Origin of the sequence: Paenibacillus sp. YPG26 (assembly GCF_023704175.1) — a bacterium.
Taxonomy (GTDB): domain Bacteria; phylum Bacillota; class Bacilli; order Paenibacillales; family Paenibacillaceae; genus Fontibacillus.
On sequence record NZ_CP084530.1, the window covers coordinates 2,650,858 to 2,702,500 of the forward strand.

The 51,643-nt window shown below is 47.9% G+C and carries 47 protein-coding genes, 2 rRNA genes and 1 riboswitch (2 of these 50 running past the window's edge); of the genes, 20 read left to right on the plus strand and 29 right to left on the minus strand.

Annotation, left to right across the window (positions count from 1 at the left end; all coding sequences use genetic code 11):
* Positions 1-351: the start of a cation diffusion facilitator family transporter gene (locus tag LDO05_RS12450; protein WP_251375709.1), read on the minus strand. 555 nt of this gene lie to the left of the window's left edge; the window shows 351 of its 906 coding nt (coding positions 1-351); its start codon is at positions 349-351; the stop codon falls past the left edge of the window.
* Between the two features lie 272 nt (positions 352-623).
* A complete protein-coding gene (locus tag LDO05_RS12455) occupies positions 624-1,442 on the minus strand; it encodes a glycoside hydrolase family 25 protein (protein WP_251375710.1) in 819 nt (272 codons plus the stop codon).
* A gap of 224 nt (positions 1,443-1,666) precedes the next feature.
* Between LDO05_RS12455 and LDO05_RS12460 the strand changes: the two genes are divergently transcribed.
* Positions 1,667-2,344: a tetratricopeptide repeat protein gene (locus LDO05_RS12460; protein ID WP_346657574.1), complete on the plus strand. Its 678-nt coding sequence runs from the start codon at positions 1,667-1,669 to the stop codon at positions 2,342-2,344.
* Positions 2,345-2,511: 167 nt separating this feature from the next.
* Here LDO05_RS12460 and LDO05_RS12465 read toward each other — a convergent pair whose 3' ends face one another.
* The 3 genes from LDO05_RS12465 to LDO05_RS12475 all read right to left on the minus strand — a co-directional run bounded on the left by LDO05_RS12465 (position 2,512) and on the right by LDO05_RS12475 (position 6,780).
* Positions 2,512-5,685, minus strand: a complete 3,174-nt coding sequence (locus LDO05_RS12465; protein WP_251375711.1) for an MMPL family transporter — start codon at positions 5,683-5,685, stop codon at positions 2,512-2,514.
* Positions 5,686-6,132, minus strand: a complete 447-nt coding sequence (locus LDO05_RS12470; RefSeq protein ID WP_251375712.1) for a MarR family winged helix-turn-helix transcriptional regulator — start codon at positions 6,130-6,132, stop codon at positions 5,686-5,688.
* Positions 6,133-6,342: 210 nt separating this feature from the next.
* Positions 6,343-6,780, minus strand: a complete 438-nt coding sequence (locus tag LDO05_RS12475; RefSeq protein ID WP_251375713.1) for a GNAT family N-acetyltransferase — start codon at positions 6,778-6,780, stop codon at positions 6,343-6,345.
* A 178-nt stretch (positions 6,781-6,958) separates the two neighbouring features.
* Between LDO05_RS12475 and LDO05_RS12480 the strand changes: the two genes are divergently transcribed.
* Positions 6,959-7,294 carry a hypothetical protein gene (locus LDO05_RS12480; RefSeq protein WP_251375714.1) on the plus strand — a complete coding sequence of 112 codons (336 nt, stop codon included), beginning with the start codon at positions 6,959-6,961 and terminating at the stop codon, positions 7,292-7,294.
* Between the two features lie 163 nt (positions 7,295-7,457).
* Here LDO05_RS12480 and LDO05_RS12485 read toward each other — a convergent pair whose 3' ends face one another.
* The 6 genes from LDO05_RS12485 to LDO05_RS12510 form a co-directional block, all read right to left on the minus strand.
* Positions 7,458-7,676 (minus strand): hypothetical protein, encoded by a 219-nt coding sequence (locus tag LDO05_RS12485; RefSeq protein WP_251375715.1) that lies wholly within the window; start codon positions 7,674-7,676, stop codon positions 7,458-7,460.
* Between the two features lie 123 nt (positions 7,677-7,799).
* Positions 7,800-9,305 carry an IS1182 family transposase gene (locus tag LDO05_RS12490; RefSeq protein ID WP_251378714.1) on the minus strand — a complete coding sequence of 502 codons (1,506 nt, stop codon included), beginning with the start codon at positions 9,303-9,305 and terminating at the stop codon, positions 7,800-7,802.
* Positions 9,306-9,432: 127 nt separating this feature from the next.
* Positions 9,433-10,107, minus strand: a complete 675-nt coding sequence (gene rpiA, locus LDO05_RS12495) for a ribose-5-phosphate isomerase RpiA (RefSeq protein WP_251375716.1) — start codon at positions 10,105-10,107, stop codon at positions 9,433-9,435.
* Positions 10,108-10,239: 132 nt separating this feature from the next.
* Positions 10,240-11,481 carry a bacillibactin exporter BcbE gene (bcbE, locus tag LDO05_RS12500; protein ID WP_251375717.1) on the minus strand — a complete coding sequence of 414 codons (1,242 nt, stop codon included), beginning with the start codon at positions 11,479-11,481 and terminating at the stop codon, positions 10,240-10,242.
* 92 nt (positions 11,482-11,573) lie between these two features.
* The gene (gene helD, locus LDO05_RS12505; RefSeq protein WP_251375718.1) at positions 11,574-13,919 is read right to left on the minus strand and encodes an RNA polymerase recycling motor HelD; all 2,346 of its coding nucleotides are present in this window, start codon (positions 13,917-13,919) and stop codon (positions 11,574-11,576) included.
* A 232-nt stretch (positions 13,920-14,151) separates the two neighbouring features.
* Positions 14,152-15,177 carry an FUSC family protein gene (locus LDO05_RS12510; RefSeq protein WP_251375719.1) on the minus strand — a complete coding sequence of 342 codons (1,026 nt, stop codon included), beginning with the start codon at positions 15,175-15,177 and terminating at the stop codon, positions 14,152-14,154.
* A 159-nt stretch (positions 15,178-15,336) separates the two neighbouring features.
* Between LDO05_RS12510 and LDO05_RS12515 the strand changes: the two genes are divergently transcribed.
* A complete protein-coding gene (locus LDO05_RS12515; protein ID WP_251375720.1) occupies positions 15,337-15,867 on the plus strand; it encodes a hypothetical protein in 531 nt (176 codons plus the stop codon).
* A gap of 55 nt (positions 15,868-15,922) precedes the next feature.
* Here the strand turns inward: LDO05_RS12515 and gntK are convergent, their stop codons facing one another.
* Positions 15,923-17,488 (minus strand): gluconokinase, encoded by a 1,566-nt coding sequence (gntK, locus tag LDO05_RS12520; protein WP_251375721.1) that lies wholly within the window; start codon positions 17,486-17,488, stop codon positions 15,923-15,925.
* Positions 17,489-17,731: 243 nt separating this feature from the next.
* On the minus strand, positions 17,732-18,835 hold the full coding sequence (locus LDO05_RS12525; protein ID WP_251375722.1) for an AI-2E family transporter: 1,104 nt from the start codon (positions 18,833-18,835) through the stop codon (positions 17,732-17,734).
* Between the two features lie 222 nt (positions 18,836-19,057).
* On the opposite strand from LDO05_RS12525, the gene LDO05_RS12530 reads away from it, so the two are divergent.
* Positions 19,058-19,876, plus strand: coding sequence for a PPK2 family polyphosphate kinase (locus LDO05_RS12530; RefSeq protein WP_251375723.1), 819 nt, complete (start codon positions 19,058-19,060; stop codon positions 19,874-19,876).
* Between the two features lie 103 nt (positions 19,877-19,979).
* Here the strand turns inward: LDO05_RS12530 and LDO05_RS12535 are convergent, their stop codons facing one another.
* Positions 19,980-21,038: a lactonase family protein gene (locus tag LDO05_RS12535; RefSeq protein WP_251378715.1), complete on the minus strand. Its 1,059-nt coding sequence runs from the start codon at positions 21,036-21,038 to the stop codon at positions 19,980-19,982.
* Between the two features lie 289 nt (positions 21,039-21,327).
* On the minus strand, positions 21,328-22,323 hold the full coding sequence (locus LDO05_RS12540) for a Gfo/Idh/MocA family protein (RefSeq protein ID WP_251375724.1): 996 nt from the start codon (positions 22,321-22,323) through the stop codon (positions 21,328-21,330).
* A gap of 196 nt (positions 22,324-22,519) precedes the next feature.
* On the opposite strand from LDO05_RS12540, the gene LDO05_RS12545 reads away from it, so the two are divergent.
* The 4 genes from LDO05_RS12545 to LDO05_RS12560 all read left to right on the plus strand — a co-directional run bounded on the left by LDO05_RS12545 (position 22,520) and on the right by LDO05_RS12560 (position 25,524).
* Complete coding sequence (locus LDO05_RS12545) at positions 22,520-23,629, plus strand: Gfo/Idh/MocA family protein (RefSeq protein ID WP_251375725.1); 1,110 nt, start codon at positions 22,520-22,522, stop codon at positions 23,627-23,629.
* A gap of 183 nt (positions 23,630-23,812) precedes the next feature.
* Positions 23,813-24,166: a LytTR family DNA-binding domain-containing protein gene (locus LDO05_RS12550; RefSeq protein WP_251375726.1), complete on the plus strand. Its 354-nt coding sequence runs from the start codon at positions 23,813-23,815 to the stop codon at positions 24,164-24,166.
* A gap of 191 nt (positions 24,167-24,357) precedes the next feature.
* On the plus strand, positions 24,358-25,032 hold the full coding sequence (locus LDO05_RS12555) for a 7-cyano-7-deazaguanine synthase (RefSeq protein WP_251375727.1): 675 nt from the start codon (positions 24,358-24,360) through the stop codon (positions 25,030-25,032).
* Between the two features lie 63 nt (positions 25,033-25,095).
* The gene (locus LDO05_RS12560; protein WP_346657575.1) at positions 25,096-25,524 is read left to right on the plus strand and encodes an HIT family protein; all 429 of its coding nucleotides are present in this window, start codon (positions 25,096-25,098) and stop codon (positions 25,522-25,524) included.
* Between the two features lie 36 nt (positions 25,525-25,560).
* Here LDO05_RS12560 and LDO05_RS12565 read toward each other — a convergent pair whose 3' ends face one another.
* Positions 25,561-26,556 carry an aldose 1-epimerase gene (locus LDO05_RS12565; protein ID WP_251375729.1) on the minus strand — a complete coding sequence of 332 codons (996 nt, stop codon included), beginning with the start codon at positions 26,554-26,556 and terminating at the stop codon, positions 25,561-25,563.
* Between the two features lie 198 nt (positions 26,557-26,754).
* On the opposite strand from LDO05_RS12565, the gene LDO05_RS12570 reads away from it, so the two are divergent.
* The 8 genes from LDO05_RS12570 (at position 26,755) to LDO05_RS12610 (ending at position 34,095) form a co-directional block, all read left to right on the plus strand.
* Positions 26,755-27,396 (plus strand): metal-dependent hydrolase, encoded by a 642-nt coding sequence (locus tag LDO05_RS12570; protein WP_251375730.1) that lies wholly within the window; start codon positions 26,755-26,757, stop codon positions 27,394-27,396.
* Between the two features lie 95 nt (positions 27,397-27,491).
* Positions 27,492-28,877, plus strand: coding sequence for a class II fumarate hydratase (gene fumC, locus LDO05_RS12575; protein WP_251375731.1), 1,386 nt, complete (start codon positions 27,492-27,494; stop codon positions 28,875-28,877).
* 8 nt (positions 28,878-28,885) lie between these two features.
* Entirely contained in the window at positions 28,886-29,776 is an 891-nt protein-coding gene (locus LDO05_RS12580) for an alpha/beta hydrolase family protein (RefSeq protein ID WP_251375732.1), read from the plus strand.
* Positions 29,777-29,831: 55 nt separating this feature from the next.
* Positions 29,832-30,170 (plus strand): L,D-transpeptidase, encoded by a 339-nt coding sequence (locus LDO05_RS12585; protein WP_251378716.1) that lies wholly within the window; start codon positions 29,832-29,834, stop codon positions 30,168-30,170.
* A gap of 141 nt (positions 30,171-30,311) precedes the next feature.
* Positions 30,312-30,707 (plus strand): MerR family transcriptional regulator, encoded by a 396-nt coding sequence (locus LDO05_RS12590; protein ID WP_251375733.1) that lies wholly within the window; start codon positions 30,312-30,314, stop codon positions 30,705-30,707.
* A complete protein-coding gene (locus LDO05_RS18930) occupies positions 30,704-31,474 on the plus strand; it encodes a carboxymuconolactone decarboxylase family protein (protein WP_346657576.1) in 771 nt (256 codons plus the stop codon). Before LDO05_RS12590 ends, LDO05_RS18930 begins: the two co-directional genes overlap by 4 nt.
* Positions 31,475-31,637: 163 nt before the next feature.
* Complete coding sequence (locus LDO05_RS12605; protein WP_251375734.1) at positions 31,638-32,522, plus strand: molecular chaperone DnaJ; 885 nt, start codon at positions 31,638-31,640, stop codon at positions 32,520-32,522.
* A gap of 322 nt (positions 32,523-32,844) precedes the next feature.
* Positions 32,845-34,095 (plus strand): methyl-accepting chemotaxis protein, encoded by a 1,251-nt coding sequence (locus tag LDO05_RS12610; protein ID WP_251375735.1) that lies wholly within the window; start codon positions 32,845-32,847, stop codon positions 34,093-34,095.
* Positions 34,096-34,163: 68 nt separating this feature from the next.
* Here the strand turns inward: LDO05_RS12610 and LDO05_RS12615 are convergent, their stop codons facing one another.
* Positions 34,164-35,213, minus strand: coding sequence for a DUF4349 domain-containing protein (locus tag LDO05_RS12615; protein WP_251375736.1), 1,050 nt, complete (start codon positions 35,211-35,213; stop codon positions 34,164-34,166).
* A 140-nt stretch (positions 35,214-35,353) separates the two neighbouring features.
* Positions 35,354-37,129: an ABC transporter ATP-binding protein gene (locus LDO05_RS12620; protein ID WP_251375737.1), complete on the minus strand. Its 1,776-nt coding sequence runs from the start codon at positions 37,127-37,129 to the stop codon at positions 35,354-35,356.
* A 172-nt stretch (positions 37,130-37,301) separates the two neighbouring features.
* Here LDO05_RS12620 and LDO05_RS12625 point away from each other — a divergent pair, with 172 nt between their 5' ends.
* Together LDO05_RS12625 and LDO05_RS12630 are read left to right on the plus strand one after the other, a co-directional pair.
* Positions 37,302-38,192 (plus strand): AraC family transcriptional regulator, encoded by an 891-nt coding sequence (locus tag LDO05_RS12625; protein ID WP_346657577.1) that lies wholly within the window; start codon positions 37,302-37,304, stop codon positions 38,190-38,192.
* 82 nt (positions 38,193-38,274) lie between these two features.
* Positions 38,275-38,429: riboswitch (FMN riboswitch) on the plus strand.
* A 139-nt stretch (positions 38,430-38,568) separates the two neighbouring features.
* Positions 38,569-39,516 (plus strand): DMT family transporter, encoded by a 948-nt coding sequence (locus tag LDO05_RS12630; protein WP_251375739.1) that lies wholly within the window; start codon positions 38,569-38,571, stop codon positions 39,514-39,516.
* Positions 39,517-39,624: 108 nt separating this feature from the next.
* On the opposite strand, the gene pfkB is transcribed toward LDO05_RS12630, so the two are convergent.
* Positions 39,625-40,578: a 1-phosphofructokinase gene (gene pfkB / locus LDO05_RS12635; RefSeq protein WP_251375740.1), complete on the minus strand. Its 954-nt coding sequence runs from the start codon at positions 40,576-40,578 to the stop codon at positions 39,625-39,627.
* Between the two features lie 390 nt (positions 40,579-40,968).
* On the minus strand, positions 40,969-42,183 hold the full coding sequence (locus tag LDO05_RS12640; RefSeq protein ID WP_251375741.1) for an MFS transporter: 1,215 nt from the start codon (positions 42,181-42,183) through the stop codon (positions 40,969-40,971).
* A 223-nt stretch (positions 42,184-42,406) separates the two neighbouring features.
* Here LDO05_RS12640 and LDO05_RS12645 point away from each other — a divergent pair, with 223 nt between their 5' ends.
* Complete coding sequence (locus LDO05_RS12645; protein ID WP_346657646.1) at positions 42,407-43,048, plus strand: DsbA family oxidoreductase; 642 nt, start codon at positions 42,407-42,409, stop codon at positions 43,046-43,048.
* A 33-nt stretch (positions 43,049-43,081) separates the two neighbouring features.
* On the opposite strand, the gene LDO05_RS12650 is transcribed toward LDO05_RS12645, so the two are convergent.
* From LDO05_RS12650 to LDO05_RS12680, 7 genes are all read right to left on the minus strand, one after another.
* The gene (locus LDO05_RS12650; RefSeq protein ID WP_251375743.1) at positions 43,082-43,405 is read right to left on the minus strand and encodes a (2Fe-2S) ferredoxin domain-containing protein; all 324 of its coding nucleotides are present in this window, start codon (positions 43,403-43,405) and stop codon (positions 43,082-43,084) included.
* A 110-nt stretch (positions 43,406-43,515) separates the two neighbouring features.
* Positions 43,516-43,665, minus strand: coding sequence for a 50S ribosomal protein L33 (gene rpmG / locus LDO05_RS12655; protein ID WP_251375744.1), 150 nt, complete (start codon positions 43,663-43,665; stop codon positions 43,516-43,518).
* Positions 43,666-43,698: 33 nt separating this feature from the next.
* The gene (rpsN, locus tag LDO05_RS12660; RefSeq protein ID WP_251375745.1) at positions 43,699-43,968 is read right to left on the minus strand and encodes a 30S ribosomal protein S14; all 270 of its coding nucleotides are present in this window, start codon (positions 43,966-43,968) and stop codon (positions 43,699-43,701) included.
* 211 nt (positions 43,969-44,179) lie between these two features.
* On the minus strand, positions 44,180-44,899 hold the full coding sequence (locus LDO05_RS12665) for a DUF1361 domain-containing protein (RefSeq protein ID WP_251375746.1): 720 nt from the start codon (positions 44,897-44,899) through the stop codon (positions 44,180-44,182).
* 159 nt (positions 44,900-45,058) lie between these two features.
* Positions 45,059-45,790, minus strand: coding sequence for a ThuA domain-containing protein (locus LDO05_RS12670; protein ID WP_251375747.1), 732 nt, complete (start codon positions 45,788-45,790; stop codon positions 45,059-45,061).
* Positions 45,791-45,966: 176 nt separating this feature from the next.
* Entirely contained in the window at positions 45,967-46,893 is a 927-nt protein-coding gene (locus LDO05_RS12675; RefSeq protein ID WP_251375748.1) for an aldo/keto reductase, read from the minus strand.
* Between the two features lie 228 nt (positions 46,894-47,121).
* Positions 47,122-49,065: a methyl-accepting chemotaxis protein gene (locus tag LDO05_RS12680; protein ID WP_251375749.1), complete on the minus strand. Its 1,944-nt coding sequence runs from the start codon at positions 49,063-49,065 to the stop codon at positions 47,122-47,124.
* Between the two features lie 389 nt (positions 49,066-49,454).
* On the opposite strand from LDO05_RS12680, the gene LDO05_RS12685 reads away from it, so the two are divergent.
* On the plus strand, positions 49,455-50,915 hold the full coding sequence (locus LDO05_RS12685) for an IS1182 family transposase (protein ID WP_251378718.1): 1,461 nt from the start codon (positions 49,455-49,457) through the stop codon (positions 50,913-50,915).
* Between the two features lie 20 nt (positions 50,916-50,935).
* On the opposite strand, the gene rrf is transcribed toward LDO05_RS12685, so the two are convergent.
* Positions 50,936-51,052, minus strand: a 5S ribosomal RNA gene (gene rrf / locus LDO05_RS12690).
* A gap of 244 nt (positions 51,053-51,296) precedes the next feature.
* Positions 51,297-51,643: ribosomal RNA gene (locus LDO05_RS12695) — 23S ribosomal RNA — on the minus strand (it continues 2,583 nt past the right edge of the window).

Below are 51,643 nucleotides of genomic sequence, written 5' to 3' on the forward strand. Positions count from 1 at the left end.
GGCGGACAGGGCGATAATGCTTGCCTCCTCGGCGGGAGCGAAGAAAGACTCGATAGACTTGACTATCATCAGAATTGCGGCTAGAGCCAGAATTAGCGCTACTACCGCGGAAGCTAGAACCTCTGCCTTACCGTGACCGTAAGGGTGATCCTCATCTGCAGGCTTTTTCGAGATCCGGGTAGAGGTGAGCGCAGCAAAAGAAGCCACTACATCTCCAGCATTATGTATACCGTCTGCAATGAGAACTTGGCTTTTGAACAGGACGCCCACAAAAATTTTAATTCCAGTCAGAAACAAATTGCTGATCAAGCTGATCCATACTGCCACAAATGTTTTGTTAGCTGCTTGCATTCTTGAACATACCGCCTTGTTAGTGATTTGTCGTACATCTCCCCGGCTCTGGCCGGTCAATCTATCTTAACTAGAGGACACCGTGTGGGTCTAGAGAAACAGTGTTGTTGGCAGCCTTAATCAAAAGACAATTGCAACTGTATTGGTATTTTCAAAATTTATTGGATAGATGCAACACTCGCCCTGACCTGGCTTCCCAACCACAGAAAAAAGCCACTATACCGCGTATACGCTCGGTTCATGGCTCTTTCGCAGATATATTTCGAATAGGTTCAGGAGTTTTTGGTTCTTGAGGTGAATTTGGCAAGAATAGCTCCAAGAGTTCCAATATCAACCGGGTCCTCCGCTTTCCAGTCGCTGCTGATTCCAGCATGATCGATCAGCCACTGTCTGCCGGATTCCTTCCAGGCTGGAACTTCAGGATTGTGACCAGGCGGCTTCGATCCATTGTTGCCTTTCTTGTAGACAGCCATCAGCTCAGCCTCACTTCCCCTATATTCATTAAGATCGACATTTCCACCGATCCCCGGCACGGTGCCTTCACTCGTATACTGGAGGAACTCCCAGGATTTCCAGCCTGACTTATTCACGGGCGGCACATTGCTGTAATAAGCGTACCAGAGCGGCACATCTGCAAGACTTGAGTCCAGATATCCCTCAATGAAGCTCGGATACGTGTACAGGAGCGGGGTTCTGCCAGTCCGCCGCTTGAATTCATCTACCCAGGCGCGCACCGTGGCAGTCACATTGGCCCGAGTCCCTGCCTCCTTGGTCTCAATGTCGAGGACAAAGGGCAGCTCGAAAGTGTCCAGTCCTCCTGCCTGATTAATTACGCTTAGGAAATGATCCACCTCCGCTTTCACATCCGCAGGTTTGGCTGCTCTGGTGAAATGGTACGCTCCCACCAGGAGTCCTGCTGACTTCGCTCCCTTCAAATTATTGAAGAATTGATTGTCCGTGTAACGGCTGCTCTCCGTAGCTTTAATAAATACAAAGGATTTGCCCGCGGCTCTCACCTTCCGCCAATCAATAGCCCCCTGCCAGTGGGAGACATCAATACCTTGCGCATGATTCCCGCTTCTGGTCTGCATACAATCCCTCCTTTTATCTTAAGACAGCATATGCTAGTTAAGAGAGCGCCGTATCGGCCTGTACCCTTACTCCATAACTTTTCATTACTCTTCTGATCCAAATATTCCACCAGCGTTCTCGAATATATATAAATTTACCCTTATCCCAGGCAATTAGAACTAATCCACAGGTGATCTTCCGGCTTGTGATATAATCGGAAATAATTACAAATCTCGCGGAGGTCATGATGTCTAAATTCATTCTTTTTTCCGCATTGTGGTGGCTTGTTGGGAACCCATTTCTGGCGATTATCATTCTGCTGGCCATTATTTATGTGCTTGACCGGCAATTTGTCGGCGTATTCCCAAGTGTGACAAGACCCTTCCGGCGGATGAGAGACATATCCTTACTCCGTCAGCAGCTCGCGCTTAATCATCATGACATTTCAGCCAAGCGCGATCTTGCAAGACTTCTGCTTGAGAGAAAAAAGTATAGCGAAGCTTATTCCTTACTTCAAGAAATGGAGTCTTCGTCCAGGGAATCCGCAGAATATTGGGATGATCTCGGAACAGCCGCTTTAGGACTTGGCCAAGTGGAAGAGGCGGAAGCACATATGCTTCGCGCCCTGGAGCTTAATGAACGAGTCCGTTACGGACAGCCCTTCCTTAAGCTGGCCGCTGTCTATCAGAACAGAAATGCAGAGAAGTCTATCTATTATGCCGAGAAATTCAGTCTAATTCACTCGTCTTCCTGCGAAGCCTACTTTTTGCTTGGCAATGTATATCAATCGTTGAATCGGAAGGATGAGGCGCGCAGGGCTTACACGGAATCCATCAGCATCTACCGTTCTCTGCCCAAGTACAAGAAGCGTCATGAACGCAAGTGGGCATTACGAAGCTGGCTCAAGCGCCAGCAGGTATAGCCATCGGGCTGCTGCATAGTTATTGCTTAATTCCCACAAAAAAGAACGAGCCTTCAGCTGGCAGAATAATCTGCTTGCTGATGGCTCGTTCTTTTATTATTACACCCATACCAATTCATGGCGCCTCTTGAGACGCGTGGAGGCCTTATCTACTGACCAGTCTGCAATCAGCTCATCTTGGTATGTTCAACCTTGGAGGATTTAACATGATCCGCTTCGTCCCGTGTAGAGAAAGGCCACCAGTTGGCACTTCCGAACAGCTTCACCATAACCGGAATGAAGAATGGAAGAATAACCAGGGAATACAAGGCAAGCCCCGTCAGCACCACGGTAGCAATCTGCATCATGGACATGACTCCCGAAGGATACATGGAAGCGAAGGTTCCGCCAAGAATGACCGCAGCGGACAGAATGACGGTTCCCATATTTCTCATGGCATGAAGAATGGCATCTCCGACCTTCCACGATTTGTTCTCATTGAACCGGTCCATCAGGAAGATACTGTAGTCTATACCCAGCGCTACAAGAATTACGAATCCGAAGAATGGCGTTGCCCAGCTGATCCCGGACATGCCCATAATCTTCACGAAGATAAGCTCAGTAACTCCCATGGAAGTATAGAAGGTGAGCACCAGTGAAGCAATTAGATAGATCGGCATAATTACCGAGCGAAGCAGCAGTACCAGAATAATGAATATACCGGCCAGCATTAATATAACCGTACGAGTATAATCTTCATTAGAGATGGATCTCAGATCGTTAAAAGTACTGGATACTCCCCCGAAGCCAATCTCGGCCTCAGCCAGCTTCGTACCTTGAACTGCGCGGTCCACCGCAGCCTTGATCTGATCCACCTGGCTGATCGCCTCTGTGCCATACGGATTCTCAGAGAAGACAACATCCAAGGTCATAATCTTGCGATCCGCAGACAGGTAGGTATCGAACAACTGGGTTATATCCTTATTGTCCAAGGCTTCATCAGGGACATAGAAGCCGCCGAGTCCGCTATCTGCAGTCCCGACCTGATTCAGGTAATCCTTGGCTGAATCAAGTCCGCCGGAGACCTTGGCAATTCCGTCCGCACTCTGACTAAGTCCGTCAGTAAGCTTCGAGATCTGTCCCGAGAACTGGGTGAATCCGTTCTGCACCTGCTTCTGACCGTTCTCAATCTGAGACAGCCCGCTCACTACCGAAGGGATTCGGTCAATAATCTGACCTTGACCGGAAGCCGCTTGATCCAGCCCCGATTCGAGCTGCGAGATACCGCTGATCAGCTGATCAAATCCGCCCGCTAATGCGGACTGGCCTCCGGCGATTTTGGCCAAGCCTTCATTGGCCTGCTTGAGGCCGCCGGCGGCTTGATTCAGAGGTGCCTGCAGCTGCTTGAGCCCGGCAGCTAACTGAGTCATACCTTTGCCCGTTTCTGTAACTGTGCCCCGAATAGTCAAATAATCGGGGTCTGACGCGAGCTCAGGATACTTGCTCTCCAGGCTGCTGAATTTGCCGCTCAGGCCGTTCAACCCTTGCGCTGCCCCGGTTAATTGCTCGTTAACTCTGGATAACCCGCCGTTAATCGAGCCAAGTCCCTGCCCGATCTGCTGATAAGACTTCAGAAGCTGCTGCTGCGCGGCGGCCAGCTGTTGTGCGCTTTTCTTCGCCTGCTGCAGTCCCTGCTTAAGCTGACCCGCCCCGTCAGAGCCGCTTCGTATTCCCTTCTCAATAGCTGTTAACCCGTTATTCAGCTGGGAGATTCCATCCTTCAGCTTCGCCGTACCTTCAGCAAGCTTCCCTGTGCTATCGGCCGCCTGTTTGAGCTTCGGCTCGTTCTCACTTAACGAGTTACTCGCTTTAGCAAGGCCATCCTTGATGGTATTCAATCCTTCGTTCCCTTTACCAAGACCTTCACCGACGGTCTTCACCTGCTCCGTCAGCTTGAAGTCCTTCACTTCATCACCAGTTGGGCGGCTTAATCCACGCACACTCGCAACTCCATCAACCGACTTGACTTCCCGGCTAATCTTCTCCGCCAAAGTCATATACTCTGCAGAATCCATACGTTCATTGTTCTTGATTACAATGGAAGTAGGCAGCGATTCTCCCGGCTCAAAGCTGTCAGAGATGATATTGAAGGCTTTGACCGACTCATAATTGTCGCCAATCTCTTCCATACTGTTGAAGGATACCTTACCGCTGTAAGTGAACACGAATGGAAGCGTGAATACAGCTACAAGCAGAAGCGCCGCCCAGGGACGCTTAAGTGAGAAGGCGCCAAACATACCCCAGAACTTGTTCTCCTTGTGCTCCAGAGACCCTTTTGCAGGCCAAAAAATCTTGGTACCGAGTACCGCCATGAAGAACGGCACCACTGTGAGGAGGGCGAGCAGCATAACAGCAACCCCCACCGCTACCGCAGCGGCTGACTTATACAGAATGAATTCAGACAAGCCAATTGCCGCAAAACCGACAAGAACAGCAAGACCTGAGAAGAACACCGTCTTCCCTGCGGTACGGTATGTAGCTATAATGGCTTCCCATTTATCATCCGTATGCTGAAGCTCTTCCTTGAACCGGCTTATAAGCAGGATACAGTAATCTGTGCCTATGCCGAACATAATCGCGACCATGAAGATCTGGGTGAAGGTGGACAGCGGAAAGTCGAAAGAATCAACCAGGAATGCAACCACCGACTGAGCCACTACATAGCTGATCCCAACGGTCAGCAGAGGAATAAATGGAGCCACGAACGAACGGAAGCTTATGAACAAGATCAGAAGAATAAATACAACGGTAATGTACTCCGATTTCTTAAGTCCGCTCTCGGAGCTTGCAATCGTATCTTCATTAATCTGCTCTTGGCCCGTCAGATAATGCTTCACTGGAACAGAATCCAGCGTACTGCGGATATCCTTAACGGTATCCTTGAGTGGACGTCCGTCCATCTCAACAGAGAGGGAGGTGAGAATCGTCTTGCCATCCTTGGAGATCATCTTATCGGCTGCGTCCGGGGTAGAGAACGGGTCTGTTATGGACACAATTCCGATCTTGGCTTTGGCATCATTCAGTTTCTGAATGCCGCTTTTGATGGAATCCTTGGCCTCCTGATTCAGAGGATTGTCTTCATGAAAGACGAGCGCGATCTGCGTCTCTTTCCCTCCGCCCTTCATGGCGCTGATCTCCTTCATTAAGTCAGACGCCTCGGATGAAGCATAGCCGGGAGGCACAGACAAATTGCCTTTCTGCCGGACCAGATCCGCCATGGAAGGAGCTGTTAGCATTAAGCCTACGGCAGCGGCGATCCAGAAGAGGATCATCCACCACCTCGCTTTTAGTATAAATCTCATTTATTCTTTACTCCCTTCTTCGAACAGTCTGGCCAGCTTCTCAAAGCTGGTAATGAAAGACTCAATTTCTTCCTGATTGAAATGGACTAGATATTTGGCCACCACTTCCTGTACCTTCTCATCTGCCTTGCTTGAAATCTCATGTCCAAGCTCTGTGAGTGACAGATATACAAGTCTGCGGTCCTCCTTATCACGAGTCCTCTCGACAAGTCCCCTGTCCACAAGCCGGGTAATGATCGCCGTAATTGAGCTCTTGCCCACACAGAAAGCATCCGCCAGCTCCGTCGAAGTACACTCGTGCTGTGTCTTGATATAGTACAAAGTCTGGTACTGATCAACGGTCATGTCATCTTGAACAATCTTGGCAATTTCACTACTGAGCCGCTTGGTCACGGTAGCCGAAGCAGTTACGTAGCGCTCAATCAGCTCTTTGGACTGCTGTTCCACTCCTCTTCCCCCATTTTGCATAATGATTCAATCCTCAAATAGTTCGATAATAGAACTTTAAATCTCCCCGGCCCAAAAGTCAACTTGAACATGCAAAAAAACCAATGAAACCATGTAGTCGCTACATCATTTCGTTGGTTGCTGGCCATTATTTATATGCGGGCATTCCAGATAGATTCTAACCGAACTCCATGAATATCCCGAACTGCACTATTCCTCCTGCTCGTGAAGCTCCGCCTCATATACACAGCGGAAGCGTTCTACTCCATTAGGGAGCTTGCTGCTGGTCTCTATAACGAACCCAATATTTCTATAAAAGTCAACGCCCTCCTCGTCTGTCTCAGCGATGATCCTGTCCGGCTTCTCTTGGTACAGAACCTCAAGTATGATCCCTCTGCCATACCCTTGATTTCTATGCTCGGGAGAGATCGCCAGATGATTGATAACCAGCGCGTTCTGATCTTCCATCTTATAACCGATAAGGCCAATCAACTCTTCTTCATGCTTCAGCGCGTACAGCTGAGCCTCTCTATCCTCCTGATACCGCTTAATGGCTTCCGCCAGCAGGTCTTCATCCGAATAGACAGCATATTCAAGGATCCGGCTTATATCCGGACTCTCCACTTGATTCTTCACATTCACTAACACGCAATCAGCCCCTTCTATGTCAAAAACATCACTTGTAAGTTTACTCTATTGGCAGGGTTAACAACAAATTTGTTAAATCAGTCAAACTAAAATTTCAAAATTCAAAAGTAAACATATTGCAATTCATTAAATTCCCAGTATAATACTTGGTATAAAGACAATATTGAAGGTGATGGTTATGATGACTCAAGCGGCAGTTAAGCTCTCCCAGCGAATTGATGATTACCTGGATCTTCTCAATTATGCGAAGCAGATTGGTGATGGGGAATGGCATACTCACATTTTGCTCACCTTGGAGACGTTATATAATACAAGCGAGGATGAGCTGCACAAGGAAATGGAAGAAGAATTGTGGAGGCAGTTTGATCAAATAAACGCCCGGATGATGGATCTATTTATTCAGATCCGCCGAAGCGCAGATGATACCACCAAGCAAATGCTGCTTGAACAGATGTGGACGCTGAAGCTAGAGCGGGTAACCCTCTCACAACAAATTAAATCTCATTCGAAATGATAGCTGGAAATCAAAAAAGAGGCATGCAGTGGACTGCTCAGCCTCGATGAAATGACTCATGGCAATTTTGGGGATTGCCGTGAACATTGCAGTTATTCAATTGGTATGATTCATGCATTAATGAGACCTAAGCTTCATTCTGAAATGTAAGCTGTTATCCGGATTACACGGATGTTTGTTTCATCTCGCGCATCATCTTCATCATCATAGTCATCATTTCATCGCAGTCTTGCATTTTCTTCATCATCATGCCCATATCCATGTCCATGTTCATCATGTCCATATTTGAGCAGCATTCCATCATCATCTTCATGCTGTTCATCTTAGACATCATATCTTCCATACACATGTTCATCATCATTTGCATGCACATTTTATCCATTCATCTCGCCTCCTCTCTTGTGAAATATTTCCTATTTCAAAATACTATATTCCAAGCCTATTTGCAAGAGTTTTCCACTTGTTTTTTTATAAGTTTCATAGTATAATATCATACTTTTCACATTTATCCTGTAGGTATTTGCGGTGAAATTATATAAAAAAGAATAACCTCCCTAGGGAGGTTACAGATTGCAGACAAACTTCTTGTTCCCGTTAGGAACACAGGAGTTTGTCTTTGTTTTTTTCTGTAAGAGATCATAAATAAAGCCAAATATCGCTTTGAGCCACCGGACTTCCAGAGCCAGGTGGCTAACTTTTTGAGGTTCATGCAAGCAAAAACGAGCATCGCCTGCATGGAAACTTTACGAAGTCCTCGTAAAGTCGTCCAGCGCATGCCATGCTTTTCCTTTAGATCTGCAAATACGCGCTCAATCGTTTCCTTGCGCTGTGAGTAAATTTGTTTGTTTTCATCGGTATGCCGAAGGTGGTCTGCTTCTTCCAGATAGTCAGCCCAAATATGGCGGCTAATTCGCTTAGTGAAGTCCTTGCTTTCGGTACACTGACTCAAGAAGGGGCAGTCTTTGCATATTGTGGGATCGGAACGATACATCTTGTACCCTTCCCGGTTCGTCAATTCATAGGTTAGAAACTCATGGTTCGGACAGATATAGGCATCGTAGTGCTCATCGTATACGTAATCATATTTCTTGAAAAAGCCATCCTTTGTACGAGGTCTTGTGTATGGCATAACAGGCCGTATCCCGTCATCGATCAGCAATTTACTAATGTAGGGAGTCTTGTATCCAGCGTCAACTGCTACAGCTGTGGGCTTGCCCAGAGACTTCTTTACGAGCTCAAGCACATCCTCAAACACCTGGCTGTCATGTACATTTCCTGGAGTTACTTTCGCACCCAGAACAAAGCCGTTGCGGTCGCAGGCCGTATGAAAACTGTAGGCAAATACACGTTCTTTTTCGCCCTTTACAAATAGTCCGCTCTCAGGGTCGGAGATGCTTGTTTTTGTTTCTTTCAGAGCGGACTTAGGCTTTTTTCCGAAAGGCTTCTTCCCATGCTGGATCCGGTCTTCATTAATCTCTTTATCAAGCTGCTCTTGGTACTTTTTGCTTTGCTCCTGTACCATCGTTTTTTCATATTTATTTTTGTTGGCGTTTGCCTTCACATGCGTTGCATCCATGAAAAGCACGTCTGGCTCTACAAAGCCATGCCCTAAAGCTTCTTCCAGAATACGTGCAAAAATGGATTCAAAAATATCCGTGTCCTTAAACCTGCGAACATAGTTTTTACCAAAAGTGGTGAAGTGGGGAATGGGCTGGGTGAAGTCATAGCCGATGAACCAGCGGTAAGCTACGTTAGTTTCAATTTCCCGAATGGTTTGGCGCATGGAGCGAATGCCAAATAGATACTGGATAAGCACGATTTTAATCAGAACTACGGGATCGACACTCGGACGCCCCGTAACCGCACTGTATTTATCTTGAACCAGCTCGTATATAAAACTAAAATCGATCGCATTTTCTAACTTGCGAACCAAATGATCCTTAGGCACAAGGTCGTCTAGCGCATTCACAGAAATCTGAAAGCGACCTTCATAATTATTTTTACTAATCATCATTTACACCTCGAATCAACCTTTTCCTTGACTTATTCTACAAAAAAAGTCTGTAGACCTGCTCCTTTCGGAACTTTGTCTACAGACTGTAACCTCCCTAGGGAGGTTATTCTGTCATCCAACGTATTTAGTTACCTTGAATAACCTCAGTCCGTCCATCCTCGTACCCGATAACCGCTCTAGTTGCAATCCCGATGAACAGCCCGTGATCGACAATTCCGGTAATCCGCTTCAATTCCTCTGCAAGCTGCTGCGGAGACTCGATCCGCCCGAATGACGCATCAATAATGTAATTGCCATTATCCGTTACCACAATATCCTCGCCCTTCATCCGAATCTCAAAAGGTACAGGATAGCTCTCACGAAGAGTCTGCAGCGTCCACTCATAACAGAATGGCACAACTTCAATCGGCAGCTTGAACGCGCCCAGCTTATCCACTGCCTTACTGCCATCAGCAACCACGATGAACTGATCACTATGAAGAGCCACAAGCTTCTCGCGAAGAAGCGCGGCCCCGCCGCCTTTGATCAGATTCAGCTCTGGATCAAGCTCATCAGCGCCATCAATAGCAATATCAAGCTTATCCACTTCAGATGGGTTCAACAACGGAATATTATATTTAAGGGCAAGCTCTTCCGAAGCCTTCGAGGTCGCAATCGCTGTAATCCTGAGGCCTTCAGCTACTCTCTCCCCTAACTTCTCAATTGTAAAATAAGCAGTGGAGCCGGTTCCAAGCCCCACAGTCATGCCGTCTTTGACCCATTCGGCGGCCAGATATCCTGCCGCTTGTTTTCCATTCATGTGCTGTTCCTCCCGGTATGTATTGGCTTGCCTCTATCATACCAAATGTATGCAGGGGTTGGCACCCTTTTCGGGGCAATCAAAAAAAGCCTGCTTCCATGCAGGCTCCGCTCTGAACACGATCCACTCTGTCTATGGCTGATGGATGGCATGTCTTCTTGCAGAAGGTTCCCTCTCCGGCTCCTTGGAGGGTCTGATCGCCAGAAGAATCAGGATAACGGCGATCAAAGATACGGCGGCAATCACGATGAACATGGTCATATGCCTGGTCTGGATAAGCAGGGATACGACCGGAGGCCCTAAGGAGACGCCAATGAACCTCATGCTGCTGTATAAGGAGGTAATCGTGCCCCGTTGTTCTTTCTCAATGCCTTCGGTGATCAAGGTGTCTGTACAGGGTAGAACAATTCCTACACCGGCGCCGCAGACAATCAGACAAGAGATCACGAAATAGATGTTATTGAACATACTGATTCCGACTAGAGAGCCTGTGGATAACACCATGCCCACCACGCTTGCCCACTTCATCAGCACTTTGTTCTTTCCGATTTTCTTACCGGTAATATAAGAAGCGAGGCACAGGGCAGCCAAGGGAATGGCCAGCACCAGACCTTTCATAACCCCTTTCAGATGATGCTTGGTCTCAAGCTGCTCCGACAGGTAGAACAAGACGCCGAATAATAAAAACATGCAGATTCCGCCAATGGCGAAGATGGCGTACAGCCAGCGGCCTTTCTCCTTCAGAACATCCTTCACATCCCCGAGGAAGGCACGAAGTGAAGAATCCTTCTCTTTTCGCTTAGGCGACTTGACCAGAAATATGACGAGCAGCAGCGAGATCAGACAGAGTACTGGTATCGTCAGGAACGGGAGGTACCACAGCCATGCGCCGAGAGCGGCTCCCAGAATAGGACTGAGCACTTTGCCGAACGTATTGGAGGTCTCGATTAATCCCAGACTCTTGCTGACATCCTCTTCGTTCTCGAACATGTCTCCCACAAGGGGGATAACAATCGGGAAGGCTCCGGCAGCTCCAATCCCCTGCAGAAACCGTCCAGCGAGGATGATCCAGTATACCGAAATCCCTTCCCCGAACCAAGGCGCAACCCCGCACAATGCGCCTCCAAGCCCAGTAATAATAAGACTCGGGATAATCACAGTTTTGCGTCCGAACCTGTCCGAGAGGTAGCCGGCAATCGGGATAAGAATAATGGCTACAATAGCGTACACGGTAATTAACATACTGACCTGGAAAGAGCCTACCTTTAATTTCCGGGCAATCTCCGGAAGGATTGGAATGAGCATTGAATTCCCAAGGGTCATGATTAACGGAATGGAAGCAAGCGCAATAAGATCCCCTTTTTTGCCATCCATGCTTAACTACCACCTTTCAGATAACGAGCAGGCTCGATTACCTGTTATTGTGGATAGATCGAGGTGAAATTATCCCGCTTGGCTTCAGTCATTCAAGTCAGGCTCACGAAGGTGTCCGGATTAACTTGTGCAATAAAGGGGCTAATTTCGCCAACCGAATAGATATGGAGCAGATGCATAGCCCGGGTGCATGCCGTGTAGAAGAGCTTCCGCTCTGTCTCACGGGCATAGGAAGCTTCCGACCCGTCATATATAAGCACGGCATCAAATTCCACACCTTTAGCCAGATATGCCGGGATTACATGAATGCCCCGCTCAAAATTCAGGGTTGTCTTCTTGATCAGTTTTACCGAAGGCACCTCTTCAAGCACTTGATAGGCGGCCAGGCTCTCTGCGGCTGTCTTGCAGATGACGGCAATCGTCTCATATCCCTCAGCCCGCAGCATCTCTATATCCTCCGCTAAAGCCTGATGAAGTTGATTATGATCCTTCACACGTTGAACCTTAGGCAGCTCCCCGGCCCGGTTAAATGCCTGAATCTGCTCTCCTCCAGGGATCATTCCCTTGGTGAATTCAACAATTTCTCTCGTCGATCTGTAGCTCCGTGTCAAAATAATCTGTTCGCTCTCCTCTTCCCCATAGAGATCGGTCAGCACCGAAGACTGCTGAAGTGCCGAAGCATGGGCATAAATGGCCTGGTTAAGGTCACCAAGTGCGGTCATCCGGGCTCTAGGGAAGAGCCTTTTGAGGAAGAACAACTGAAATGGTGAATAATCCTGAGCTTCGTCAATAAAGACATGGCGGATAGATGTATTGGAATGGAACCCGAGTATAAGCTCCTTAAGATACAGCATCGGGGTTGCGTCCTCGTAAGCGAGTTCAGTCTTCTTAAGCTTGTTCAGAGTGAAGGCGCTGATCTCGGACCAGTGTTCCGGAAGCTCTCCCTCATTCAGCTCCTGCATCAGCTTCGGCTGTTCAAACAGCTGGGCATACAGCTGCTTGTTATCAACGAACCGCAGAGCCTTCACCCATCTGCGAAGCGGCTTGAGCTTGCTGCTGACCACCATTTTGGCCAAAATCGTCTTCTCGTCCTCATAATCATTGTAGGACTCACTCTTCCGGCGATTTTTACGGCGCATCCGCTGGAAAGCCCTCTGATATTCTTCGCTATCCAGCAGCTGAATTTGTTCTTCAACCCAAGGTTTGTCAAGTTCACTCTTGGCGAAGGCCGCCAGCTCTTTGAGCAGCCATTCCTTCAACAATTCACACCGGTTGGCCAGTCTAACGGAACGGTCATAAGCGTAAAAGCGTTCCTGAATAGAGGCTGCACTTACAATCTCTTGCCCCTGGAAGCGCAAAGGCCTGAAACGCATCAGACCCTGTTCAAGCTTGTCTCTATAGTTATTAATGGCCTTGTAATACTGATGGGAGGATTTGTAACGGATACCTTCTATCCGAGCCTTATAACCCTCTTCATCATACCTGGAGAGCACGTATTCCAGCTGTTCAAAAGGATCCTCAAGCTGAAACTCCCTGCCGATCCGGTGTTCAAGATACTCCTGAAATGTAGTCTGGCGCATATTCTCTTCGCCAAGCTCAGGGAGAACGGTCGAGACATAACTATTGAACATGGGGTTCGGGGAGAACAGGATGACCTGCTCTGCCTTCAAATGCTCCCTGTATTTGTAGAGCAAATATGCCACGCGTTGAAGAGCCGCTGAGGTCTTGCCGCTCCCGGCCGCACCCTGGACAATCAGCATCCGGCTCCGGTCATTGCGGATAATCCGGTTCTGCTCCTTCTGTATCGTTGCTACGATGCTCTTCATCTGCGCATCAGAGGAACGGCTGAGCACCTGCTGCAGCAGCTCATCCCCTATGGTTACGCCTGTATCGAACATAAGCTTGATCTCACCGTCACGAATGACATACTGCCTCTTGAGCTCAATCGTCCCCTCGATCTGGCCTGATGGAGTCTGATAGGATGCGGGACCCGGGGTGCTGTCGTAATACAAATTCGAGATTGGGGCACGCCAGTCGTAGACCAGAAACTGTTCATCCTTCTCATCAAGGAGAGATGCAATGCCGAGGTAGATAGCTTCCGGCTGTTCCCCCTCTTCAGCAAAATCAATTCTTCCGAAGTAAGGAGATTGGAACAGGCGTTTCATTTTGCCAAGGGCGGCATAGGCATGCAGGTGACTCCGCTCCCGGTCGGACAGGATCTCAGACTGCTGGCGAAGACTTGTAGACGTCTCTCCGACATCATCAGACTCGCTGAAATTCATTGTCACCTCATCCCAGAAGTCTTTTCTCATCTCCACAACGTCTCCACGAACGCTGCCCACTTCCTGCTCCAAACGCTTGATTCGCTTGCCAATGAGCTGAGTTACATCACTTACCCGTGTCTGTTCCTCCTGCCAGTCCTGATCATTTATACTCAATGTTCATTCGCCCCTTTTCCGGTGTCATCCAGGCCTATTGACACACACGATATAACGTGGTAAAATTGACACAGGATCAATTTATTTAAATAGGTTTCCCTTTAGAGTCTAAACTTTATTTTATCAGTATTGCATCGGCAAATCAATGGTGCTTGTTCGCTAAAGGCACCGTATAATAAAGTCCCGCCAAGCCGGCGGGACTTTTTCTTGTTGTTATATGCTAATGAATGATTCAATGCTCATCTGGCTTATTTGCAGTGTGATCCGACAGACGGTTAAGCCGTTCGAGCTGGTGACCGTAATCGTACATCTCTGCCGAGACTATGGACAGCCTAAGCACCCCTACTCTTTTCTCCGCATAGTGATCCAGCATTCGTCTAAGGAATTCGTCATTGTCCTGCTCGAGCAGCTCCGCCTCCAGAAAATTCGGCTTGAGCTTATCATCGAATTTTAGCAGAATATGCTCATGGAACCGGATTAACCTCTCCAGATGGGCATCGAATTCCTTATTGATGGACTCAGGCCGCACAGCCTGGAAGTAATGCTGTTCCACCGCGTCCAGAACCTCATAACCTTTACGAAGGGTATGCAGCATTTGCTTATAGACAACCAGCTTGCGGCTGTCACTGAATTTGGGTGTCTTCAGCTTCTTCAAGTCTTCTTCCATCAGCTTGAATTTATCCGTTAAAGAATTAATCGAGTCTTCCAGCTCCCGCTTTTCCTTACGGAATACCGTCTCCTTAATCTCATCAGAGATCACGGTCCGAAGCAGCAGAGACAGCTTGTTGAAGGTCTGACTAATCTGGCTCACGAATTGAACCCGGGGCTTGGGCGGGAAGACGGCCATATTAATTACAAAGGCAGATATGATGCCTATAAGACTGAGCACGAACCGGTTAAGCGCGAACTCCCACTGTCCCGATGCCTCCATTACGGCGACTACAGTAACCAGGGTGATTCCAATAGTATCTCCCATGTTGAGCTTAAGACAGATCATAATAACGAGAATACATACCAGGCCTACCGCAATGGGTTCCTTGGAGAATACACTCCCGGCAAGAAGCGCCAGAATCGCTCCCAGGGTGTTGGTCTGCAGCTGATCAACCAAATACCTCCACGACCTGTATATCGAAGGCTGCATGGCAAAAATAGCTGCCACCGCGGCAATAACAGGTGATGAGAAATTCAGCCATACGCTTAAATATAAAGCCAAAGTTACCGCAATGCCGGTCTTTAGCATCCTTGCTCCAAACGTCAAGGCTATTCCTCCTCTCTCTATACGCCCTACCCAATCATTACCCCAAAATTTCATCAGATATTAGCCTGACTGGTTTATGAACTATGTATTTTGGTCCACACTTGTAATGTCCCACTTGTAACAGCTCCCCATACTCCAACATGAAAAGGTGGAAGATCTATGCAGCAACAAAGATTATTCCGGCTTGTCCGTGCGCTTGCAGCTGTATTCATTACGGCAGGAGCGGCATTTGGTGCCTTTTCAGGCAAGGTATCAGCTCTTAGTGAGCCTTATGCAGTCCGGCCGCCAGGTAATGAGGTCGGCCATGCGGACGGCAGAACCGGAAAGCAGCATGGCCATTTCTACGGCCACTTGGTCCGTGAGACCGCATCCCTTCTTGGGATTTCACATGAAGCGGTGATCGCGGAGCTGAAGCAGGGCAAATCCTTGCGCCAGATCGCCTTAGAGAAGAAAGGCTGGAGCGAAGCCGATTATGTCCTTAAGCTGAAGAACTCAATCTCAGCCCGGATAGATCACAGTGTAGCCTCGGGGAAGTTAAGCCCCGACAAAGCGGACAAATTCAAGGCACTGCTCCCGGGCAAAATTCAGAAGGCGGTCAACCGGACCTGTAAAGGCATGCTGATCAAGCCTCCTCATGACACAAGCTTGAACCCGGGCCAGAATCAGATTAATCGTAGGATCAATCCATAAATTGAAGCTGCCCCGACGGGCAGCTTTTCCTCTATGTTGAGATCACAGCCCCATGTTAGTCCAGCGTGGTCTCAAATCCTCCGCTGCGCTGGAATTCTGCCATGATATCGAACTCATCCTTCAGCTTCATATACAGTCTCTCATACATATAGTAGAGCTCCAGATAGACCTCGCTGTTCTTGAGGTCAGGATGGTGTCTATGGGATATTCGCACCCACGATCGAATCTCGGCTAGAGAGTCCAGATCGCCTGTCGCATAGAGGGCCAAGACAGCCGCGCCCATGGCAGATGCGTCCGCCACTTCCGGAACCAGCAGCTCCTTGCCCATTACATCCGATAGAATCTGGCGCCATACTGCAGAGCGGGCAAATCCGCCGGAGGCGATAATTTCTTTGGCCGGTCCGGTTAACTCACGAAGAGCGACACCCACAGAGAAGATGCTTAGCACAACGCCTTCAAGAACAGCCCGGATGAAGTGCTCCCGCTGGTGGCGGAGACTGATTCCGAAGAACGTTCCTCTCGCATTGGCATTCCAGTAAGGCGCCCTCTCCCCTGTAAGGAAAGGGAGGAACAGCAGCCCCTCTGATCCCGCCGGAACCTTCTCCGCATATTGGATCATCAGATCGTAAGGATCGACACCAAGCTTCTTCGCAACCTCGATCTCCGGTGTGGCGAACTGGTCCCGCAGCCAGCGCAGCATGATCCCGCCGTTATTCGTCGGTCCGCCAACCACCCATTTTTGATCAGCAAAAGCATAACAGAACGTGCGGCCCTTCTCATCAGTTACCGGTCTGTCTGTTACCGTCCGGATCGCTCCACTGGTCCCGATCGTTACCGCTACTTCACCCGGGCCTGTGGCCGCCACGCCCAGGTTCGCCAGAACCCCGTCGCTCGCCCCAACCACAAAGGGAGTTTCCGCAGGAATGCCCATCTCAAGCGCATATGACGGAGCCATCCCGGTGAGCACATGGGTTGTGGGAACAAGCGTGGGAAGCTGTTCCTTGGAGATGCCCAGCAGATCAAGCACGCCCTGATCCCAATCCATGGTCTCCAAGTGCAGAAGACCTGTTGCGGAAGCGATCGAATAGTCACTGACATAGGTGCCATAGAGTCTGTGCAGGATGAACTCTTTGATGCCAGCGAACATTCTGGTCTTCGCAAATAACTGAGGTGCTTCTTCTTTCATCCATAATATTTTGGAGAGAGGGGACATAGGATGAATAGGCGTGCCGGTGCGCAGATAAATCTCATGCCCACCGTGCTCCTGCATCAGCTTCTCCGCCTGCCTCAAGCTGCGGTTATCCGTCCAGACAATTGCTTTCGTAAGCGGATTATCCGAAGAATCCATAGCGATCAGAGAGTGCATGGCGGTGCTAAGCCCGATTGCCTTGATCTTGTACCCTTTGACCCTGCCTTGATCTTGCACGCGCTGGATGGATTTCACTACCGCTTGCAGAATCTGTTCGGGATCCTGCTCGGCATAATCCGGTTTGGAATGACTTAACGGATATTCTATCGTACTTGAAGCAAGTACCACTCCCCGCTGACCGAACAGAACCGCCTTCAGACTCGTTGTCCCGATATCTAGCCCAAGTACAGCTTCGTTATGCTGTAATGTCATAGTAACGACCCCTCATCATTTAGAACTTTTCGTTGAACTCTTAGATCAATTACCCGAAAATCGGAGGGCTGATCTATCGTTCCCTGATGTCTTGCAGTCCCTGTTATCTTGCAGTCCCCTATTGTCTTGCAGTCCATTGTACTGAAAACAAGAAGCGGATTTCAATGACATACATTTCGGGATAAATAAGACCCGGTCATTACGGCTGCACCGCTCTGACCGGGTCTTATCTATGAGGCAGGCTTAATCTAACGGAGGATGCTGGGATTTAGGCTTCTCTTCCTCAATTACCGGGACCGCGGCCTGCAGCGCAGGTTGTACCCCGACGCCTACCGGGACCTCCAGTATATCCAGGAAGAACATGAATACAGGCACACCTACGATGAGGCCCCATACCCCAAAGAAGTGTTCGGAGACGAGCAGAATCGTAAAGGTATAAAATATCGGCAAATGCGTCTTGGAGGACATGAATTTGGGATTTAGAATATACGCCTCTATAGCATGCAGTACCACTATCATGACCAGTACATAGATGATCTTCGTTATACCGCCGATCTTGAAGGCAATCGCACACAGCGGAATGAGGGATACGAATACGCCCAGCACGGGAACCAGACCAAGCAGGAAGATCATCACTCCGAGCGCAATCAGATTCGGGAATCCGAGAATCCATAGAAACGCAGTGGAGAGAATGGCATTGGTTAATGAAATCAGGAATTGCACTTCGATAATTTTTCCGAAAGAGTGAACAAACTTCTTGCCGAAATATTGAAGCTCATTGAAGAAGTAAGCAGCCTTGCTCTCCTTGAATTTGGAGGTGAAGCGGACAACCTTCTCCTTCTCCAGCAAGAAGAACAAGCTCAGAATCAGGGCTATGAACAGATTAAGGCTCCATTTCCCGATATCCGTAACCGTCTTCAGTATAAAGTCCAAACCTTTGTCTACATAACTCGCCAGGTCAATCTTCTTAAGCGAATCCATGAGATAGTCCACAATAACATTGCTTGGAAGATCAACTGGGGGCTTATTGTAGAAGGAAATCACCTGATTCACAAGCTCGTTAACCTCTTTGACCAGAACAGGTGAATATTTGTAAATGACGTATCCCATTAATGAGAGGATGACCACATAGATGGAAGCGACCGTGAAGGTCTTGTTAAGCCGGACCGTCTTCTCCGTGCTCTTAATGATAAATTTATGGAGCCGATTGATCAGGTAAGTGAAAATAAATGTGATTAGAATTAGATTCAGCATACTTCGGAACAAGTACAGTACAACGATCAGAAACACAAGCGCAAAAAATCTCCGGATTCCCGGAACTTGAAACAGCTCCTTAAAAAAAGTCATTCAGCTATGGCTCCTTTTCCCCCATCTTTTTGTATAAATCTCCTATCCATCATAGACCACAAAAATCCATTGAATCAAGAAAGCAAGCTCTACTTATAACAATACGGACAAAATCCGTAATAGTAACACTATTTTATATGAAAAAGTTATTTTTATGTAACCCCTGAGAAATGTTTATGAATGGAAATGCCTGTTTATACGTATCAGTAAGGAGTGATAAGCATGGATCTCAAAAAGTACATGATCAAGCCTGATGATAATTTTTCACTAAAAAACGCTGATCCGATGGACACGGGCACCTTCAAAAGCAAGGAAGAGGCCGAGGCTGAGACTCAAGGTCTCCGCAAAAGGCTGAGCGAGCTTCAGGACATACTTTATGCAGAGAAAAAGCACTCGGTCCTTATTATTCTGCAGGGCATGGACACTAGCGGCAAGGACGGCACCATCAAGCACGTCTTCTCTGGTGTGAACCCGCAGGGGTTCAGTGTAACCAGCTTCAAGAAGCCTACCGCCGAGGAGGTCTCTCACGATTTCCTGTGGAGGGTTCACCAGCATGCACCAGCCAAAGGCTACATAGCCGCCTTCAATCGTTCCCAGTACGAGGACGTCCTCGTCCCCTGGGCACATAAGACAGGAACAGAGGAAGCGTTGAAGCAGCGGCTCAAGCATATTCAGCATTTCGAGGACATGCTTACGAGTGAAGGGACGAAGATCATCAAGATTTTCCTGCACATCTCAAAGGACAAGCAGCTGCAGAAAATTCATGAACGCATGAAAGAGCCCCGGAAGTTCTGGAAATTCGATCCGACAGATCTGCTGGAGCGTGAATACTGGAATGAGTACCAGCAGGCCTATGAAGAAGTCTTCGCATCCACAAGCACGAATCAGGTCCCTTGGTACTGGATTCCTGCCAACCAGAAATGGTTCCGGAACTATCTGGTCCTGCGGATTCTCGTGCAGACACTGGAAAGTCTTAATCTTGAATACCCGCTTCTTCAGGCTACCCAGTCTGAAATTGCCCGTTATATGAACGAGAAATAAGAGTCTGGCATCGCCCGGGGTACCCTGGCTGTTACCGGCGGATGATAATCAATGAAGAAGGCAGCCCGCATGGGCTGCCTTCTTCGTCTACCCGTCAGTTGTCTTAACTGAACTGGACCGGCTTCACGCAGACCGGCTTGGATACCTTAGCTGTCTGACCGGTGAAGGTCAGCTGCCCTGTCTCCTTATTCACACGGAACACAGCCAGGTTATTGGAATCCCGGTTAGCTGCAATTAACAGACTCCCGTCTGGGGTCAGGGCAAAGTGTCTTGGATGGCCGCCTTCAGTAGATACATGTTCCACATAGGTAAGCGTGCCGCTGTCCTGATTAATCGAATAGACAACAATGCTGTCATGTCCCCGGTTGGACCCGTACAGGTATCTTCCATCCTGGGATACAGTGATTTCAGCCGTCGTATTCTCGCCCTGGAAATCTTCTGGAAGTGTAGGGACGACTTCCAGCGCAGTGAGCCTGCCCTCTTCCTGATTATAGCTGAACGCTGCAATCGTAGAGTTCACTTCATTGATCACATAGACATACTTGGCGCTCGGATGGAAAGCCAGATGACGAGGACCTGACCCTGGTGGCAAATGGGTATCTGCATGAAACTCAAGTGTACGATTTGCCTCGTTAATTGTGTACGCGCGGACAATATCAATTCCGAGATCGGACACGAACAGGAAGCGGCCATCCGGACTAAAGAAGGCTGAGTGCACGTGCGGCTTGTCCTGCCGTTCCGGGTCTGCTCCATGTCCCGTATGCTGCTTCGTATCCACAAGTTCTCCAATCGTTCCGTCCCCGTTCAGTGCAACAAGCCCGACAGTTCCTCCATGATAGCTGGATACAACCAGGTATTTGTTGTCTGCGTCCCGGTTAATATGACAGGTTGTGCTCTCCAGATTGACTTCCCGGCTTAGTTCACGAAGCTTGCCGGTAGAGATATCAATTTGGTAGGAAGCAGCAGCGCCCCCCTTGCCCCCATTTACAGCAGCTTCCGTAAGGGCATAGAGTCTCTGATTCTGTTCATCCACATTCAGGAAAGTTGGATTCTTCAGGCCGGACACCTGGTCCAGCTGTCTAAGTTCCCCTGTGTCTGTCTGCAGCTCGTATACATAGACACCAGGACCTTCCGCTTCGGCGTAGGATCCTATGAACAGCATCAATCGATTAGTAGATGTAGACAATCTGTATTCCTCCCTTATGTAACCGTCATTTGTACAACGACAGTGATCATTTCCTAGTAATCATATTGTTTCTCAATTTCATGCAAAAGTCCAGCCCGGGCCACATAGCAGAGCTGTACTGAACGGGAAAGAGCGGTTTCGCTTGTGCTGGGATAAGTTGAGCCTCTAAAGTTGGAGGTTGTCTCAAAAAGTTCGAAATCAGCGCGAAAAAGCCTGACGTATCAGGCTTGGAATCAGGTCAGAGTCAATATCGGTACTCCCGCGTCTATCTGAGCTCCACTCTTCTGCGTTCTGCCGCCGAGAGCCGGCAGGCATCCAGCAGCTTCATGTTGCGGAGAGCGTCCTCCGGGAGGAATAGCTGCGGCATATGGCCGAAGGCCGCCTTTCCGAAATCTTCGATCTGACGTACATATGCATTAATCTCAGTCTCTCTGTATTCCTGCAGTTCCCCTCTGGAGAACAGATAATACCCCGATTGCTCCTTACCGGAGAAGGCATGAGGGATCTCGATCCTGCCCTCGGACCCGACAATTTCAAGACAGCGCCGCTCTTCGGCCCACATGCCGCAGTCGAAAGTCATAGCCAACCCGCCCGCAAATTCCACAAGCCCCGAGGACATCATGTCCACCCCGTCATGCCCGCCGGAGAAGAAGGAATTCACAGTTACCGCTTCAGGCTCCATGCCCGTGAAGAATCTTGCCGCGCTGAGTGGGTAACCGCCAACATCATAGATGGCGCCTCCGCCCCAAGCCGATCTGAAGCGGATATTATCTGCCTGATCCGGATTGTTATAAGTGAAGGAGGCTCTGATCAGACGCAGCTCTCCGATACCGCCACCGGCTACCAGCTGCTGGGCGCGTCTTAGAACAGGATGATGTCTGTACATCATCGCCTCTGCAAGCAGCACGCCCGCATCCGAGCATGCTTTGATCATTAGCTCCGCTTCCCATGCATCCAGCGAGAACGGCTTCTCACACAGCACATGCTTGCCCGCCTGGGACGCCTTAATGGTCCATTCCTTATGGAGGTGATTGGGCAGCGGGATGTACACCGCATCCACAGAGCTGTCTTGCAGTAGCTCCTCATAGCTGCCATAAGCCTTCTGCACCCCGAATTGATCTGCCAGAGCACGGCTCTTCTCGACTCCGCGGCTAGCCACCGCTTCGATTGTCCCATTAGTGGAATTCATTATAGCGGGCATGATGCAGTCACGGGCAATCCCCGCGCAGCCCATAATTCCCCAACGAAGCTGCTCATCCATGTATTAGCCCTCCTATTCTTCAGAATCACCACGCTCGCCAGGTGGTTAAATATATTTATTAGCATACACCTGCCGCTCAGGGATGAAACACACACTTTAGTTATGATAAGGTATCCTTAAGTCAATACCCCTCTTCACCTCAGAAGTACCAATAATATCCATCCGCTTAATTATATAGTTCAGGGAGTGACATAAGATGAAGAACATTAGAGTTGGAATCATCGGTGGTGGAGGAATTGCCGGTGCTCATGCCAAAGCCTACCGCAAGCTGCCGTTTGTCGAGATTATAGCCATTGCGGATATTACACCGGGCCGGGCCGAACAGTTCGCGGAGAAGTATAATCTCAAAGACACCCGCGCGTTTACCGATTACAAGGAAATGCTTAAGATAACCGAATTGGACGCGGTGAGCATTTGCACACCGAACGTATCCCACCATCAGATCTCTATAGATGCATTAAGGGCAGGCAAGCAGGTCCTGCTCGAGAAGCCAATGTCAGTCACGCTTGCCGAAGCAATTGATATGGTAAATGTGTCCAAGCAGACGGGAGGCATGCTCTCCATCGGATTCCAGCCAAGGTACGATCCCAACATGAAGCTGCTCAAGGATATTGTTAGCTCCGGAGAGCTCGGCCAGATCTATTATGTCGAGACAGGTGGAGGGCGGCGGCGGGGAATGCCGGGCGGTACATTCATCAACAAGAAGCTGGCAGGAGCGGGCGCCATGGCCGATGTTGGCTGCTACTCCCTGGATTTGGTACTGAATACACTGAATCATCCCAGACCGCTGACGGTATCTGCCTTCACCACCAATCACTTTGGAACTAACAAACGGTATCATCCGGAAGCTGACAAGTTTGAAGTGGAGGACTTCGGCGTTGCCATGATCCGGTTCGAGAATGATATGGTGCTTCAATTCAAAATATCTTGGGCCATGCACATGGATACTCTGGGGCCGACGATGTTCCTCGGTACCGATGGGGGCTTGAAAGTAAGGCCCCAAGGCATTGGGCCATGGTCAGGTGTATGGCAGGGCAAGGTAGGCTCCATGCAGCTGTTCCAAGACGATAACATGGGTCATTTATCAAGAGATATTCTTCTCAAGGACGATGATATCAATCTGTTCGACGAGAAGGTACGTGACTTTGCCGAGGCAGTCAGAGATGGCCGTCCAGCTCCAATTCCGGGAGAAGAGATTTTAATCCAGCAGGCCATTATTGACGGAGTACTTCGTTCCTCTCAGGAACGCAAGGAAGTTAGCATTGAGCTTCCACACCATCTGACTGTCCCATCACAGCAAGCATAACAAGACCTTCGATGAGCCCCCGGTTATAGCCGTGGGGCTCTTCTTGGAGTTAAATCGTTTGCACAAGTCAGTATACAAATTGCCCAAAAAAAATTGTGAAAAATGTGAGGAAAACTGTACACGGAGGAATTATTTTGTGATACGATGATAACGCTTCCGATGATCTTTTAAGGGGGGACCTGGATGTTGCAAATAAACAGTGCAGCACCGTCACGAAATGTGTATGAGGAATTCAATCCCAAGCTGGACGCGTACTATTTCAAAGTAGGAGATTATGGTCTGATCAGCTTCCACGGAAGGAACTATACCATAAAGAAGAGAATGTCTTCCGAGGAGAAAGCCACGCTCTTATCCGACTCTTCCTTCTTTCGTCTGACCTCTAACTTCTATGTCAACCTGGACAAAATCACGCATATTGAGAACCAGGCAATCTACTTCAAAGATAAAATTTCGGGTGACAAGTGCATTCCCGTATCACGCAGAACTCAGGAACTAGTACGGCGCATGGTCATCAAGCTGAACCATATCGCCATCTAAGCTGGCAAATGAAGAAAGCCGTCCTTCGCATGTGGAGAGACGGTTTTCAGCTTGTTCGATAACCTCGGTAATTCGGACCAGATAAATCGCCTTGTTCTGAACCCTGAGATAAGTATATCAATCCAGCTTGAAATTTCCTATTTATTGTAAAATGTGTAATGTATTTAATATTTTACTAGGAGGATGGAAAATTGAAAAAAGCTGTATTAATGTTATCAGGCGGTCCAGATTCGAGTACTCTTGCTTATCTGCTTAAAAGTCAAGATTATGAGTTGCACACTATTACTTTTAATTTTGGAGAACAAGAAGGAGAAGCTGAGCAACGTTACGCACAAGTTATTGCGAACAAAGTTAGTAAAACTCATCGTTTCGTTGATTTCGTAAATCCTATGAAACAATTGTACGGTTTTTTTGATATACCAGATCCTATTCATATTTTAAGAAAAACTGCTAATCCGAGAGAGCCAATTAAAAATTTTGGTGCTGGTATTGCCCTTTCTTTGGCATCATCATATGCCGCAGATATAGGAGCAGATGAACTCTTTTATGCTGTTCATAAAGATGATGCAGTATATAGAGAAAATAACATAGGATTTTTTGAAACAATGTCAAAGGCTATATCAATTGAGTTAGGCAGAGAATTTAAAATTAAGGCACCATTATTGAATAAAACCAAGGCTGAAGTATTTAGATTAGCAATTGACTTAGGGTTGAAGATTGAAGAAACTTGGAGTTGTGCAAGTAACAGTGTGATACAATGCGGAACGTGTGACCCTTGTAAAGATCGCAGACTTGCTTTAATGGAAAACAACATTGATGACCTAACTGTGTATAAAAATCCATCTAATATATATATTCACAGTTAATAAAAAGTCGGTAGAGAAAAGTAATATTCTTATCTTCTCTACCGACTTTTAAAAGGAGTAAATATGGCGGACTGTATTTTTTGCGAAATTGTCCATAACAGAGAGGCTGCAATTCTAATGGAAACGGAGTACTCGCTGGCGTTCTTTGATATTTATCCTGCTACTTTAGGACATTTGCTTGTTATACCCAAAAATCACATCCCCTACTTACACCTGCTGGGCTCGGAAGAGATCCAGGCCGACCTGTTCAGGACACTAATTAAAGCCTGTAACATGCTCGTTAACAGTAACTTGTGTTCAGATTATGAAGTCATCCAAAGCAACGGGCCGTATGCTGATCAGGATGTGGAGCATATCCATTTTCATATCATTCCGCGATACAGTAATGATCATGTTCACATTGAACTTGAGCCTTACAAAGGAATGGTATCCACGCAGGAGCTTAATGAGCTGGCGAATCTGATTAATGACCCGAATCACAAAAAAACGTAGAGCAAGCGATGATCAACCGCCTGCCCTACGTTTATTTTATTTTTTAATATAGATCCGGGCAGATTCTTCCCAAATCTCACCCTTGGCCAGACTGATCAGCCCGATCTCATCGGCTGGCAGATCCAATTTAGGCGCATTGACCAGGTTCATCTGGGGTTCTGGGCAGAAAAAGCCTTCTGTCGCCCCGTTATTCCATACCATCCACTGTTTATAAGAAGTCCCCACATCATAGACAAGCGTTACACCATGCTTCGTATCCGTGAGTTCCGCCCGGTTCCTTCCGTTACGCGGCACAGCCGTATAATGGTTGTCCATGGAGGCGAAGAACGGATTCACGCCGCCCGCTTTAAGCTTCTCTTCGTCCGAAGTCAGCGGCTGATACTCCCCTGTTGGCAGCATGCGTTCATTCAGCTCCCAACGCTGACCAATTGTAATCTCAGCCTGGTAATCCTGTGCGTTCCCACCCGGAACGAACGGAGCATTGATCGCCGTATGGAATGCGATCAGACAAGGTAGCGGTTCTTCTCCATCATTCTTCACACTCACCTGTTGGGACAATCCATCCTGTCCAAGGGTGTAGCGCATTTTCACCGTGAATTCAAACGGAAAGAGCTTATACACGGAATGGTCTGGATTAATGCTTACTTTTACCGTAACAAAGCTCTCCAGTTCAGTCTGCCCGAATTGTTCAACTTCCCAAGGAATTGTATGCAGGAAGCCGTGTAAATGATTGCCGGTAGCCGGCTCATTGATTGGCAACTCAAGTGTCCTGCCGTTCCACGGAAAATGTCCGTCCTCATACCGGTTCGGCGGGAATAGGATTGGAATTCCATATGTACCCGGGCCTTCTCTAAAGACATCCATCTCATCCTCACCCGGCTCGCGCAGGAAACGGTAACCGTTCTCATGATCGCGGAATGCAATCAGGTTCCCTCCAACTCCTGGCACCAGCGCGGCCTCGTATGGACCTGCTTTAAGCCAGATCGCCGGCTCGCCTTGGTAATCCCCCTCATAAGCTTTAACTTCAGCCATCTAAAAAGAACTCTCCCTTCATATGTGCAGCAGCGTAAATTTATGGATCTCTTGTCATTTTACCAGATTCTTTGGAGGTTAGCGTATACAGACTCTTAATCGCGAATCCGGCTTGTTCCTCCCTACCTGTCCATGTATAATAAGATAGCAAACATATGTTTGCATGACACATCAAATATTGTCAGGCAGGAGGAAGAAATGAAAGGAACCACACATCTGGCGATTGGTATTGCCATCGGGGCAGTTACGGCTGCTCAATATCCGTTCTCCCCGAAGAGCACCAGCCTATACTTGGCTGTATCCGCCTTCTCTGCGCTGAGTGCCGACCTTGATGGTCCGAGCATGCTTAGTTCTAAGATTAGCAAGTTATCCAGGTCATTGAGAAATTTCCTTCTATGGTCAGGCTTCATAGCCACCTCTATACTCATCTATCAATACTTCTCTCTGGGCGTGTTCTATCCGGAATACACAGCGGCCTCTCTGGCTCTCTTCATGCTGGGGCTGCTAACCAGCGAAGGGATGCTCCGCAATACACTGATCAGCGGTATCGGCGGGGGATTCATCTACGCCGCACTTCTATGGCAGATGCCATGGCTGCTCGGACTGGGTGTCTTCATTGCTATCGCTCCATGGCTTAAGCACCGGGGGATGACACACACGGTATGGGCGGTGATCGCGTGGGGCCTGATCGGACAGGGCTTGGAGCAGCAGCTACAGCTCCCGGGAATGATGACCGCCGCCACACTGGGCTACCTGTCTCATCTTATAGCTGATACACTTACCCCGAGCGGAGTTAAGTGGCTGTATCCGATCTACAAGAAACCATTCAAGCTGCCATAGTCCCTTACGTCCTTCCATGATGTAAACGCTGTCCGTATCCAGGACAAGATGATATAATTTCAAATAACTACATCGATTTGGAGGGATTAATAACAATGGATTACCGTATTGAGAGAGACACGATGGGCGAGATCAAGGTTCCCGCGGACAAGCTGTGGGGAGCACAGACCCAGCGGAGCAGAGAGAACTTCCCGATCGGGATTGAGCATATGCCAATAGAGGTCATCCAAGCTTTTGCGATCTTAAAGAGAAGCGCGGCCTTGACTAACCAGAAGCTCGGAAAGCTCTCTGAAGTTAAAGCCCAAGCCATCGCCACAGCCGCAGACGAGATCGAGGCTGGCCGCTGGGACGATGAATTCCCTCTGGTTGTATGGCAGACCGGAAGCGGAACCCAATCCAACATGAACGTCAATGAAGTCATCGCCCACCGCGGCAATCAGCTGCTTGAGGAACAAGGGGCTGCGGAACGCCTGCACCCTAATGACGATGTGAATATGTCCCAAAGCTCTAATGACACATTCCCTACAGCCTTACATATCGCCGGGGTTATTGCCGTGGAGGATCAATTGCTGCCAGCAATCCTTAAGCTGGAAGAGACCTTCAAGCAGAAATCCGAACAATTCAAGGATGTAATCAAGATCGGCCGCACTCACCTTCAGGATGCAACACCTCTAACTCTTGGACAAGAGATTAGCGGATGGCAGCATATGCTGGAGAAGAGCCGCCGGATGATCACCGAAAGTGTGCAGTATATGAAGGAGCTTGCCATAGGCGGAACCGCAGTAGGCACTGGAATCAATGCGCATCCTGAATTTGGCGACAGATCTGCCCAGGAGATCAGCGCTTCAACGGGCAAGTCATTTACATCCGCCGCGAACAAATTCCATGCTCTTACGAGTCACGACCAGGTGGCCTATACCCACGGAGCTATCAAAGCACTCGCCGCAGATGTGATGAAGATTGCTAACGATATACGCTGGCTGGCCAGTGGACCGCGCAGCGGGATCGGTGAAATTACGATTCCTGAGAATGAACCAGGCAGCTCGATCATGCCGGGCAAGGTTAATCCAACCCAGTGTGAAGCCATCACCATGGTGGCAGCGCAGGTATTTGGCAACGATGTAACGATCGGTTTCGCAGCCAGCCAAGGGAATTTCGAGCTTAATGTGTTTAAGCCGGTAATTATATATAACTTCCTTCAGTCCACCAGACTTCTGGCTGACTCACTCATTGCGTTCAATGACAATTGTGCGGTTGGAATTGAACCCAATTATGAGAAGCTTGAGCATAATCTGAAGAATTCTCTGATGCTGGTGACCGCTCTCAATCCACACATTGGATATGAGAATGCAGCCAAGATCGCCAAGCTGGCCCATAAGATGAACCTTACATTGAAGGAAGCTGCCCTGCAGACTGGCTTATTGACCGAAGAACAGTTCGATCAGTATGTCAGACCTGAGAACATGATTAGTCCCAAATAATCTTCGCCATGACAATATTCAAGATCACTTATCTATCAGACGGAAATAGGGTTAAAGGGTACCTGTGTCTGCCCGAAGGGTTCGATATATCCCTAAGCGAATTGAATTCCTGGATCACCGGGTTCTACGGGAAGCCGTCTCTTCAGGCAGAGAGAATTGCTGAATCTCTTATTCGCAGCAACCGCAGTATTACTTCCAGGGCTTGGCCTGTTCTCATCTACTGCAGAGGCGGCATGGGTAAGGTCGGAAGTGTGAAGACTTCCTGGATAGAGCAGTTCGCAAGACATGATACGGTGGTATTTGCCCCCTGTTACCGGGGGAATGAGGGCGGAGAAGGTCGTGATGAGTTTGGCGGTGCGGACCAAGAGGATGTTAACTCCGCTTACCGGCTGCTCCAAAGCCTCCCTTTTGTGGACAAATCACAAATCTCTCTGATGGGATTCTCACGGGGATCGATCAATGCAACCCAGACTGCTACCGTGATGCGGGATGTGCACAGGCTTGTGATCTGGAGCGGGGTATCCGATCTTGCCCAGACCTACGAAGAGCGGATTACCCTTCGGCGAATGCTGAAGCGTGTACTCGGCGGAACCCCGGTCAGACAGCCGGAGGCCTTCGCTTCCCGTTCCCCCATTATGCTGGCCGAACATATTCCCTGCCCTGTTCTTATCATTCATGGGACCCGGGATGAACAGGTTGATTACAGTCATGGATGGAAGATGTATGAGCGGCTTATGGAGCTCGGCTTACCTGCCGAGCTCCATACTTACCAGGGTTACGGACATCATTTCCCTGAGAATACTCATCTGGAAGCGGTAAGACGGATGTTCAAGTGGCTTGGAACACCTGCTCAACACTTCTCTCCTAAGGAATTTGAAGATACCGACAATCACCACTAGTTACTCACTCTCATACACTGAGTACTGATACGAAGAGGTATGGGAGTGGATGAAAGTGCCGCAGTATCGGATTATTGTGGATCTGTCGGACCGGCAGCTGTATTTGCTGGACGGCAATACGGTCACCCGGGCTTTTCCCGTAGGCGTTGGCACTATGCTAACCCAGACGCCCACGGGTGAATACACAATTATTAACAAACAGGTAAATCCTGGAGGACCCTTCGGCGCGCTGTGGATGGGATTATCGAAGCCCCATTATGGTATTCACGGAACTAATGATCCTTCCTCCATCGGACGGTATGTGTCCCATGGCTGCATTCGAATGCATAATGAGGATGTGATTGCTCTATCCCCTCTGGTTCCTGTTGGCACACGTGTGATCATTCGTCAGTAATAACTTAAGAGCAGCATCCTGGAGCAGACATATACGAACAGTCTCTTGTTCATATATGTCAGGGCCCGGTGTGCTGCTCTTTGTCTGCTTTTTAGCTCATTTTGTTGACTTAGAGCGCGCTCTAAGTTGTAGAATGACGTTATGGAACAACAACATTTAAGTATACAAAGCATTTCCCAGTTGACCGGCATCAGCACCTATACCCTTCGTTACTATGAGAAGAATGGGCTCATCCATCCGATCGCAAGGGGAACTAATGGGCGCCGGCAGTATTCATCAGGCGATTTGGACTGGATACGCTTCCTGCTTCGCCTTCGGACAACCGGGATGTCAATCCGGCAAATGCAGCAGGCCGCACATCTCAGAAGACAAGGCCCATCCACTGCCAGGGAAAGGAGGCAACTGCTCGAGGCTCACCAGGAATCCATCAAGAATCAGATTGACGCTCTTCAGGACCATCTGGAAGCGATCGGGGACAAAATTAAGATCTACAAACAATGGGAAGAAGACTACCCACTTGAGGAGGATTCTAAATGACGATTGCATATAAGAAAGGCGAACAACTGCTGATGAATATACATCAAGACGGCATCACAGGTGTATTGGATCATTTACAGGAAATATCCCCGCATATCAGCAGGTATATTGTTGAATTTTTCGGACAAGTGTTTGTGAATCCTCTCTTGTCCTTCACTCAACGTGAAATGATTACAATCGCTGCGCTTACCTCACTTGGAGATTGCCCTAGCCAGCTGAGATGGCATGTTCAGTTCGGCCTGAAGGTGGGGCTTGCGCCAGAAGAGATTATCGAGGTAATCACTCATACGATCCCGTTCAGCGGCTTCCCCCGCGCGCTAAATGCAATCACTATCGTCAAACAGGTATTCGAGGACCACGAGATTCACTTCACTGTTCGAGATGAACTGAAGAATGAAGAAGCTCTCCGCGCTGCGGGCCTTAAGAAGCTTCAAGAGATTGACGGAGAACATGGAGAGCAGGTAATTGAATCCCTTGCAGGTATTGCTCCTGTGCTTGCTGATCAGATTACCGACTTTGCTTTTGGTGAAATTTACAGTAGATCCCCTCTCAGTGCCAGTCAGAGACAGCTCATTACTCTGGCAGCCTTAACCGCCCAGGGAGGGTGCGAGCCGCAGCTGCGCGTACATATTCATGCATCTCTCCGAGTAGGGCTAACCCGGCAGGAAGTGATCGAAGCCCTTCTGCAGTGCTATCCATATACAGGATTCCCCAAGGTACTTAATGCGGTAAGCACCGCACGTCAAATTTTCGAACAAGAGACATGATCTAATCCTGTTTCCGAAATCCCCTCTATGGTTGAAGAATGCATCCTTGATGACAGGAGCGGGGGAATGAGTGCATTTTCAATTCCATCCTCCACACCTTATAATTGAGATTGCGGAACTTTTGATCACATTTTGATCACATATAGAGGGGAATTCACATGATATGAATAACGATTCTGATTTGAAGCACTCTTATGACGTGCTTGGTTTGCCGGACAATGCAGCCCGGGAGGAAGTGGAGAAGCGGTTCGATATTCTTGTCAGGCAGTACCGCTCCAAGCCCTCTGAAGAGTTCGAGCCGATTGCCAAGGCGTACCGGAATATTACGGGTACACAGGACAGGCAGAAGTTCGAAGAGCTAACCAGACAGAAGTATGCGAAATATAAAGGTTTTGCTGGCCCCGCCGAGAAAATTGATGATTTCTTCCGTCTGTATAAAGGCAGAGTTCTCGCCGGTCTGATTGCCCTTATTGCAGTAATAGTCGGACTTAATGCTTATCTGAACCATAGAGCGGAGCAGGAGCGGCTCGCCAAGCTGCCTCCGGTTGATTTGTCAGTGATGGTACTTGGAGACTTCTCCTCAACAGGTGCTGAGGGAGATACATCGGCGTTAGAAGAATCACTGAAGGCTCCTTTTCCTGAGTGGAAAAGAGTGACCGCCCTGCTCTCCTATCTGCCTAAGCAGAGTCTCGGACAGGCCACTATGGCCATGCAGCAGAAAGCGCTGCTGCAGATCGGCACGGAACGACCGGACCTCTTCCTTATGGACAAAGAAGCCTATACATGGATCTCCAATAGTAACGCTCTTATGAATCTGGATAACGAAGCGAAGAGCAGACTGAAGCCATGGCTAAAGGAATCTCAGGCACTTAAGGCTAAGCAGTTAGACGATCCGGCTGAACATATTTACGGTATTGATGTCTCGAATAGCCCGCTTGCGGCCAAGCTTCAGCTTACCCATACGGGACTCATTCTGGGGGTACGCGATGGTGCGGAACATAAAGAGCAGGCACTCCATTTCATCGAACAATACCTCAAAGCGAAGTGAATTTGATGGTTCAACCTGAATTTGCATAACTTATATTTTGAAGCAGAGACAAGCAGGACGGGGATGACTATCCCTCATTACGTTAATCCTCGTCCATAGCGTCTTCAAATGTCTTCCCGGCCCCTTCTAGCCCGCACATTAATCATCCTCCCCACTCTGGTAGTTCTATTGGCACAGTTAATGAATCACTCTTGTATTTCTGGCAGTACCACAACTCTCTAACTATGAAATAAGGATCTTCCATCTTTAATACTAGACCATTATTCCTAGTCGATGTTATAATATGGAAACATACATACAATAGAGGAGGGTCAATTTACCTATGTCATGGTTGAACAAGCTTCCAATGTCTACGAGAATTACAGTATCTTGCTACTTGATCGCCGCATTATTCGGAATTCCGGTTCTCGTAACGTTCCTGCTGTTAGGAAATGCATGGATCGGCATCGTACTAATTGTAGTACTCGCTATCTGCACTTACCCACTCTCGCGCCTGATTGAGAAAGCGCTCACATCATCTTTTGACGAGTTAGCCAGTGTGACTAATCGTATATCCAAAGGAGACTTCACTCAAAGAGCGAAGGAGACCCAATCTGCCAGCACCCTCAGCCGCTCCTTCAACAGCATGGTGGACAAGCTGACTCATATTCTGCGGGAAGCCTCTGCCATTACTAGTCAGGTAATGAGTTCAAGTCGTGGAATTGCGGATAAAAATCAGGAGCTATCCACAGTTATGCATCAAGTCGCAATGTCAGCCCACGAGCTCGCTGTCGGTGCTAATGAGATCTCCCAGGACGTTGCTGGAATGACGACAGCCATTCAAGAGATCGAACAGAAGGTTGGCAGCTATGCTGGTTCAACCAAGGAGATGAATGAAAGATCAGCTCATACACTTAGTCTTGTGGAACAGGGAAGTCAAGCCGTAGAGAAGCAGGCGGAGGGCATGCAACGTAATATCGAGGCTACCAGCAAAGTAAGTGCAACTATTGATACACTCTCCAGAAATGCGCAAGGAATCACCAAAATTACCAAGACAATCTCTGACATTGCTGAACAGACGAATCTCCTCTCCCTCAACGCTTCAATAGAAGCTGCACGCGCTGGAGAGCATGGCAAAGGATTTGCGGTAGTTGCGGACGAAGTCCGTAAGTTAGCCGAGGAATCCACCCGGTCGACCCGGGAAGTATTCGAACTCGTAAGGAACATTGAGATGGATGTTATGCACGCCATTGAGCACATGTCTATCAATGAAGAGGTTGTCCGCCTTCAGAACGAGATGATAAAAGAATCCAAGGAGATTTTCCAGCAGATCGTGCAAAGTGTCCTGTTCATTACTGAACAGATTGAGTCCTTCTCCAAGGAGAGCGATACTATGCTGGAAAGCGCTCATCAGATCTCTGGCGCGATCCAGAATATATCCGCGATCACGGAACAATCAGCTGCCGGAACTGAGCAGGTATCGGCTCACATGAACGAGCAGATCGCCAGCATCAAGCTCGTCGCTGAAGAGGCGGAAGCTATGAATCAAGCGGTATTCCAGCTGCAGAAGACGATACATATCTTCAAATTCTAACCGATTATACGTCCAAAGAACCCTTGACCCAGGCTTAAATGCCACGGTCAGGGGTTCATGTTATCTGATCACTTGCTATTTGGGTTGCTGTCATCATTCATATTTAATTCTGCATTCTCCTGCGCTTGTCTACCTGTGTCATTTCTTAAGGCCAATCGTGCTTCCGCTCTTCGCCGGGCTCTTGCTTTGCGCACGCTCCAGATTATCGCTATCAGAACTGCTCCCAATACGAGTACAGGAAAGGCGCCTGAAAGCACAACAACCGTCCATTGAAGCAGCTGGGACAGCACGTGAAGTGTACCTGCCAATGCATCCTTAGCCCGCTCCCCTAGCGGAGTGTCCTCTTTACCTGAATCAACCGTGCCCGCCATTCCCTCCCGCTGATAAAGGTGGAGCGTCACCGTAGAATAAGATACATTGTTATCAATGAATCTCATACGTCCTTTTGCCTGCTCGATCTCCTCCTGAATGCGGCCCAGCTCTTTTGCAAATTTAACAAGCTCATCGGTCTTGGTTGCTTTCTTCATAAATGACACATAACGCTCTTCCATAATCATTTTCGCCTTAAGCCTGGACTCCAGATCTATATATTCTTCGGTTACATCCTGTCCCTCAATATTCTGATCCATTGATTCATGCTTAATCTTGCCGATTCCGTCAATGAACGAATTGAATCCCGCCGCAGGGATCTTGATTACAAAATTACCTCCTAATTGCTGATCGCTCTGATTCTCGGAGAATTGAACAATATACCCGCCTGCCTTAGCGATGTGCTCTCTTATTTCTGTCTGAACCTTTCTGTAATCCTTGACTCTCATCGACAATTCGGCCTTATAAATGAGCTTCTTATCAGCCCCTGCCTTGATTTCACTATTCGCAAATCCTGATGATGGCTGCTTAGACTCCGTTAAAGTGGCAGCAGCGGCTGCGTCATCTATCGCAGAGACACTGTTAGTATCCACAGCTGATCCAGCCGTGGATTGCGCGGCGTTCTTCATGTCAGATGAAGACGAACCGCTTAATTCCATTTTTGCTGTACTGCCGCCAGCCGAAGAACAAGCTCCAAGCACTAGAGAAAGACCCAACACCAAACTGCATATGAACCCCCGTTTTTTCATCTTTCAGCCTCCTGTTCAACTATCTATCTCTCCACCCTGACGCTTACAAATGCTGGAAGGTTGCATGTTTCAAATAATGAACACAAAAAAGCAGCCCCTATCAGGCTGCCTTTATGCCAAATCTATTTTGCTTCCCTGTGCTACATATTTTTGAGCTTGAAGAATTCACCCTTCTTCTCAATCAGCTCATCGTAGGTTCCGCTCTCTACAATCCTGCCTTTCTTCATAACGACAATTCGGTCCACATTTCTAACAGTCGATAGGCGGTGAGCGACAATGAACGTAGTTCTTCCTTCCATCAGCTGCTCCATCGCCTGCTGCACATGCCGTTCAGATACGTTATCCAGCGCGGAGGTCGCCTCGTCAAGAATAATAATTTTGGGATCACGGACCAGGGCTCTTGCAATCGCAATGCGCTGACGCTGCCCGCCGGATAATCTTCCCCCATGTTCTCCGACAGAAGTATCAAGCCCCTGTGGGAGGCTGTCGATGACATCCTTCAGATTCGCCATCCAGATAGCTTTCTGCAGATGCTCTTCCGAGATATCAGGGAGCCCATAGGTGATGTTCTCACGAATGGTTCCCGAGAAGAGAATGTTATTCTGCAGCACAATCGCAAGCGACTGTCTATACCTCTTCATACTGAGCTCATCCATAGGGATCCCGTCTATCCAGATTTGGCCGGACTGCGGCTTGTAGAAGCCGATAATCAAATTCAGGATCGTAGACTTACCTGACCCGGATTCGCCTACAAAAGCAATTTTTTCGCCAGGCTTGACGTCCAGTGTGAAATCGCTCAGCACATGGCGGTCCGATTCCTTATATTTGAATCCCATCTTCTCGAACTTATAAGCTCCGTGAATAACCTCAGGATTAACACGTCCCTTGTATTCTTCCGTCTCTTGGGACAGCAGAACCTCTGACACGGAATGAAGGGATTCAAAGCCCTTCACCAGGTTCGGGTATACGTTCAGGATAGAGCTTACCGATCCGATAATCATATTGAAAAATCCTTGGTACATCACGATGTCGCCAATCTCCATCATTCCGATCCGGGCTAAATAAGCCGTGAAGAAGAGACAGCCAACCTGGAACAGCTGGAAGACCACCCAGCTGGTTGAACCGAAGTAGGCTTCAAGCACATCCAGCTTGTATCCTCGCTCACGAATGTGCTGAAGAGCTTTATCCACCTTGCGGATCTCTACTTCCTCCAGTCCGTGCGCACGTGTCACCGGGATCATTTCAACCGTCTCGGATACGGTCCCCGACATTTTCTCAATATTGTGCCGAACCTCGCGGTTGCTGTTCGACATCTTTGTTCGGAAGAACCGGACAAGGTAGATTGACGTTGGCGCCATCAGAATAAAGAATAAAGCTACGATCCAGCTATGGTATAAAGTAAGTCCGATAATGATAATTAAGCTGATTCCTGATGGAATTATGGTCATCATCATTTGTCTGGACAGGAAATCGATAGCCTCCACATCCCTAAGCACCTTGGACTGCAGCCTTCCCGCATTCATATCGCCGTGATAACTGAGCGAGAGCTGCTGCAGCTTCCGCACGAGCGTGCTGCGCAGTCCGGCTTCCACATGCCGTACGGCCATACTGATATTGCTGATGTGCAGCGTATGTGTGGGAATATTCTGAAGAATGATGACCACAATGACCGCCAGGTTAATCCAGAACTCCGATACCGAGTGCCGGTCCGGATAGCTGACCAGATTGATGATATTCGCCGTAACCACCGGAAGTACCCAGACAGGCAGTGCTTTTAGTGTATAGTAAAAAGCCGATAGCGCAACTTTGCTTCCGTGGTTTTTGAACAGTCTGGCCAGCAGGCTTAGCGGCTTCATCTTCGCCCCCTGCTCACTCTCGAACCATTTTGTGTAATCCAGTGTTTCTAATTTTGCCATTTCCTTCACCCGCTTTTTTACTTATGATATGAATAGGGACTTCCTGTTTAGATCAGCCCGAACAGCACAGAAATAAGTATAATTCTAAGGGCCTGGATCATCTATAACATAATCGGCCCCGATTCTAACACAAGTTTAACTAAATCGGACATTCAGGGAGTTGTTATTCATCATGAGAAAGCTGCCGCCGGAACGCTGGTTCCCTCATATACGTTCAGAGATTTGTATATATTCTACACATACACGTACCGTTAGAAGTGGTTGGACCTGCGGGCGCCATGTTCACCACATGTTATTTGAGATTAACCTCGTGCTTGAGGGTACCCAGACCGCTATTGCCGGTTCCACTGAATATGAGCAGCAGGCTGGCGATTTGATGCTGATCTCTCCCATGCAAATGCATGATTATCAAATCAGAGGGCATGAGAATGCAACCTTTTTTGTGATGCATTTTCAAGTGGATGACCCCTTATTCCTCAAGCTGTTCGAAATGAATAATAAGGGGCTCTATACGAAGGGAGATCCGCTGAATACCCTGCTCGTTCCCCTGGTAGAGAATTTGATGGAAGCATTGTATGAAGACTCTAAGTCAACCTCCAAATTGTTTCTCCACCTCTTCACACTTATTACTGAGCTTCAGTCTTATTTCGAGCAAGAGAGCCAGGGCAAGGAGCCCAATCTGCGTTCAGAGCTCTCCTACCTGATTGCGAAGCAGGTGGAGACATTAGTATTATCCTCAGATACTGATATTTCAGATGCGTCGGGTGACTGGCTGGAGAATATATCGCATCAGCTGGGGGTTAGCCGCAGACATTGTCACAGGGTGTTCAAGCAGTTCTATGGCATGTCCCCCCGGGAATATCTGATGATCCTCAAGCGTCAGGAAGCGATGCAAATGCTGGTCAGCAGCAGTGAGTCAATTGAGAGCATCGGGCACCGGATTGGTTATGAGAATGTTCAGAGCTTCAGCCGTCAGTTCGCAGCCTGGACGGGATGTACACCAGGTACGTTCCGCAGGAATCATCAAGACAAAGTACTGCACCTAACGCCGCTTGATAGATGAGCACGTATAGAAAATATTTTGAATCTGTCATATTGACAGTAAACGCTTCCATGTAGTTAGATGGATGTACAATTAATCGAATATGGATCTTCGGGGGCAGGTGAAATTCCTGACCGGCGGTGATGGTTCGTGCGTGAACCTTAAGCCCGCGACTCGTCATGATTGCTCAAGCAAAGTGACGACTGACTTGGTGTGATTCCAAGGCCGACGGTACAGTCCGGATGGGAGAAGATCATACAGCAGGCCGTGTTACAGTCTTGTTACCTGTGCGCAGTGGCTTGTTTGATGAGCCCCCGTGTATACTTAATCAAGTATATGCGGGGGTTTTCTACATCGAGGTCCTATATTCAGAACTATATGTTGGGAGTTTTTGAATATGGAAAATGTTAATATTAACCCCGCACTAACCTACACCCGTAGACGGGTAGGCACAGGTTTCTGGTTCGTCGTCCTGGGCGCAGCTCTTTGGGGAGCCGATCCATTATTCCGGATTCAGCTGCTGAAGCACCTCACCTCGGCGCAGATCGTTCTTGTTGAACATGTCCTGTTATTCTTGTTCGCTGCTCCGGTGTTATGGTCACACCGCAATGAGCTGAAGACCGTCCGTCTCAAGCAGGCAGCTGCGCTTCTCTTTATTTCCTGGGGAGGCTCTGCGGTCGCATCCATTCTGTTCACCCAGGCCCTATCTTCGGGCAGCAGCAATCTTAATGCCGTACTTCTGCTTCAGAAGATGCAGCCTCTGTTCGCGATTGTGATGGCAAGATTTATTTTAAGAGAAGCTTTGCCTAAATATTTCTCAGGACTCATTGTACTGGCTATTGCCGGAACATATCTGCTAACCTTTGGATGGACACTCCCGATAGGCAATCTCAGCGATTTCATTCAGATTGGAAGCCTGCTTTCTCTTGGTGCAGCAGCACTTTGGGGAGGATCCACAGTGATGGGACGTTATATGCTCCGGAGTATGAAATATGAGACGGTAACCTCCTTGCGCTTCATGCTTGCCTTACCCCTGCTGTTCCTGATCACCTCCTCCGAGGGAGCTGCTTGGACGCTGCCTTCGGGTACGGGCGAACTAACAGTCACCTCCGTGAACATGTTGCTCCAAGCTTTGGTGCCTGGTCTGCTTAGTCTGCTTCTCTACTACAGAGGGCTATCTACAACGAAGGCTTCCTTCGCTACCCTTGCTGAGCTGAGCTTCCCGATGGTTGCTGTGCTGGTGAACTGGATTGTCTTTAAGCAAGTCATTACCATGCCTCAATTTGTTGGATTCATTTTCATTTGGACCGCCCTGTTCGTGATCTCAAGACAACAGCAGGATTAAGATTATAAATTATGCACAAGAGCCGCGCTTGACTAGCTAGTCAATACGCGGCTCTTTTTTGCGTGAATAGCTCGCTCTCCAAGATCGATTGCATTATCCGCAAGCTTATCATTCATCCAGACAATCAACATGGTCTATACCTACCAGGCTCATACTCTCGTTAACTTCATTCTTGCTGCATACTTCTGTCCCTTCCTTAGAGGCAGTGATGGATCCGGCAGCCGTGGCCGCCCGGGCAAGCCGTTCCAGATCATGTCCGGCAATTATGCTGGAAGCCATGGAGGCTACCATGGAATCCCCAGCCCCGACCGTGCTCTTCGGCTTAATAGAGAAAGGACTAGTCTTTAGCACCTCATCAGCGCTTGCAAAAATCGCGCCATCGGCTCCCATGGACACAACTACCAGCTGAATTCCTTCCTGAAGCAGGCCACGACATGCCTGAACAATGGCCTCCATTGATTCCAGCTTCCGGTTCACAAGCTGCTCAAGCTCATGAATATTCGGCTTGATGGCATAAGGCTTTCCTTGAAGCCCTTCGGCTAGAGCCTCCCCATCCGCATCGAGTATCGTCTTCACGTTCTTGTGGCTTGCCATGTCTGTCAATGTCCGGTAGATGCCTGGCGGTATTCCTGGAGGGATGCTTCCCCCCAGGACCAGAACCTCAGCTCCCTCAAGCATTGATTCCATCTGCTCCATGAATTCAAGCATATTCGTCTCTTTAATTAGTGAGCCTCGTTCATTGATCTCCGTAGTAATCGATGTAGACACATCCACAATCTTGAGATTTGTTCTTGTCTCCTCATCCACCTGGATAAAGGCATGCTGAACCCCGAGTTCATCCAGACCCTCAAGAAGCTGCCGTCCGCTGTATCCTCCAACAAAGCCTGTCGCTGTTACAGAGACTTGGAAATTACCAAGTACCTTCGCCACGTTAATGCCTTTGCCGCCAGGATCAACTCTGCTCGCCCGGACGCGGTTAAGAGCACCGACCTGAAGCTCTTCAAGTGTCACTGTCTTATCAAGTGCCGGATTCAAAGTAACTGTAATTACTGCTGCACTCATCTCATCTTCTCCTATTCGGAAGCGAGTGTAACTTCTACTTCGAGCTTGTATAGTTCATTCACGAAGTCTGATTAGGCTCCCTCGTCAAAATATAATCATTTATGAATATATTGTTCTTTTCCAGCTCTGTAAATAGGTATTATGTGCTCGTACATGATGATACATGGACAAATATGTACACATACAAAAAGTCCGCCAATCTTATCAGAATGACGGACCTTCTTATTCCACCTAATTTAATCTATTCCCTAGCAGGCAAGAAGCTTGCTGAATCACCTGGTGGACTGACAATTTCAGGCGTGTGTCCTGGGCGTGCCGAGCCATCATCGTAATGAAGTTACGATTGAGATTACGATTGAGGTTACGTATTGAACCTCGCCTAACGCCTCCTTAATGTCCGGTACTCATATTGATATGATCCAAGTGTCTGCGGCGCAGAATCAGGACCATAACACCCAGCATGACCATGAAAGCGCCGAACCAGAAAGGCGACTGGGGAGTCGACCACTCGGACAGCTTGCCTGCCAGCCAAGGGGAGAGCGCTCCCCCAAGAAAGCGTACAAAGCTGTAGGAGGCTGATGCCGTCGCCCGTTCGACGGGTGCGGCCTGCATGACAGCAGTCGTAATCAACGTGTTGTTGATCCCTAGGAAGATGCCTGCTGCTATGACCGCCACGATTACCGTTGCCGGAGAATGATTGATCGTTCCCACGGCCATTACACCCAGATCGACCGCGAACAGAGTGAGCATCCAGCTGATCGATTTAACAAGACTATAGCGTCTCTGCAGCTTGGGTGCCACCAGAACGGAGGTAATGGCCAGCATTATCCCCCAGCCAAAGAATACATAACCGAGTCCATGCTCATCCAGCTTCATGACATACGGAGAGTAAGCCATCAACGTGAAGAATCCGAAGTTATACAGGAAAGCCACGATGGCTAGTGTAAGTAGAGCCGGATACCCTAGCGCCCGAAAAGGATCCGCAATCGAGCTCGTCTGCTTAGGCTTAGGTGTCTTGGGCAGTACGAACAGGATGAAGATGAAGCCGATCACCATTAATACGCTAACCCCATAGAAAGGTCCACGCCATGAAATGGAGCCGAGCTCACCGCCTAGAAGGGGTCCAACCGATATCCCGAGACCCAGAGCGGCTTCATATAATATAATCGCTTTGGCGGTTCCAGATCTGGAGAATCCCACGATTGCCGATAAAGCTGTCGCAATGAAGAGGGCATTGCCCAGTCCCCAGCCTGCACGGAAGCCGACAATCTGGCCAATCGTATGCGATGCTCCGCCCAGTGCCGTAAAGATAATGGTCAGTACCATCCCCGACAGAAGTGTCCACTTTACCCCCAGCCTGCTCGATACAACACCGGTAATAAGCATGGCTATACCGGTCACCAGATTATAACTGGTAAAAAGAAGGGATACCTGGCTCTTGCTCGCATGCAGCTGCTCTGCAATGGCCGGCAGTATCGGGTCAACAAGACCCAGCCCCATAAAAGAAATAACGCAAGCAAAAGCTACAGCCCAAACGGCTTTGGGCTGAGACAATAAACCGGCAGATCCTTGAAGATCTCCGGCTAGTTTAGACTCTGATTCCATACTATAATAACCTCCACATCAAAATAAGCTGCCCGTTTCCCGTAGGCTTCTGTTCGGAAACATTGGATATGTAAATATTATATTACAAGTTTAATTATTACGTCAATATTTATATATATAATTATTTATATATAAATCCTTTGGATTTGACACCCTTTTATAAAGTAACTATGATAATCCCAGTAAGATAATTAAATTTTCTAAGCGGCAATGGAGGTTAATGATGAAGATTGAAATATGGTCTGACTATGCTTGTCCTTTTTGCTATATGGGAAAACGCCGATTTGAACAGGCCCTGCACAAGTTCGCAGATAAAGCTAACGTGCAGGTAATCTACAGAAGCTTTGAACTTGATCCCCATGCCAAGCGGGATGTGGACTATGATGTTCATGACATGCTGGCCGGTAAATACGGAATGACTCGTGAGAGAGCCATTGCAATGAATAATGATGTAACCGAACAGGCCAAGTCACTCGGACTTCAGTATCGGTTAGATACAACCATCCAGACGAATACATTCGATGCCCATCGTCTGACTCATTTCGCGGCTCAGCAGGGTAAGGCGGCGGAGATAACGGAACTGTTGTTCAAAGCCTATTTCACGGACTCCAGGCACATCGGGGATCATGCCGTCTTGTCCGCACTTGCAGGTGAGGCAGGCCTTGATCCGCATGCCGCTGCCAATATGCTGAGCAGTGAGGATTTTGCAAGCGATGTGCGCGGGGACGAACAGGAAGCAGCGGAGCTTGAGATTCGTGCTGTTCCTTTCTTCCTGATTGACCGTAAATATGCCATCACAGGTGCCCAGCCTGCTGAAGTATTCCTTGAGACTTTGCAGAAGTGCAGCGAAGCAGAAGCAGATTAACCAAGTGGATTGATACAACAAAGAGGCAGCCTCCTAGGTTGCCTCTTTGTTATTGGTGATATGATAGGAGATATGCTTCTTCATGAGCTTCCCCTTCTTAAGCTTCCTAACCAGCTTGCGTCCAGCCTTAGGCGTCATTTCTTTATACCATATCCCTTCAGGATAGACAGCTGCGTTACACGCATCTGAGCACCTTTTGAGACACTCCGTTCGGGTCACCAGGATGGAACCCGCCTTCAGAAGATTAATTTCACCACGAATGGCAGATGTGATTTCTTCTGCACGGTTCCTCTTGCAGCTCGAACCATGGCAGATCAGGATATGGTGCTGCATTTTATCCAGATTATAATTTCCCATAACCTGCACCACCTTTAGAAGTGAACTGCTATTTCATTATTTACCCCAATCACCAGGGCTTGCCTCTCTACTCAACATCATTATCCACAATCTGATTTGTCATTCAACACCTAACGGGTCTCTCTGTGAATGGTATACTTTTTCAGCCTGGGACAATATTTTCTAAGCTCCATACGTTCGGGATGATTTCTTTTATTCTTGGTAGTCGTGTAGTTGCGGTCTCCACATTCTGTACAAGCTAAGGTTACTATTACTCTCATTCTTCATCTCTCCTATTAATAAATGAATTCCTCTCACCAACTGGCCTTCCTAACCCCGGGTATCTGTCCATGATGAGCAAGCTCCCTAAAGACAATCCTGGATACGTGGTATCTGGATAAATACCCTCTCGGTCTGCCCGTAACTTCACAGCGATTCCTTAACCTTACAGGTGAAGCATTCCGGGGAAGCTTGTGCAGCAAAGCGTATTCCCCGTTCTTCTTAAGCTCCCGCCGCCGCTCCGCGTACTTCGCGACCATTTCCCGGCGCTGCTTCTCTTTTGCAACTTTTGACTTTATCGCCATACTTCACACTCCTCCTCAATTTAACTGGACTCCTACTTATCCGAGCCGTCCATTCACCTGATTGAACACAGTTCAAATCGATATCCAATCTGCTTCAGTTTACCTTAATAGTAATTATTACGATTTATAAATCTTAATATATTTCTAAGTTTTTTGTCAACTATCCCGATGCAAAATAAAATACCGGGAACCACTTCCCGGTATCCAGAGTCTACTGTCTCATCTTACTGAAGCCATACACAATAAGGTAGCTGAACAGCAGAATTGTCATAATCATACCTGTAAAAGGAATCATACGTCCTAATTCTTCCGCATCCGCGAACATAGACACTACTTGTTCCATAACCTGCCACGGGCTGTTAATCGCATCCCAGCTGTTCCAGCGTATGAAGCGGCCGAGGTAGATTCCGAAGCTCGTCAGCGCCAGAGTAACAACCGCAAAAATCCAGGACTTTGTCCTTCCAAGTGATCTCCTCACTAATTCCTGAACAGAGAATAGCGAATAGATCCCGAGCAGCACACCAATCACAGCTACAGAGAAGAATAACAGTATATGATACCAGAATTCGATCCCGTGCCAGGATCGGACACCGTTCTCCATCTGAAACTTGGCAAAGGGATGAAGCTGGTCTGTAATCAAATAAGCGGAGTTAGGGTAAAATAGCAGCCACTGTGTACCGATCACCACGAACAGAATTATTCTTGTGACAGATTTCCGCTGTATATACACGTAGATCCAGTCGAGCAATAAGGCCAACCCTGCCGGTATCCACGCCAGGAACATGTTCCAATAGAGAAACGTGTAGATGTCCCTGCCCGTATGCGTCCTTAAATAACTTCCCAGCATCAGACATAGAACCGAAGCCGCGAACAGAAGCAGGAGCATACCCAGTTTATTTGTGATGTTCACTTCATTAAGTCTGCCCAGCATAGATTCCTCCAACTCATATGGTAAAATATAGGTCTCCTCTCACTCTATCACAGACTCGGGCCCATCTCCATCTTTCTGAACCCCCTGGTTCTGACAATAGGAAAAAGACCGTTGGTCCGCAACTGATCACGGACAAACGGTCAAATCCCAGAACGAATATTATACCAACACGCCTTTTTTAATGGCTCTAACCGGCTCGCTTTTGCCAAATACAGGCTTCAAGGTATGAACAGAATTAGCCCAATTCACACCATTAGCGATAACACGCAGGATTTCCTTGTTGTAGTATGTTGGGTAAGTCTCATGACCCGGGCGGAAATAGAAGATCTTGCCTTCACCGCGGCGGAACGTACAGCCACTGCGGAATACTTCTCCCCCTTCAAAATTGCTGATGAACACCAGCTCATCCGGTTCAGGTATATCAAAGAACTCCCCGTACATTTCCTCGTGCTCCAGAATAATACTTGCATTAACGCCGTGGGCAATAGGATGCGACGGGTTCACATTCCACAGAATCTCCTGCTCACCCACCTCACGCCATTTAAGGTCACAGCTCGTTCCCATCAACGCTTTGAATGGCTTGGAGAAATGTCCAGAGTGCAGCACAACCAGTCCCATGCCCTCCTGGACACGCTTAGCTACCTTCTGCGTAATTTCATCACTAACCCGTTCATGTGCCATATGTCCCCACCAGATTAGAACATCTGTGGAATTTAATACTTCTTCCGTTAACCCATGCTCTGGTTCATCTAAAGTAGCCGTACGAATGGCAAAGCCTTCACCAGACAATCCCTCTGCCAATGCAGCATGGATGCCTTCAGGATAGACAGCTTTTACCTCATCGTGAATTTTCTCATGAACATATTCATTCCATATTGTAAGGTTGATCATCGTCAGTTGTTCCTCCTGTTAAAAATCCTTGATTATAGTTATATATTCTATTCCGATTCCACAGGAATTGATATGAACAAACTGGCTGAAACATGCACAATCTGGTCAAAGTTATATCGTTATTACCGATTTCGCTGCACTGCAGGGACATGAAATCCTGGCTTTTAAAATATATCCTAATCGAGTCGGTTAAGCCTATGCTGCTGATCGTAATCAGCCGGTTTAGTTACCTGCTGAATCTGCTCATATTGCGAGGAGGACAGCTCCGTTCCCTTGCCAGCCTGGACATTTTTCACAATTTGCTGAACAGAACTCGCTCCCGGTATAATGGCTGCAACGACAGGATGATAAAGAGGATACCGAAGCGCTGTTTGGTGCAGAGCACCTCTGTTATCTGATATTTTTCTCAGGTCTTCACGTAACCATGCAAGCTGCTCGGGGGTATAGTCCAAATATCCTTTATCTGCTTTCTCCTTCCCACTTTCAGTAAGGATCCCCTTAGCCAGCGGACCTCTGGCGATAAGGCTGATTCCATGCTTTGCAAGCAGGGGAAGGATTTGTTCCTCGGGTCTTCTGTCCAAAATACTGTATTGACTCATCACACTGACGATATTCGATCTATTCACATATGCAAGAATCACGTTCGGGCGTATCGAAGAGATTCCGTACTCCCGGATGAGCCCCTCCCGTCTCAAGTCCTCAAATGCTTCAATTGTCTCGTCAATAGGATCATCCAGAGTGCCGCCATGGAGCTGATACAGATCAATATAATCCGTCCCCAGCCTTCTTAGACTTTCCTTCACAGCAGATTTAATGTGGGACCCCGATGGATCCCATACCCAACCTTCCTGTCCGGGAATTCGCTTGTTGCCGACCTTGGTCGCGAGGATTACCTGTTCACGGCGGCCCTGAATCGCTTTTCCCACAAGCTCCTCATTACGCCCTTCATCGTAGAGATCCGCAGTATCCAGAAAGTTAATACCCTGGTCCATAGCTTCATGAATAAGACGGATTGCTGTTGTCTCTTCTGTCCCAATAGACATACATCCAAATCCGATTTCACTAACATACAGGTCTGAATGACCCAATCGATTCTTCTTCATCTGTCATCACTCCTTCGTGAGCTTCATGTGTATTATACCTATCCTTACCACCATCGTGGTGGATTACTTCAGACAGGATCCAAATTGCCCGGGAACAGCTCTGCCAAGCACTCAAAAAAAGAGACCCACAGCAACGGGCTGCGGGTCTAATTTATATATTGTTTAAAGGGGTAACTTCATTATAGGTTCCTAACCTTAAGCTCAGATGAAAATAATATTTCAGGATTATTACAAATGTGATCCATCCTCTGAGGACTCGTTCACTTTGAATTTGGATAACAGATCTTGAAGCTCCTGCATCATCGTTCCTAAGAACTGTGCCGAAGCCGCTACCTCCTCCATAGAGGCAAGCTGCTCTTCACTGGCTGCAGCCACATTCTGTGAGCCATCGGAGGCTTCACCCGCAATGTATGCCAGGTTCTCGACTGTGGCACTAATCTGCTCAGAGCTTGCTGACATTTGCTCAGCTACCGCAGAGACCTCTTGAAGATTCAGGACATTTTGCTGTATTTCCGTATATATCCCTGTAAATGCATGGCCCGCTTCCTCAACCCGCACGGTCCCAGCTTGTACCGTGTGTACACCGCTTTGTACAGACGCTGCGGCCGCCGCAGTCTCGCTCTGAATCTTCAGAATAATCTCCCGAACCTGATCAGCCGATTTCTTGGACTGTTCAGCAAGGCTCCGAATTTCTGCAGCCACAACGGCAAATCCTTTTCCATGCTCACCTGCCCGTGCTGCTTCAATGCTTGCGTTGAATGAGAGTAAGTTCGTCTTTGAACTAATCTCGGTGATTACATTGATAATGTCACCAATCTCTTCTGAACGGTCTGATAGCTGCTGCATAATGGAGGCAGTGCCCGTGAACATGTGGTTAACTTCGTTCATTTCCTGAACTGCCATCTGAACCGTCTGATTACCTAATTGAGCTTTCTCTGACGTGCTAAGTGTAGTCTCATGCAAGGTAGAAGAAGATTCTGCAATTCGCTGAATCCCTGCTGCAAGTTCTTCAAGGGCTCTGGCATTCTCTTGGGTTCCGCGCTGCTGAGCCTCTGCTCCGGACGCAACTTGCTGTATTGTCAGCGTAATCTCCTCTGATGTCTTGCTTGTCTGATCGGCACTTGCAGCTAGCTGCTCTGAGGTTGATGCCACATGCATGGCGTGATCCCTTACTTCTCTAATCATACCGCTTAGCGTTCTGCTGGTTTCATTCAAGCTTGCTGCCATCTGCCCGAACTCATCCTTGGATTGAACCTTTAAGCTATAAGTGAAGTCTCCTTGCGACATTCGCTCCGCCATCTTGTTAACCCGCTTGGTTAGATTAGCCAAATGATTAGTGAACAGCACGATTAGAGCAATGACCAACACAATTCCAACTAGACTGGTTACAATCACTTTGACCATCAATGCATTAACTTTTGAGCTCAACTCCTTATCAGGCAGGACCATGGCCAGAATCCAATCCGTTTGGGCTAATTTGGCATAGTAGACATGGTTATTTCCGTTCTTTGCCTCATACGCATCCACTCCATGCCCCTGACTAAGCATAGATTTGGCGACTCGTGCAAGCTCTATATCTTTACTATCCTGAAGCTTCTGCTTCATAATCAGCCCGGTATCAGGTCCAGCCAGGTAAGTACCGTCCTTGTTGATCATAAAAGCCCAGCCGGTTTCACCTAATTTAGTATCCTTAATGATATTCTGAATAGTAATTAAGCTAATGTCTCCTGTAGTAACGCCAATCAACTGACCTTGGTCATCCAGCGTTGGCATTGAGGCCGTAACCATCGTAGATTGGGTTTTTTCATCAAAGTAAGGATCGGTGTAGGCAAGCCCTTTGTTAGTTGTCGCCAGCTTATACCAAGCCTGTGAAGGGTAGTTGTAATTAGGATTGCTATAATCATGCGTAACGGAAATCGTTGAACCCGTATGATATGCATAGGAAGAAAAAAACTTGGTATCTGAGCTGTATTTCTGCGGCTCTAAAAACACTCCTAATCCAAAAGTATCCTTGTTCACCTGTAAGGTGTTCTCAAGCATATGATCATAATCGTCTAAGGTAAGCTTTTGATATTGACTTTGCAAGGTTTTGGCAACAGCCTCGGTTATGCTGCTGTGAGCCACCAAGCGTTTTTCAATCCTCTGTTCGGTCATTTGAAGCTGTGCATTCAATTCTTTCTGGGTCTCATCCAAAAGTAGTGTTCGCGCAGAGAAAAATACAATTCCAGAAATCACAGAATTAATAATTATCAAAACAGGCAATATTAATAGCAATGTCTTTATACGGATACTATTCAAATTCATTTATAGGCTCCTTTAATATATTGGTTATATATCGACATTTAGCGACAAAATCATTATATCAATTAACCTTTTTTTTACTAAAAGGTGTACTTTATGTGACAATATATTAACTCTCTTTTGAGAAAAATAGACCATAAAAAAAGAGCACTACCATAAAGGTAGTGCTCTTAGTCTGAAGACAAAGTTCCGAAAGGAGCAGGTCTACAGACTTTTTTTGTAGAATAAGTCAAGGAAAAGGTTGATTCGAGGTGTAAATGATGATTAGTAAAAATAATTATGAAGGTCGCTTTCAGATTTCTGTGAATGCGCTAGACGACCTTGTGCCTAAGGATCATTTGGTTCGCAAGTTAGAAAATGCGATCGATTTTAGTTTTATATACGAGCTGGTTCAAGATAAATACAGTGCGGTTACAGGGCGTCCGAGTGTCGATCCCGTAGTTCTGATTAAAATCGTGCTTATCCAGTATCTATTTGGCATTCGCTCCATGCGCCAAACCATTCGGGAAATTGAAACGAACGTAGCTTACCGCTGGTTCATCGGCTATGACTTTACCCAGCCCATTCCCCACTTCACCACTTTTGGTAAAAACTATGTTCGCAGGTTTAAGGACACGGATATTTTTGAATCCATTTTTGCACGTATTCTGGAAGAAGCTTTAGGGCATGGCTTTGTAGAGCCTGACGTGCTTTTCATGGATGCAACGCATGTGAAGGCAAACGCCAACAAAAATAAATATGAAAAAACGATGGTACAGGAGCAAAGCAAAAAGTACCAAGAGCAGCTTGATAAAGAGATTAATGAAGACCGGATCCAGCATGGGAAGAAGCCTTTCGGAAAAAAGCCTAAGTCCGCTCTGAAAGAAACAAAAACAAGCATCTCCGACCCTGAGAGCGGACTATTTGTAAAGGGCGAAAAAGAACGTGTATTTGCCTACAGTTTTCATACGGCCTGCGACCGCAACGGCTTTGTTCTGGGTGCGAAAGTAACTCCAGGAAATGTACATGACAGCCAGGTGTTTGAGGATGTGCTTGAGCTCGTAAAGAAGTCTCTGGGCAAGCCCACAGCTGTAGCAGTTGACGCTGGATACAAGACTCCCTACATTAGTAAATTGCTGATCGATGACGGGATACGGCCTGTTATGCCATACACAAGACCTCGTACGAAGGATGGCTTTTTCAAGAAGTATGATTACGTATACGATGAGCACTACGATGCCTATATCTGTCCGAACCATGAGTTTCTAACCTATGAATTGACGAACCGGGAAGGGTACAAGATGTATCGTTCCGATCCCACAATATGCAAAGACTGCCCCTTCTTGAGTCAGTGTACCGAAAGCAAGGACTTCACTAAGCGAATTAGCCGCCATATTTGGGCTGACTATCTGGAAGAAGCAGACCACCTTCGGCATACCGATGAAAACAAACAAATTTACTCACAGCGCAAGGAAACGATTGAGCGCGTATTTGCAGATCTAAAGGAAAAGCATGGCATGCGATGGACGACTTTACGAGGACTTCGTAAAGTTTCCATGCAGGCGATGCTCGTTTTTGCTTGCATGAACCTCAAAAAGTTAGCCACCTGGCTCTGGAAGTCCGGTGGCTCAAAGCGATATTTCGCTTTATTTATGATCTCTTACAGAAAAAAAACAAAGACAAACTCCTGTGTTCCTAACGGGAACAAGGAGTTTGTCTGCAATCTGAGAGCACTACCATAAAGGTAGTGCTCTTACTCTTTGCTTGGCGGCGTCCTACTCTCCCAGGACCCTGCGGTCCAAGTACCATCGGCGCTGGAGGGCTTAACGGTCGTGTTCGGGATGGGTACGCGTGGAACCCCTCCGCCATCGCCACCAAACGGGATTTTCTCGAAGCCTAAGCTTCTGAAAATTAAATTCAGGTATCAGCATCGCCAAATGCTGCAGCTTGTTCCCTCTCCCCGAAGACTTGCTTCGAAGCAGAAGTGAAGTTTGCTCCCTGAAAACTAGATACGAAACGAATTATGCGTGTTAGTCTTCTTCGTAGCTTCCCCGTTGTTCTCGGGGTCCCCGCAAAGTATTCGGAATCAGCTGCGAAGCCGTTCTTCACTTTGTGGGGTTATCTTGGATAAGCCCTCGACCGATTAGTACTGGTCAGCTCCATGCATTGCTGCACTTCCACCCCCAGCCTATCTACCTCGTCGTCTTCAAGGGGTCTTACATACTGGGAAATCTCATCTTGAGGGGGGCTTCACGCTTAGATGCTTTCAGCGCTTATCCCTTCCGCACGTAGCTACCCAGCTGTGCTCCTGGCGGAACAACTGGTGCACCAGCGGTGCGTCCATCCCGGTCCTCTCGTACTAAGGACAGCTCCTCTCAAATTTCCTACGCCCACGACAGATAGGGACCGAACTGTCTCACGACGTTCTGAACCCAGCTCGCGTACCGCTTTAATGGGCGAACAGCCCAAC

What these genes read in the sequence shown, in the direction of transcription:
- LDO05_RS12455 (WP_251375710.1), bottom strand. Translation starts at nt 1,442, where the DNA reads ATGCAGACCAGAAGCGGGAATCATGCGCAAGGTATTGATGTCTCCCAC.
- LDO05_RS12460 (WP_346657574.1), top strand. Translation starts at nt 1,667, where the DNA reads ATGATGTCTAAATTCATTCTTTTTTCCGCATTGTGGTGGCTTGTTGGG.
- LDO05_RS12465 (WP_251375711.1), bottom strand. Translation starts at nt 5,685, where the DNA reads ATGAGATTTATACTAAAAGCGAGGTGGTGGATGATCCTCTTCTGGATC.
- LDO05_RS12480 (WP_251375714.1), top strand. Translation starts at nt 6,959, where the DNA reads ATGATGACTCAAGCGGCAGTTAAGCTCTCCCAGCGAATTGATGATTAC.
- LDO05_RS12485 (WP_251375715.1), bottom strand. Translation starts at nt 7,676, where the DNA reads ATGGATAAAATGTGCATGCAAATGATGATGAACATGTGTATGGAAGAT.
- LDO05_RS12490 (WP_251378714.1), bottom strand. Translation starts at nt 9,305, where the DNA reads ATGATTAGTAAAAATAATTATGAAGGTCGCTTTCAGATTTCTGTGAAT.
- rpiA (WP_251375716.1), bottom strand. Translation starts at nt 10,107, where the DNA reads ATGAATGGAAAACAAGCGGCAGGATATCTGGCCGCCGAATGGGTCAAA.
- bcbE (WP_251375717.1), bottom strand. Translation starts at nt 11,481, where the DNA reads ATGGATGGCAAAAAAGGGGATCTTATTGCGCTTGCTTCCATTCCGTTA.
- LDO05_RS12515 (WP_251375720.1), top strand. Translation starts at nt 15,337, where the DNA reads ATGCAGCAACAAAGATTATTCCGGCTTGTCCGTGCGCTTGCAGCTGTA.
- gntK (WP_251375721.1), bottom strand. Translation starts at nt 17,488, where the DNA reads ATGACATTACAGCATAACGAAGCTGTACTTGGGCTAGATATCGGGACA.
- LDO05_RS12525 (WP_251375722.1), bottom strand. Translation starts at nt 18,835, where the DNA reads ATGACTTTTTTTAAGGAGCTGTTTCAAGTTCCGGGAATCCGGAGATTT.
- LDO05_RS12530 (WP_251375723.1), top strand. Translation starts at nt 19,058, where the DNA reads ATGGATCTCAAAAAGTACATGATCAAGCCTGATGATAATTTTTCACTA.
- LDO05_RS12535 (WP_251378715.1), bottom strand. Translation starts at nt 21,038, where the DNA reads ATGCTGTTCATAGGATCCTACGCCGAAGCGGAAGGTCCTGGTGTCTAT.
- LDO05_RS12540 (WP_251375724.1), bottom strand. Translation starts at nt 22,323, where the DNA reads ATGGATGAGCAGCTTCGTTGGGGAATTATGGGCTGCGCGGGGATTGCC.
- LDO05_RS12545 (WP_251375725.1), top strand. Translation starts at nt 22,520, where the DNA reads ATGAAGAACATTAGAGTTGGAATCATCGGTGGTGGAGGAATTGCCGGT.
- LDO05_RS12550 (WP_251375726.1), top strand. Translation starts at nt 23,813, where the DNA reads ATGTTGCAAATAAACAGTGCAGCACCGTCACGAAATGTGTATGAGGAA.
- LDO05_RS12560 (WP_346657575.1), top strand. Translation starts at nt 25,096, where the DNA reads ATGGCGGACTGTATTTTTTGCGAAATTGTCCATAACAGAGAGGCTGCA.
- LDO05_RS12565 (WP_251375729.1), bottom strand. Translation starts at nt 26,556, where the DNA reads ATGGCTGAAGTTAAAGCTTATGAGGGGGATTACCAAGGCGAGCCGGCG.
- LDO05_RS12570 (WP_251375730.1), top strand. Translation starts at nt 26,755, where the DNA reads ATGAAAGGAACCACACATCTGGCGATTGGTATTGCCATCGGGGCAGTT.
- fumC (WP_251375731.1), top strand. Translation starts at nt 27,492, where the DNA reads ATGGATTACCGTATTGAGAGAGACACGATGGGCGAGATCAAGGTTCCC.
- LDO05_RS12580 (WP_251375732.1), top strand. Translation starts at nt 28,886, where the DNA reads ATGACAATATTCAAGATCACTTATCTATCAGACGGAAATAGGGTTAAA.
- LDO05_RS12590 (WP_251375733.1), top strand. Translation starts at nt 30,312, where the DNA reads ATGGAACAACAACATTTAAGTATACAAAGCATTTCCCAGTTGACCGGC.
- LDO05_RS18930 (WP_346657576.1), top strand. Translation starts at nt 30,704, where the DNA reads ATGACGATTGCATATAAGAAAGGCGAACAACTGCTGATGAATATACAT.
- LDO05_RS12605 (WP_251375734.1), top strand. Translation starts at nt 31,638, where the DNA reads ATGAATAACGATTCTGATTTGAAGCACTCTTATGACGTGCTTGGTTTG.
- LDO05_RS12610 (WP_251375735.1), top strand. Translation starts at nt 32,845, where the DNA reads ATGTCATGGTTGAACAAGCTTCCAATGTCTACGAGAATTACAGTATCT.
- LDO05_RS12615 (WP_251375736.1), bottom strand. Translation starts at nt 35,213, where the DNA reads ATGAAAAAACGGGGGTTCATATGCAGTTTGGTGTTGGGTCTTTCTCTA.
- LDO05_RS12620 (WP_251375737.1), bottom strand. Translation starts at nt 37,129, where the DNA reads ATGGCAAAATTAGAAACACTGGATTACACAAAATGGTTCGAGAGTGAG.
- LDO05_RS12625 (WP_346657577.1), top strand. Translation starts at nt 37,302, where the DNA reads ATGAGAAAGCTGCCGCCGGAACGCTGGTTCCCTCATATACGTTCAGAG.
- LDO05_RS12630 (WP_251375739.1), top strand. Translation starts at nt 38,569, where the DNA reads ATGGAAAATGTTAATATTAACCCCGCACTAACCTACACCCGTAGACGG.
- pfkB (WP_251375740.1), bottom strand. Translation starts at nt 40,578, where the DNA reads ATGAGTGCAGCAGTAATTACAGTTACTTTGAATCCGGCACTTGATAAG.
- LDO05_RS12640 (WP_251375741.1), bottom strand. Translation starts at nt 42,183, where the DNA reads ATGGAATCAGAGTCTAAACTAGCCGGAGATCTTCAAGGATCTGCCGGT.
- LDO05_RS12645 (WP_346657646.1), top strand. Translation starts at nt 42,407, where the DNA reads ATGAAGATTGAAATATGGTCTGACTATGCTTGTCCTTTTTGCTATATG.
- LDO05_RS12650 (WP_251375743.1), bottom strand. Translation starts at nt 43,405, where the DNA reads ATGGGAAATTATAATCTGGATAAAATGCAGCACCATATCCTGATCTGC.
- rpmG (WP_251375744.1), bottom strand. Translation starts at nt 43,665, where the DNA reads ATGAGAGTAATAGTAACCTTAGCTTGTACAGAATGTGGAGACCGCAAC.
- rpsN (WP_251375745.1), bottom strand. Translation starts at nt 43,968, where the DNA reads ATGGCGATAAAGTCAAAAGTTGCAAAAGAGAAGCAGCGCCGGGAAATG.
- LDO05_RS12665 (WP_251375746.1), bottom strand. Translation starts at nt 44,899, where the DNA reads ATGCTGGGCAGACTTAATGAAGTGAACATCACAAATAAACTGGGTATG.
- LDO05_RS12670 (WP_251375747.1), bottom strand. Translation starts at nt 45,790, where the DNA reads ATGATCAACCTTACAATATGGAATGAATATGTTCATGAGAAAATTCAC.
- LDO05_RS12675 (WP_251375748.1), bottom strand. Translation starts at nt 46,893, where the DNA reads ATGAAGAAGAATCGATTGGGTCATTCAGACCTGTATGTTAGTGAAATC.
- LDO05_RS12685 (WP_251378718.1), top strand. Translation starts at nt 49,455, where the DNA reads ATGATTAGTAAAAATAATTATGAAGGTCGCTTTCAGATTTCTGTGAAT.